Source organism: Prevotella pectinovora, assembly GCF_041323955.1.
Classification (GTDB): Bacteria; Bacteroidota; Bacteroidia; order Bacteroidales; family Bacteroidaceae; genus Prevotella; species Prevotella pectinovora.
Window position 1 is genome coordinate 922744 of sequence record NZ_JBGLIV010000001.1, and the last position, 57671, is coordinate 980414.

General features: G+C 46.4%; 42 protein-coding genes and 1 pseudogene (1 of these 43 running past the window's edge). 24 read left to right on the plus strand and 19 right to left on the minus strand.

Going from position 1 to position 57671, the window contains the following annotated elements; translation table 11 throughout:
* Positions 1-254 precede the first annotated feature (254 nt).
* From ACDC99_RS03660 to ACDC99_RS03670, 3 genes are read right to left on the minus strand one after another with little or no spacing between them, the layout of a single operon-like run.
* Positions 255-386 carry a hypothetical protein gene (locus ACDC99_RS03660; protein WP_022317323.1) on the minus strand — a complete coding sequence of 44 codons (132 nt, stop codon included), beginning with the start codon at positions 384-386 and terminating at the stop codon, positions 255-257.
* A 15-nt stretch (positions 387-401) separates the two neighbouring features.
* Positions 402-1982 carry a DUF4270 domain-containing protein gene (locus ACDC99_RS03665; RefSeq protein ID WP_308006876.1) on the minus strand — a complete coding sequence of 527 codons (1581 nt, stop codon included), beginning with the start codon at positions 1980-1982 and terminating at the stop codon, positions 402-404.
* 32 nt (positions 1983-2014) lie between these two features.
* On the minus strand, positions 2015-2827 hold the full coding sequence (locus ACDC99_RS03670) for a glycogen/starch synthase (protein ID WP_022317321.1): 813 nt from the start codon (positions 2825-2827) through the stop codon (positions 2015-2017).
* A gap of 217 nt (positions 2828-3044) precedes the next feature.
* Between ACDC99_RS03670 and panC the strand changes: the two genes are divergently transcribed.
* Together panC and panD are read left to right on the plus strand one after the other, a co-directional pair.
* Positions 3045-3899: a pantoate--beta-alanine ligase gene (gene panC, locus ACDC99_RS03675; protein ID WP_370755863.1), complete on the plus strand. Its 855-nt coding sequence runs from the start codon at positions 3045-3047 to the stop codon at positions 3897-3899.
* A 12-nt stretch (positions 3900-3911) separates the two neighbouring features.
* On the plus strand, positions 3912-4259 hold the full coding sequence (gene panD, locus ACDC99_RS03680) for an aspartate 1-decarboxylase (protein ID WP_022317318.1): 348 nt from the start codon (positions 3912-3914) through the stop codon (positions 4257-4259).
* Positions 4260-4372: 113 nt separating this feature from the next.
* On the opposite strand, the gene hemW is transcribed toward panD, so the two are convergent.
* Positions 4373-5497, minus strand: coding sequence for a radical SAM family heme chaperone HemW (gene hemW / locus ACDC99_RS03685; RefSeq protein WP_288965917.1), 1125 nt, complete (start codon positions 5495-5497; stop codon positions 4373-4375).
* Positions 5498-5671: 174 nt separating this feature from the next.
* Here hemW and ACDC99_RS03690 point away from each other — a divergent pair, with 174 nt between their 5' ends.
* Positions 5672-7831 (plus strand): elongation factor G, encoded by a 2160-nt coding sequence (locus ACDC99_RS03690; RefSeq protein WP_370755866.1) that lies wholly within the window; start codon positions 5672-5674, stop codon positions 7829-7831.
* A gap of 175 nt (positions 7832-8006) precedes the next feature.
* On the opposite strand, the gene tamL is transcribed toward ACDC99_RS03690, so the two are convergent.
* Positions 8007-10178 carry a translocation and assembly module lipoprotein TamL gene (gene tamL / locus ACDC99_RS03695; protein ID WP_042519440.1) on the minus strand — a complete coding sequence of 724 codons (2172 nt, stop codon included), beginning with the start codon at positions 10176-10178 and terminating at the stop codon, positions 8007-8009.
* Positions 10179-10299: 121 nt separating this feature from the next.
* Here tamL and ACDC99_RS03700 point away from each other — a divergent pair, with 121 nt between their 5' ends.
* Positions 10300-11052, plus strand: coding sequence for a TrmH family RNA methyltransferase (locus ACDC99_RS03700; RefSeq protein WP_370755868.1), 753 nt, complete (start codon positions 10300-10302; stop codon positions 11050-11052).
* 30 nt (positions 11053-11082) lie between these two features.
* Here the strand turns inward: ACDC99_RS03700 and ACDC99_RS03705 are convergent, their stop codons facing one another.
* Positions 11083-11880 (minus strand): DUF4738 domain-containing protein, encoded by a 798-nt coding sequence (locus tag ACDC99_RS03705; protein ID WP_156145420.1) that lies wholly within the window; start codon positions 11878-11880, stop codon positions 11083-11085.
* A gap of 77 nt (positions 11881-11957) precedes the next feature.
* Positions 11958-12506, minus strand: coding sequence for a dTDP-4-dehydrorhamnose 3,5-epimerase (gene rfbC / locus ACDC99_RS03710; RefSeq protein ID WP_288308689.1), 549 nt, complete (start codon positions 12504-12506; stop codon positions 11958-11960).
* 134 nt (positions 12507-12640) lie between these two features.
* Here rfbC and ACDC99_RS03715 point away from each other — a divergent pair, with 134 nt between their 5' ends.
* The 6 genes from ACDC99_RS03715 to ACDC99_RS03740 all read left to right on the plus strand — a co-directional run bounded on the left by ACDC99_RS03715 (position 12641) and on the right by ACDC99_RS03740 (position 20349).
* Positions 12641-13774: an HU domain-containing protein gene (locus ACDC99_RS03715; protein ID WP_044073177.1), complete on the plus strand. Its 1134-nt coding sequence runs from the start codon at positions 12641-12643 to the stop codon at positions 13772-13774.
* 6 nt (positions 13775-13780) lie between these two features.
* Positions 13781-14314, plus strand: a complete 534-nt coding sequence (locus ACDC99_RS03720) for an FHA domain-containing protein (protein WP_022317311.1) — start codon at positions 13781-13783, stop codon at positions 14312-14314.
* Between the two features lie 347 nt (positions 14315-14661).
* Complete coding sequence (gene ileS, locus ACDC99_RS03725; RefSeq protein WP_370755870.1) at positions 14662-18228, plus strand: isoleucine--tRNA ligase; 3567 nt, start codon at positions 14662-14664, stop codon at positions 18226-18228.
* A gap of 44 nt (positions 18229-18272) precedes the next feature.
* Complete coding sequence (locus ACDC99_RS03730) at positions 18273-18656, plus strand: TraR/DksA family transcriptional regulator (protein WP_022317309.1); 384 nt, start codon at positions 18273-18275, stop codon at positions 18654-18656.
* 5 nt (positions 18657-18661) lie between these two features.
* Positions 18662-19318, plus strand: a complete 657-nt coding sequence (locus tag ACDC99_RS03735) for a lipoprotein signal peptidase (protein ID WP_370755872.1) — start codon at positions 18662-18664, stop codon at positions 19316-19318.
* Positions 19319-19383: 65 nt separating this feature from the next.
* Positions 19384-20349 carry a DUF4296 domain-containing protein gene (locus tag ACDC99_RS03740; RefSeq protein ID WP_370755874.1) on the plus strand — a complete coding sequence of 322 codons (966 nt, stop codon included), beginning with the start codon at positions 19384-19386 and terminating at the stop codon, positions 20347-20349.
* Between the two features lie 355 nt (positions 20350-20704).
* Here the strand turns inward: ACDC99_RS03740 and ACDC99_RS03745 are convergent, their stop codons facing one another.
* On the minus strand, positions 20705-22162 hold the full coding sequence (locus ACDC99_RS03745; RefSeq protein ID WP_044065923.1) for an aminoacyl-histidine dipeptidase: 1458 nt from the start codon (positions 22160-22162) through the stop codon (positions 20705-20707).
* 295 nt (positions 22163-22457) lie between these two features.
* Between ACDC99_RS03745 and ACDC99_RS03750 the strand changes: the two genes are divergently transcribed.
* The 5 genes from ACDC99_RS03750 to ACDC99_RS03770 all read left to right on the plus strand — a co-directional run bounded on the left by ACDC99_RS03750 (position 22458) and on the right by ACDC99_RS03770 (position 29915).
* The gene (locus ACDC99_RS03750; RefSeq protein WP_042519431.1) at positions 22458-23048 is read left to right on the plus strand and encodes an OmpH/Skp family outer membrane protein; all 591 of its coding nucleotides are present in this window, start codon (positions 22458-22460) and stop codon (positions 23046-23048) included.
* A gap of 401 nt (positions 23049-23449) precedes the next feature.
* Positions 23450-25018 carry an NAD(P)/FAD-dependent oxidoreductase gene (locus ACDC99_RS03755; protein ID WP_042519510.1) on the plus strand — a complete coding sequence of 523 codons (1569 nt, stop codon included), beginning with the start codon at positions 23450-23452 and terminating at the stop codon, positions 25016-25018.
* A gap of 142 nt (positions 25019-25160) precedes the next feature.
* Positions 25161-27623, plus strand: coding sequence for a phenylalanine--tRNA ligase subunit beta (pheT, locus tag ACDC99_RS03760; RefSeq protein WP_022317302.1), 2463 nt, complete (start codon positions 25161-25163; stop codon positions 27621-27623).
* Between the two features lie 68 nt (positions 27624-27691).
* On the plus strand, positions 27692-28423 hold the full coding sequence (locus tag ACDC99_RS03765) for a YebC/PmpR family DNA-binding transcriptional regulator (RefSeq protein WP_042519429.1): 732 nt from the start codon (positions 27692-27694) through the stop codon (positions 28421-28423).
* A gap of 397 nt (positions 28424-28820) precedes the next feature.
* The gene (locus ACDC99_RS03770; protein ID WP_288574504.1) at positions 28821-29915 is read left to right on the plus strand and encodes a nucleotidyltransferase domain-containing protein; all 1095 of its coding nucleotides are present in this window, start codon (positions 28821-28823) and stop codon (positions 29913-29915) included.
* A 290-nt stretch (positions 29916-30205) separates the two neighbouring features.
* On the opposite strand, the gene ACDC99_RS03775 is transcribed toward ACDC99_RS03770, so the two are convergent.
* Positions 30206-30844, minus strand: coding sequence for a DUF3256 family protein (locus tag ACDC99_RS03775; RefSeq protein ID WP_370755877.1), 639 nt, complete (start codon positions 30842-30844; stop codon positions 30206-30208).
* Between the two features lie 561 nt (positions 30845-31405).
* Between ACDC99_RS03775 and ACDC99_RS03780 the strand changes: the two genes are divergently transcribed.
* The 6 genes from ACDC99_RS03780 to ACDC99_RS03805 all read left to right on the plus strand — a co-directional run bounded on the left by ACDC99_RS03780 (position 31406) and on the right by ACDC99_RS03805 (position 39484).
* Positions 31406-32089: a cell division ATP-binding protein FtsE gene (locus tag ACDC99_RS03780; RefSeq protein WP_022317296.1), complete on the plus strand. Its 684-nt coding sequence runs from the start codon at positions 31406-31408 to the stop codon at positions 32087-32089.
* Between the two features lie 31 nt (positions 32090-32120).
* Positions 32121-33437 (plus strand): aspartate kinase, encoded by a 1317-nt coding sequence (locus ACDC99_RS03785; protein WP_022317295.1) that lies wholly within the window; start codon positions 32121-32123, stop codon positions 33435-33437.
* A 45-nt stretch (positions 33438-33482) separates the two neighbouring features.
* Positions 33483-34652, plus strand: a complete 1170-nt coding sequence (gene lysA, locus ACDC99_RS03790; RefSeq protein WP_044073181.1) for a diaminopimelate decarboxylase — start codon at positions 33483-33485, stop codon at positions 34650-34652.
* 33 nt (positions 34653-34685) lie between these two features.
* Entirely contained in the window at positions 34686-35852 is a 1167-nt protein-coding gene (locus ACDC99_RS03795; protein ID WP_370755880.1) for a glycosyltransferase, read from the plus strand.
* A gap of 283 nt (positions 35853-36135) precedes the next feature.
* On the plus strand, positions 36136-37404 hold the full coding sequence (locus ACDC99_RS03800; protein ID WP_370755882.1) for a glycosyltransferase: 1269 nt from the start codon (positions 36136-36138) through the stop codon (positions 37402-37404).
* A gap of 91 nt (positions 37405-37495) precedes the next feature.
* Positions 37496-39484 (plus strand): fructose-bisphosphatase class III, encoded by a 1989-nt coding sequence (locus ACDC99_RS03805; protein WP_044064541.1) that lies wholly within the window; start codon positions 37496-37498, stop codon positions 39482-39484.
* Between the two features lie 129 nt (positions 39485-39613).
* Here ACDC99_RS03805 and ACDC99_RS03810 read toward each other — a convergent pair whose 3' ends face one another.
* Positions 39614-41977 carry a bifunctional dihydroorotate dehydrogenase B NAD binding subunit/NADPH-dependent glutamate synthase gene (locus tag ACDC99_RS03810; RefSeq protein WP_370755884.1) on the minus strand — a complete coding sequence of 788 codons (2364 nt, stop codon included), beginning with the start codon at positions 41975-41977 and terminating at the stop codon, positions 39614-39616.
* Between the two features lie 107 nt (positions 41978-42084).
* On the opposite strand from ACDC99_RS03810, the gene ACDC99_RS03815 reads away from it, so the two are divergent.
* Positions 42085-42801 carry a PriCT-2 domain-containing protein gene (locus ACDC99_RS03815; RefSeq protein WP_370755885.1) on the plus strand — a complete coding sequence of 239 codons (717 nt, stop codon included), beginning with the start codon at positions 42085-42087 and terminating at the stop codon, positions 42799-42801.
* Positions 42802-43003: 202 nt separating this feature from the next.
* On the opposite strand, the gene pyrF is transcribed toward ACDC99_RS03815, so the two are convergent.
* From pyrF to proS, 3 genes are read right to left on the minus strand one after another with little or no spacing between them, the layout of a single operon-like run.
* Positions 43004-43828 (minus strand): orotidine-5'-phosphate decarboxylase, encoded by an 825-nt coding sequence (gene pyrF, locus ACDC99_RS03820; RefSeq protein WP_042520072.1) that lies wholly within the window; start codon positions 43826-43828, stop codon positions 43004-43006.
* Positions 43829-43861: 33 nt separating this feature from the next.
* Complete coding sequence (gene prfA / locus ACDC99_RS03825; RefSeq protein WP_320874811.1) at positions 43862-44974, minus strand: peptide chain release factor 1; 1113 nt, start codon at positions 44972-44974, stop codon at positions 43862-43864.
* Positions 44975-44990: 16 nt separating this feature from the next.
* Complete coding sequence (gene proS / locus ACDC99_RS03830) at positions 44991-46472, minus strand: proline--tRNA ligase (protein WP_022317286.1); 1482 nt, start codon at positions 46470-46472, stop codon at positions 44991-44993.
* A gap of 386 nt (positions 46473-46858) precedes the next feature.
* Here proS and mutA point away from each other — a divergent pair, with 386 nt between their 5' ends.
* Both mutA and scpA read left to right on the plus strand, forming a co-directional pair.
* Positions 46859-48721: a methylmalonyl-CoA mutase small subunit gene (gene mutA, locus ACDC99_RS03835; protein ID WP_022317285.1), complete on the plus strand. Its 1863-nt coding sequence runs from the start codon at positions 46859-46861 to the stop codon at positions 48719-48721.
* Entirely contained in the window at positions 48718-50862 is a 2145-nt protein-coding gene (gene scpA, locus ACDC99_RS03840; RefSeq protein ID WP_022317284.1) for a methylmalonyl-CoA mutase, read from the plus strand. The genes mutA and scpA overlap by 4 nt, the downstream gene beginning before the upstream one ends.
* 214 nt (positions 50863-51076) lie before the next feature.
* Here the strand turns inward: scpA and cbiB are convergent, their stop codons facing one another.
* The 6 genes and pseudogenes from cbiB to cbiD all read right to left on the minus strand — a co-directional run.
* Positions 51077-52075, minus strand: coding sequence for an adenosylcobinamide-phosphate synthase CbiB (gene cbiB, locus ACDC99_RS03845; protein WP_288744966.1), 999 nt, complete (start codon positions 52073-52075; stop codon positions 51077-51079).
* Positions 52072-53085, minus strand: coding sequence for an aminotransferase class I/II-fold pyridoxal phosphate-dependent enzyme (locus tag ACDC99_RS03850; RefSeq protein ID WP_370755887.1), 1014 nt, complete (start codon positions 53083-53085; stop codon positions 52072-52074). Before ACDC99_RS03850 ends, cbiB begins: the two co-directional genes overlap by 4 nt.
* The gene (locus ACDC99_RS03855; protein ID WP_370755888.1) at positions 53082-54545 is read right to left on the minus strand and encodes a cobyric acid synthase; all 1464 of its coding nucleotides are present in this window, start codon (positions 54543-54545) and stop codon (positions 53082-53084) included. The genes ACDC99_RS03850 and ACDC99_RS03855 overlap by 4 nt, the downstream gene beginning before the upstream one ends.
* A gap of 4 nt (positions 54546-54549) precedes the next feature.
* Positions 54550-55841 (minus strand): annotated as a pseudogene (locus ACDC99_RS03860) (cobyrinate a,c-diamide synthase).
* A gap of 20 nt (positions 55842-55861) precedes the next feature.
* Positions 55862-56905: an iron chelate uptake ABC transporter family permease subunit gene (locus ACDC99_RS03865; protein ID WP_370755889.1), complete on the minus strand. Its 1044-nt coding sequence runs from the start codon at positions 56903-56905 to the stop codon at positions 55862-55864.
* Positions 56887-57671 carry the final stretch of a cobalt-precorrin-5B (C(1))-methyltransferase CbiD gene (gene cbiD / locus ACDC99_RS03870; protein WP_022317277.1) on the minus strand. It continues 988 nt past the right edge of the window, so only the last 785 of its 1773 coding nucleotides appear in the window; its start codon lies off the right edge, out of view; its stop codon occupies positions 56887-56889. The genes ACDC99_RS03865 and cbiD overlap by 19 nt, the downstream gene beginning before the upstream one ends.

The following is a 57671-nucleotide window of genomic DNA, read 5'->3' on the forward strand; positions in this document are numbered from 1 at the left end:
GCCACATAAGCTCCTGTATATGCCTGTACTGACGGTATGTGAAGCAGTATTGACAATGCTATGTAAATGGACATGACGGTCCAAATTATAGTCGTGGTTATGTGGCGTAGTCTTTTCACCTTATATTCTAATTTGTTTGCTTTATGATAACTGTCTGTAGAACCTTTGTTTGCTTATCCTTTTTTAGTTGGTTCTTGATTGTATTATAATTTAAAAGAAGCGCCGACGTATTTATGCGTGGCGCTTCTTGAGTGTTACAAAGCTTCATCTTCAGGCTTTTCAATCCTGTTGTGACCTTTCAGCTTGATATGCTTTTTCCGCGCTATCCATTTAGCTTTCTTCTTTTCATAATCAAGCATGTGTCGTTCCAAGAAATTGTCTGCCATTTGTATTGATGTATATTATTTCTGGAATTTACTGTATACTACGTCTATTGTAATATTGGCGTCACCTGTCATAGAGCCTTTCACAAACTTCGATGCCGTAAGGCTCATGTCGTTTGTCACTTTTACGAGCTTCGTCGTTTGTCCCGTTGTGACATAAGTCGTTTCTACAGGTATGACAAGTACCTTGTTCCATGTAGGGTGTTTTTTCTCCCACATAGTCTTGGCATCTGCGCTCGACATTCCTTTTCCTTCATATTCCTTGATGCCTTCAGAGCGTTTCCTGCTCATGTAAGCAATCAGGTTTGCCACATTGTGGAAGGTATATGAGTTTTGTTTAGCCAATGACGACTGGTCGCTTGTTGCGAAGACGGCGGTGTATGTCTGTACATTGTCCGGTATCTTTCCTTCTTCGAAGAAACTTGTGCGCATATCGTTAGGTATGAGGAGAAGGGTGGCGGGGATGTCCATATTGTATTTCTCGTGCTTCGTGTTGTTTATCCTCGTAAGGGAAATGCGCGCAGAATTGATTGTGTCGTTCTCGTGGCCGTTTAGAATCTCGTCCACAGGAATTGTCAGTTCGGTAAATATTCCCGCAGGTGACTTGATGTAAGTGATGTCGTTCTTGTTTCCTTCCTCAACCATCTTGTCTATGGCGGCATTGTCGTTGGAAATACGTGTCGACTGTATTACTTCTTCTGTACCTGCGAATGTAGTCACGACATTTACAGTTGTGTCTTTTTTCTCACCGTTGGTGGTCTTCTCATACTTGTATTTATAATATACAAGCATCTGGCTCATATTTATATAAGCCATTGAGCCAAGTCCATCTGATGATTTGAAATAGAAACCGGGACAGATGTTGTGGATGAAGCTGTATGAATCTTTGAAGAGCTTGGGATTACTATAGTATTTTTGCATTATATAAGTACCATAGTTATAGTATCCTTTTTTCTCCTTATCCTTGTATGCAGCCTTTTCTTCTATCAAGTTGCCATTTTCGTCGAGTTCTGAATTCGGCAGATTGATCTTGATTTTCTTTGGTACGGTGTCTGATGCCAAATCATATAAGGTATAAGTCTTGTTGACGTTGACTCTTCCCTCATCTGTGCGACAATAATTATCGTCAGACTTCAATGGGTTGAAGTCTGAATAATATTTCTTGTTTTCCTCCATTGGCTTTGACAACTCTAGCATATTGAGTTTCATGGTAGACAGAGAGTCGCCATAATACTTGTCGTAATATAGGTAGATCACGCACGAGTCTGCTATTATTGAGCCGTCTTTGAGTCTGCTTACTATTGATTTTTCTGCAGGCAGTTGTGTTCCTTCAAGAGTATAGAATTGTGTCAGGAAGTCTCCTTTCACGAATGCTCCTGTTTCAGGGTCTTTCACTTTTCCCAAATATCCAGTGGCTGATCTTGAATATACAGAGTCAGCCTTCACGGATTTTGAACTTATAGGGAAAGATCTTGCGGTGACATTGATGTTGTCGAGGTCGTCGATGATGCTTCCTCCGATGTTGTCAGTATTGTCATCACAAGAGCATAGACAAGAAAATATTAATGCGAGGCTTAGAAATACCTGTTTTGCTTTCATGAAATGTATTTGTTTTTCTGTGTTTATGGAATTTACTCCAAGATGCTGTCGTAGAAATTGTCGTATGCGTCAACGTCTAATTCTGTTGCGGCAGCCTGAGACATGAATGGAATACCCTTCGATTTTGTATATTCAACAAGTTGTTGGTTGACGCCAGGACCTGCCTCTATGACACCGTCGGAATAGTCGATGGCCAATTTTTCGAATTCTGTGAAGTCGAATTTCTCATTGTAGTTCTTCAGTATGTCGCTATGGGCATCCTTGAATTCAAGACATTGTCCAAATGTTTTCTCAATGTCCTTCTTCAAACCGTTTCCGAAGAGGGATGTGATGATCTTGGTGTTTGCGAACGAAGGCTCGTCCTTGTATGCGGTTTTCACATAATAGGGTACAATGTTGCCTATCCACCCCTGGCAATGGATGATGTCAGGGGTCCAATGCAGCTTCTTTATTGTCTCCAGTACGCCTCTTGCGAAGAATATTGAACGTTCGCCGTTGTCTTCGTATTCTTCGCCGTTTTCATCGTTTGCCATGAGTCTCTTTGTGAAGTAGTCGTCGTTGTCGATGAAATATACCTGTATCCTTGTCGAAGGGATTGAAGCGACCTTGATTATCAGAGGGTGGTCAGTGTCATCAAAGATTATCATCATCCTTGAAAGACGAATCACTTCGTGTAGCTGGCCTCTCCTTTCGTTTATGTTTCCCCATTTGGGCATGAAGGTCCTGATTTCATATCCTTTTTCAAGTATGGACTGAGGAAGCTCGCGGCCTATGTGGGACAATTCGCTGTCAGAAACGTAAGGCGTTATCTCTTGGTTGATAAATAGAATTTTTTTTGACTTCATCATTGTTTTTCTTTAATCTTTGCAAAGATACGAAAAAAAACTTACTTGGTGCCTTGCTTCTCGCAAAATTGCTCAAAACTCATTGCTAATTGGCTTTTTTTTAAACATATTCTTTCTTGTTTAAGAAAAATGTTGTTATTTTGCACCGATTTTTCATTCGCAGTCGGTCTCTTTCGGGTGATTGGCATTTTTGGAAAAGGTTTATAAATATAATATAATGAAAGTTTTTAGTAAGATAGCAGACCTCCAGAACGAGTTGTTCGAAGCTCGTAAGAATAAAAAAACAGTAGGTCTTGTTCCCACGATGGGAGCTCTTCATGCAGGACATGCGTCTTTGGTTAAAAGAAGCGTTTCGGACAATGACGTTACAGTAGTGTCGGTATTTGTCAATCCGACGCAGTTCAATGATAAAACCGACCTGAATACTTATCCGCGTACACTTGATGAGGATTGTAAGTTGTTGGAATCCGTAGGGGCTGATTTCGTGTTTGCTCCTTCTGTAGAAGAAGTTTATCCATCGCCTGATACGAGAAGCTTTGAATTTCCACCAGTGACAACGGTTATGGAAGGCGCTCACAGACCAGGACATTTCAACGGAGTATGCCAGGTAGTAAGCCGGTTGTTTTACATCGTACGTCCAGACAAGGCTTATTTCGGAGAAAAGGATTGGCAGCAAATTGCAGTAATCAAGGCGTTGGTGAAATATCTAGGTCTGAAGTTGAATATTGTTGAATGTCCTATTGTCAGAGAAGAGGACGGATTGGCAAAGTCGTCTCGCAACACATTGTTGGCTTCAGATGAGCGTTCTGTTGCTCCCATGATATTCAAATATCTTAACGAGAGCGTGGATTATGCGAAGAAGCACACTTTGAAAGAAACCCATGATTGGGTGGTGGACAGTATCAATGCCGTGGACGGATTAGAAGTGGAATACTTCTCTATTGTTGATGGCGATACATTGCAGGATGTAGAGAACTGGGAGGATTCTTCGGATACGGTAGGATGTATTACTGTGTATTGTGGAAAGAAGCCAGTCAGGCTTATAGATCATATAAAATATAACGCCCAATAAAAGATATTTATCATGTTGATTGAAGTTTTGAAGAGCAAGCTGCATTGTGTTCAGGTTACAGAGGCAAATCTGAATTATATGGGTAGCATAACCATAGACGAGGACTTGATGGATGCGGCTAATCTTATAGCTGGTGAAAAGGTTCAGATAGTAAACAACAATAACGGAGAACGTTTTGAAACATATATAATCAAGGGAGAGCGTGGCAGCGGATGTATTTGCCTTAATGGTGCAGCTGCAAGAAAATGTGTTGTAGGTGATACAGTTATAATAATTGCTTATGCACTTATGGACTTTGAAGAGGCCAAGTCTTATAATCCGGTTGTGGTTTTCCCTGTAGACAACAAGATACAGAAGTAATTCATCTTTGCATGTTATATCATTGAAGCAGCGTATGGTCTTGGCATTACGCTGCTTCAATGTATCTACGCAAATCGTTTGAAGTGAAGATTATGCTTCCGGTTTCTTGTTTCCTATACGTGCATCAAGTCGCTGATAATGCTGTCGCTCACAAACAGTCCCTTCCTTGTCAGATGTAGGTGGCTGCCTTCGAGTGTCATCAATCCATTTTCGATATGTGGGGCAGCTTCTTTGTACAGGAAGGCAAGATAGTCTTCGCCAAAATTTTTCTTTATGCCGGTCATGTCAATTCCTTCGCATGTGCGTAGTCTTGTCATGACCACGTCGTCAAATCTTGAGTCCTTGGTTAGAAATTCAGTTTCGGCAGGAATCGTTTTTTTACTGATAGATTCCATGTAGGACGATATGTCGTCAATGTTCCATTGTCTTGACATTCGGTTGAAAGAATGTGCAGAAGCTCCGATGCCCAGGTATGGGATGTCATTCCAATAGTTGCTGTTGTGTATAGACCGGTAACCGCTTTTTGCAAAGTTGCTTATCTCGTAATGTTCGTATCCGGCAGCAACAAGTTTGTCTATAAGTATGTTGTACATGGCAAGATACGTTTCCTCGTCGCATTCCTTTATCCTGTTCTCAAGAAGAAGTTTTGTCATTGCAGTCCCCTCTTCATACATCAGACTATAAGCAGAGATGTGCTCAATCTCCAGGTTGAGGGCGCTTTCAATGTCTGTCCTCCATGTTTGTATGCTTTCTTGTGGAAATCCGAACATTAGGTCAATGCTGATGTTCGACACGTCAGCCTTTCTCAGCCTTTCCACCGCCGATATGATTTGTGACGCATTGTGTCTTCTCCTTATGAAGGATAGAATATCGTCAGAAAAAGACTGTGCTCCCATACTGACCCTATTGATGGGAGAACTTTTTATATAATCGGCAAGAGATTCCGTGATGTCGTCTGGGTTGCATTCAAAAGTCGCTTCTATGGAGTCTTCCACCTTATTATATTTATATATGGCATCGAAAATCCTGTCAATGTCAGTTTGGCAGAGCTGTGAAGGCGTGCCACCTCCAAGGTATATCGTGGAGATTCTGTCGTCCAGATAATCCCTTCTCAACCTTAATTCTTCGCAAAGGCTGTCTACGTAACGTGAACGAAGTTCTTCGTGAGTTGTTGAATAGAAGCCGCAATAGATGCAACGGCTCTTGCAAAATGGGATGTGAACGTATAATCCTGACATAATTTGTAATTTTTGTATTGCAAAAGTACTAATATGTTTTAAAAAACAGGATTTTTTGTAGCAAATATTTTGTAAAATGGAGAGAATATGATAACTTAGTTGCCGTTAAATCTAATTAAGTCGCCACAAGAACATAAAAGCACTTGGAACGACAAACCTAAAATCTATAATAACATGAGAGTTTACCAGACTAATGAAATCAAGAACATTGCCTTGCTTGGCAGTGCGGGTTCCGGCAAGACTACTCTTGCCGAAGCGATGTTGTATGAGAGTGGTGTCATCAAGCGCCGTGGTACAATAGAAGCTAAGAACACGGTTTGTGACTACTTTCCAGTAGAACAGGAATATGGCTATTCTGTATTCTCTACTGTATTTAATGTGGAGTGGAATAACAAGAAACTGAATATTATCGATTGCCCTGGCTCAGATGATTTTGTGGGCGGAGCAATTACAGCGCTTAATGTCACAGACCAGGCATTGGTGCTTATTAACGGTCAGTATGGTCCGGAGGTCGGAACTCAGAATTTATTTAGATATACAGACAAGCTGAAGAAGCCGGTTATCTTCCTCGTCAATCAGTTGGATAGCGAGAAGTGTGATTTTGAATCCATTATTGCACAAATGAAAGATATCTACGGCACCAAGTGCGTGCAGATACAGTATCCTTTGAATACGGGACCAGAATTCAATTCCCTTATCGACGTGCTTCTCATGAAGAAATATTCATGGACGCCTGAGGGCGGTGCACCTGTCATCGAGGATATTCCTGAAGAAGAGATGGAGAGGGCTATGGCTCTACATAAGGAGCTCGTTGAGGCTGCTGCAGAGAACGACGAGACTCTGATGGAGAAATTCTTTGAAGAAGAGACACTTACAGAGGATGAGATGCGTGAGGGTATCCGCAAGGGACTCATCACACGCTCGATATTCCCAGTGTTCTGCGTTTGTGCAGGCAAGAGTATGGGCGTTCGTCGCTTGATGGAATTCCTTGGTAACGTAGTGCCGTTCGTTAGTGACATGCCGAAGGTGCATAATACGAGAGGACAGGAAGTTCCTGCCGATACCGACGCGCCTACTTCTTTGTATTTCTTCAAGACAGGAGTAGAGCCGCATATTGGTGAAGTCTCATATTTTAAGGTTATGAGCGGAAGCGTGAAACCGGGTGATGATTTGACGAATGCAGACCGTGGATCAAAGGAGCGTATGGCGAATATCTTCGTATGTGCAGGAGCTAACCGTCAGTCTGTAGAGCAGTTGCAAGCGGGGGATATCGGTTGTACGGTAAAATTGAAGGATGTCAAGACCGGTAATACTCTCAACAGTAAAGACTGCGAGAATAGATTTGATTTCATCAAATATCCTAACTCAAAATATTCACGTGCGATAAAGGCTGTCAACGAAGCTGACACAGAAAAGCTTATGGCTGCTCTGACTAAGATGAGACAGGAAGATCCGACATGGGTCGTTGAGCAGAGCAAGGAACTTCGTCAGACTATCGTTCACGGACAGGGAGAGTTCCATTTGCGTACATTGAAATGGAGACTTGAAAACAATGAGAAATTGCAGGTTGAGTATCAGGAACCACGTATTCCATATCGTGAAACAATCACAAAACTTGCACGTGCAGACTATCGTCACAAGAAACAGTCAGGTGGAGCTGGCCAGTTCGGTGAGGTACATCTTATCATAGAACCTTATGCCGAGGGAATGCCGGATCCTGTTTCTTACAATATCAATGGTCAGGAGTTCAAGATGAATATCAAGAACAAGGAGGTCGTTGATTTGGATTGGGGAGGCAAACTTGTATTCATCAACTCTGTTGTTGGAGGAGCCATCGACCAACGTTTCATGCCTGCAATCTTGAAGGGAGTGATGGAGCGTATGGAGCAGGGACCGCTTACTGGAAGCTATGCGCGTGATGTTCGTGTTGTCGTTTATGATGGAAAGATGCATCCGGTAGACAGCAATGAGTTGTCATTCATGTTGGCTGCAAGAAATGCGTTCTCAGAGGCATTCAAGAATGCAGGTCCAAAGATTCTTGAGCCGATTTATGATCTGGAAGTTTTTGTCCCTTCAGATTTCATGGGAGATGTGATGAGTGACCTTCAGGGACGCCGTGCTCTAATCATGGGAATGGATTCTGAGGCAGGTTATCAGAAGCTTCAGGCGAAGATTCCATTGAAGGAACTCTCAAACTACAGTATCTCACTGAGTTCTATAACAGGTGGTAGAGCTTCGTTCACAACTAAGTTCGCAAGCTATGAACTTGTTCCTAACGATATTCAGCAGGAGCTGATTAAGGTTCATGAAGCAGAAATCGACGGAAAAGAATAAAGGTCTGTTTGAAACATAAATTAAGGGGGCATGTCATGAGATATGTCCCCTTATTTATGTTGAAAACGTGTAGAGTCTTTTCCCATTTGAATGGTGCAAGTCTTGCCGTTTTCGAAAGTACTGGCAGAAGTGGTTTGTCTCTTGATTTGTATTTTCTGTTAGTTGTTGTGATTATTTAGAATGGCATGCCTACAGCGAAATGGAATGCAAAATCTCTGTTCATGTTCGGGTGGAATAATGGATAATGATCATTTTTAGATTCGTAAGCTGGATTTATTGCTTTCATTCCCATGTCGAAGCGCAGGATGAAATAGCTGAAGTTCAAGCGAATCCCCAATCCATAGGCAACGGCAATCTGTCTGTAGAAAGAGTCCAGATGGAACTGTCCACCTGGTTGTTCCTTGTATTCTCTCAATGTCCAAATGTTTCCAGCATCAATGAATGCCGCTCCGTGTAGTTTCCAGAACAAGGCGGTTCTGAATTCCATATTGAGGTCGAGTTTCATGTCTCCAGTTTGGTTTATGAAGTCAATGGCGCCATCTTTGCCTTTGAAGCTACCTGGGCCTAGTCCGCGTACGCTCCAGCCTCTGACCGAGTTCGCACCACCGGAGAAATATCTCTTTTCAAACGGCAAGACTGTACTGTTGCCGTAAGGATAGGCCACACCGAGAGCTGCATGCATAACAAGCTGGTTGTTTTGGTCGAACGAAAACTTGTGTGTGTAGTCGAAGTCGAATTTCGCATATTGGGCATAAGCGATGTTGAAAATCTTGTAGTGTTTATTGGCATCCTTCTGCATTTTCGTGATATGCGATATACCGTTGAGGATATTACCGGCTGTCTCGCAGTTTATTTTGAATGCATTGTTTTTGTGGCTGTATGTCATTCCAAATCCGATTTTCATGATGAAGAGATCTTCGTAGTTGTATTTCAAAATGACGTTTTTATTGTCTACATTATCAAGATAGTTGTCTTTGAATGTAGATGATATCCATGGCATATAGACATAATTGAGGTCTATGATGTCAACTTTGTATTGGTGTTTTTGGCTAGAGTCTGTCCATCTGTATCTTACAGAGCCTGAGAATACTCGTCTGTGGAACTCTGGACGGTTTTGCAGGTTATAGCTCACTCCGATTTCCGTCGTAGAGTAAGAACGCCTTTTGAAGTCATATGACAGAAACGGACACATGAAGCTGGGGAAAAGAATCTTTGACTCTATTCCGTATTCTATATAATTCTGATTCTGGTAGCCTTCAAGACCGGTTATCGCTTCGTAAGCCCCTCTTAGTTTCACGCTGAACACTTCAGAGCCTCTGAACAGATTCCTGTTTTCGTATGTAAGCGATACTGCGGCACCAAGGTCTCCGGCTGTATTTGTACCTTCAGGTTGGAAACTGATACTGTTGGGGGTGCTCGGACTCACTCTGATGTTGCAGTCGAGCAGGCCTTCACCTGCTTCTTTGAATTGAATGTTCGTGTATTTCACAGCTTGAAGCTTTCCGAGACTGTTATATGTTCTTTTGAGCATTTCAGAACTGAAGGGCTTACCTTCTTCGAGCCATGTGTTTTCCTTAAGCACATTAGCTCGCAATGGAATTCTGTCTCCTTCTGTGCTACTGTAGATAATATTGTTTATCTTGTAGCAAGTATGTAGTGTGTCTGTCTTTACTCCTGGTTTTTCGTATTTTGCTATGTGGAGTATCAAATCTACAAGTTCTTTGCCAGGTATTGAGTCTGCCGTATACGATATGAAATTCTTGTGAAAGTGGTAATATCCATTGTTTGTCAGGGCAGATGTTATAATTCGGCGCTCCTGTTCAAGACTGTTGATGCTGAATACCGCTCCTGCCTTTATCCTTTTTTCTTTAGGGTATATTACATCAAGCTTCTTTTCGATGTTGTCGTCTTGGATGTCGTATGTTATGTTGTTTATGTGAAATTTCTTCCCGGGAGTAAGGATGTATGTTATATCAATCTTGTTTTTCTTATGAATCTTCGTACGGGTCTCCACATTGGCATTGAGAAACCCGTTGTTCTGCATTGCGCTTCGAAGATCGTTGCAAGTCGATTCTGTAAGTGTGGAATCCAGAGTTACTGGCTTTTCCCCGATATTCTTTAAAGTCTTGTTGATCCACTTTGTTGAATCTTTGCCTGCAAGTGAATATGTCGCAAGTGGTATGCGTAGTGCTGAAAACCACTTTGTGTTTCCTTTCTGCTTTATATATGGTTCATATTCTGAAGCGTTTATGCTTTTGTCTGTGCTCTCTATCATCACCTTGTTAATGAGAAACTCGTTTTCCGGTATGAATTTGGTTATGCTGCATCCCGTCATGACAGATGTCATAAACGCCACACAAAAGTGTATTAAGATATGTTTTATAGGTTTGTTCGTCACTTCTCTTGGTTTTGTTGTGCAAAAGTATAAAAAAAATTGTACTTTTGTGGCTCAAAAACTATAAAATGAAATGTTAAGCAAGAATCAGATAAAATTAGTTCATTCGTTGCAGTCAAAGAAAGGACGCGACAAAGAGGGTTGTTTCGTTGCAGAAGGTCCTAAGGTGGTGTCAGATTTGATGGAGATACTGAAGCCGAAAATGTTTTTTGCCACTCAGGGGTGGATAGATTCTAATCCTCAGATAGATAATGATATAGTTGTTGTCACGGATGATGAACTGCGTAAAATCAGTTTCTTGCAGCATCCACAGGGAGTGCTTGCCGTATTCCCGATGCTTGTGAGTCAGCCTAAATGTGATTTAGACGATTCTTCCCTTTACATTGCCCTTGATGGGGTGCAGGATCCTGGTAATCTGGGCACTATCATACGTGTGGCCGATTGGTTTGGTATAACGAAAATTTTCTGCAGCCGTAACACCGCTGACGTGTATAACCCCAAGGTCGTGCAGGCTACTATGGGCAGTATCGCCAGAGTGCGGGTTGAATATTGCGATTTGCAAGTGCTTTTCGATTCGCTCCCCGCCGGTTATCCCGTTTATGGTACATTCCTTGATGGTGAAGATATTTATAAGAAATCCCTCACTCCCAACGGTATTATAGTGATGGGGAATGAGGGGAATGGCATTTCCGCAGCTATGCGAAGCCGTATAAACAACAGGCTTCTGATACCGAACTTTCCTGAGGGGCGCCAGACTGCAGAAAGTCTGAATGTGGCAATAGCCACTGCCATAACATGTTCGGAGTTCAGAAGATGTTCGTTTTGAACTTTTCTGGCTTCTTTGCGTCTTGGCCTTCTATTTCGTTACGTTCATTGAAATCTTTCCGTCAGTCGTTATGACAATATTCACCATGTAGCTTACATAGCTGTCGGGGATGGCGAGTTCTGCTATATAGTGGAATCCTTTGTTGTCGGATGTGCTTGCTGTAAGGTCGCTCAATACGCTCTGTTTCAGAAAGTCTTTGGGAACATATTGTGTGAAGTCGCTTTTCTTAAAGTCTTTTGAGAAAATCTTTGTTTCCTGCTTGAAGATCCCCAGGTGGATAGTGTTGTCGAAATATACGCTTTCGATTTCCAGCCCGTCATCATTATATGATGTCTTAAATACTTTATATGTTGTAGGATTTACTTGAATGTAAGAGTGGTATCTCTCATTGTTACAGAATAATATGGTGTCGCTTTTAATTGTCTTGTTCTGGTTTACGCTCGTTGGCTTCTTGTTGGCGAACTGTAGTTCAAAGCTCGGGTCTTCGCCTTTTATCAGTTTCACTATGTCGCCATTTGAGTTTTTAAATTCAAATATATGCGCCGATTGTTTTAATATGGCGTATTTAGAGTCGTTTGCGCTTTTTAGTTCCAGAGTGTCGCCATATATGGCAAATTTGATAGGCTGGCTCAGGGAGTCTGGGTAGTATATGGTGTCCCCTTTGACTTTGAAGACGACATTCTCTTCGTCAGAGTCTACCCATATGCCTTGAAAAAGTTGTTTTGCCTTCAGGTCTTCTGTACGTACGGCTGTGTCTTCTCCTTTGTTTTTGCATGAAAAGGCAGTCGAGCACAAGAAAACCAAAAGGATGAAAGTCTTTATGTTCATTGTCATTAGATGTTGTGTGCCATAAGGCATCTGTGTTCATTTTGAGTCTCTGTCAAGAGATTGTCGGCGTATTTGCATCATTCGAACAAGACTGCCTCGGAAAATAGTTTCCCGTTGAAGTCTTTGTCGCTTGCCAGCACGTCTTTTTTCCCGATAGGCCATTCTATGTTGATTTCCGGGTCGTCGAATCGTATGGATGCTTCATACAGTGGGGCATACACGTTGTCTACCTTGTATGTGAATATTGCTTCTTGGCTCAAGACAAGAAATCCGTGGGCAAATCCTCTCGGTATGAAAAGTTGTCTTTTGTTGTCTTCGCTGAGTTCCACCATCACGTGTTTGCCGAATGTGGGTGAGCTTTTTCTTATGTCTACAGCCACGTCAACCACTTTGCCTTTGATTACCCTTACGAGTTTCGCCTGCGAATATTCTCCCTTTTGATAGTGGAGTCCCCTTAAGACGCCGTAAGACGATTTCGATTCGTTGTCTTGCACGAAGTTCACGTTTCCGATGTTCTTTTCGAATTCTTCCTGTTTGAATGCCTCAAAGAAATAACCTCTTGGGTCGTTGAAGACTTTTGGTTCTATAATGAAAACTCCATCAATCGCGGTCTTTATAAAGTTCATGGTCGTATTTTATTTTGTTGCAAAAGTAATCAATATTATTTTATTCCGTATGTGTTTTTTACTTTTTTTTATTTCACCGATTGGTTTTGAAAGTTTTATTTGGCATTGTAATGGGAAAAGTGTAATTTTGCAACGTGATAGAATTGAAAAGACATATTGAAATATTGCTTTTGGACAATGACTGTGTTGTCGTGCCAGGCTTGGGAGGCTTTGTGGCGCATCATATAGATGCTCGCTATGATGCCCGTGATGGTGTGTATCTTCCGCCGTTGCGTACGCTTGGGTTCAACCAGAAACTCGATATGAACGACTCCCTTCTGGCGCAGTCGTATGTCGAGGCGTACGACATGAGCTATCCGGAGGCGATGAGAAAGATAGACGAGGAAGTTGGCGAACTGAAATCGGTGTTGGAAAAAGACGGTTTCTATGATTTGAGCGACATCGGAACTTTAGTCGTGAATGCTGACGGCCGTTATGAATTCGACCCTTGTGAGTCTGGTATCCTTACTCCGTCTTTGTATGGCTTGTCGAGTGTAGATGTGTCTCTATTGCTTGAGGATGGCGTGACTGCGACAATTCCTGCAGCAATTGATATGCCGGTGAAATCTATTACAGAGGAGCAGGGTGGGTCTGAAAAGTCTGCTGCTCAGCAGTCGCAGCAAGTGTTCCCGTATGGTGAATCGAAACTCGCAGAAAAACTATGCGCTGATGGTGACGTTGATTCGGAGAAGACAATCAGTATAAAGGTCAGTCTGATACGTAACGTGTTGGCCGTAGCGTGTGCCGTCTTGGCTTTCTTCATGTTGGCGACACCGATTAATAATGTAAATGACGAGACGTCGGTTTCAATGAGTGGAATCGGTAGCGGTCTATTATATAACTTGGTTTCCAGAGATGCGAACTCAGGAGTAACCAATGTAGTGGGTGAGAAAATCAATGCCATTCCAAGTGCCAAGTCTGGCAATATTATGGATAAAAAGATCGAGCCCCCAATAAAAAGAGTGGAACCTGTGTCGAAGCAGAAAGACATGCAGACGGAAGTCTATTGCATTGTTCTGGCTTGCAGAATAACCAAGTCTAATGCCGACGCTTTCGTCAAGAGTCTGCATGAGCAGGGGTTGGTCGAGGCCAGAGTCCTTGAGCAGGAGGGTGAATCCTTGAAGGTGGTATATGGTAATTACGAATCTAAAATGAAAGCTTTAAGCGAATTGACACAACTTCGTGAAAATGAGATGTTTTCAAGTTCTTGGATATATAAGGAAAACTAAAAAAAGATGAAAAGAGTACGCTGCCCTAAATGTGACAACTACATCATATTCGACGAGACAAAGTATGCCGACGGACAGTCTTTGGTATTCCAATGCCCAGAGTGTGGCAAGGAATTCGGTATACGAATGGGTGTGTCGAAATTGCGTGAACGCCAGAAAGACGAGAATCCAGACGAGAATGCAGATGAGAATGGATGTGGTTCAATCGTCGTCATTGAGAATGTCTTCCATTATAAACAAGTCTTGCCATTGAAGATGGGTGACAATATAATAGGTCGCTATATGAAAAATGCGAAGGTGGACTTGAAGATAGAGACAAACGACCCGAGTATGGATATCAGCCATTGCGTTATAAATGTTTCGAGAGACAAGAAGACGGGCAAGCTAAAATATATATTGCGCGATGGACCTAGTTATACTGGAACTTTCGTAGACAATGAAATCCTTGGCGATAAAGAGCGTCGCGTGATTTATGACGGCACTCTGTTCACTCTCGGAGCTACTAGCATAATACTGCGTGCAGCAGAAGAAGATGATTGATTTATTCTTTATGCATTCAGAAAAGAGTGCAGACAAGGAATATTACTGATAGGGTTAAGCCTTAAAACTCGGCTACTTATGATATGAAACTCACTGAGTTGCAACATGTAATTCAGTGAATTTTTTGTATGTACTCCATATGTATTCCTTTTCTTTTGGAACATAACTTGTTTCCTTTGCATTGTCTTCATCCGTTCTTTGTTTTAAACGTGTAATAATAAATAGGAATGGAACGGCTTCTATTTGTCTAATGGCAAAGAATTTATAAAGTATTTTGCAGAAAAATATTTTTTGTGTATCTTTGCCGCTCGATAATAGAATGTAAAGAAACAAATACAAAAAAACATATGACCAAGAAATTTGCCGAGCATTCAGGCTTGGATCTGACAAAAGTAAACAATGAGATATTGGAAATGTGGAATAATAATGATATATTCCACAAGTCTATTGATGAGCGTGAGGGATGTCCACAGTTTGTGTTCTTCGAAGGTCCTCCTTCGGCAAATGGTCATCCAGGCATTCATCATGTGCTCGCCCGTTCAATCAAGGATACCTTCAACCGCTATAAGACGATGAAGGGAATGCAGGTACACCGCAAGGCTGGATGGGATACCCACGGACTGCCTGTTGAACTCGGAGTGGAAAAGGAACTTGGCATTACCAAAGCAGACATTGACAACAAAGAGTCAAGCAAATATATCTCTGTAGAGGATTACAACCACAAGTGTCGTGAGAACGTAATGAAGTTCACGGCCGAATGGAGAAAACTAACTGAGGAGATGGGATATTTCGTAGATCTTGACCATCCTTATATAACATACGAGAATAAATATATTGAAACCTTGTGGTGGCTTCTGAAGCAGTTGTACAGCAAGGATCTTCTGTATAAAGGATATACCATCCAGCCTTACAGTCCGGGTGCAGGAACGGGACTCAGTTCTCACGAGCTTAACCAGCCCGGATGTTACAGGGATGTGAAGGATACAACCTGTACTGCCCTCTTTGAGGTGCTTGACCCGAAAGAAGAATGGACGAAATGGGGCAAGCCATATTTCATGGCGTGGACGACAACTCCTTGGACCTTGCCTTCAAACACTGCTCTTTGTGTGGGTCCATCCATAAAATACCTTGCTGTACAGACATACAATGCTTACAATGACGAGCAGGTGACTGTCATAATCGCCGAACCGCTTCTGCATTCCTATTTTAAGGCAGAAGGAAGTGAGGCTCCGATGGATGACTATAAGCATGGCGACAAGGTTGTTCCTTATCGTGTCGTTGGCGAGTATATGGGTACTGAACTTGAGGGATTACATTACAAGCAGCTGATGCCATGGGTTAAGCCAACGGCTAAGGTTGATAAAAACTCTCCTGCATTCGTTGCCGAATATGCTTCGGCACATCCCGAAAAAGTCTTCGTCGCAGAGAATGGCAAGGATAGCTTTGTTGAAATGGAAGACAGCGCTTTCCGCATTATCCTTGGTGACTATGTCACTACGGAAGACGGTACAGGTATCGTGCACATCGCCCCAACATTTGGTGCAGATGACGCCAAGGTGGCTAAGGATGCTAGAATTCCATCCCTGTTCCTGATTAACAAGAAGGGTGAGACACGTCCTATGGTTGACCTGCAGGGTAAATATTACACGCTTGATGAACTTGACGCAAACTTCGTGAAAGATTGCGTGGATGAAGGAAAATACGGACATCATGCAGGTGATTTCGTAAAGAACGCCTATGCTCCAGAATTCAACGTGGACGGTAAATATGATGAGAAGGCTGCAGCAAAAGCTGAAGACCTGAATATCGTGTTGTGTATGGAGATGAAACTGGAGGGAAGCGTGTTCAAGATAGAAAAGCACGTGCACAATTATCCACACTGCTGGCGTACAGACAAACCTATCCTCTATTATCCGCTGGATAGTTGGTTCATACGTTCCACTGCAAAGAAGGAGCGTATGGCAGAACTCAACAAGACAATCAACTGGCAGCCAGAATCAACTGGAACAGGACGTTTTGGCAACTGGCTTGAGAATCTTAATGACTGGAACCTCTCTCGTTCACGCTTCTGGGGAACACCGCTTCCGATCTGGCGTGATGAAGATGGAGAGGAAATCTGTATCGGTTCGCTTCAGGAACTCTATGATGAGATAGAAAAGAGTGTAGAGGCGGGATATATGAAGTCAAATCCTTTGAAGGACAAAGGATTTGTTCCAGGTGACTATTCAAAGGAAAATTATGACAAGGTGGATCTCCATAGACCATACGTTGATAATATCGTTTTGGTAAGCCCTACAGGAAAGGCAATGAAGAGAGAAGCCGATCTTATTGATGTGTGGTTTGATTCAGGCTCTATGCCTTATGCGCAGATTCACTATCCGTTTGAGAACAAAGAACTGATAGACAAGCGTCTGGCTTTCCCTGCGGATTTCATCAACGAGGGAGTAGACCAGACACGTGGATGGTTCTTCACTCTGCATGCCATAGCAACTATGGTGTTCGACAGTGTCGCTTTCAAGAACGTCATCTCTACAGGACTCGTTCTTGATGCCAAGGGAGACAAAATGTCGAAGCACAAAGGAAATGTCGTTAACCCGTTCACGATGATTGACAAGTATGGTGCTGATCCGGTGCGTTTCTATATGATGACGAATTCAGAGCCATGGGACAACTTGAAATTTGACGAGAAGGGAGTAGACGAAGTTAGAAGAAAATTCTTCGGCACCCTATACAATACATATTCGTTCTTCAGTCTTTATGCTAATGTAGACGACTTTGACTACTCTCAGCCTGAAGTGCCTCTGAATGAGAGACCGGAGATTGACCGCTGGATTCTTTCCGCACTTCATTCATTGATAAAGGGTGTTGACAAAGAACTAGGCAATTATGACCCGACACGTGCGGGCAGACTGATTGACAATTTCGTAAACGATGACCTCAGCAACTGGTATGTACGTCTGAACCGTAAACGCTTCTGGGGCAAGGAGATGAGCAAGGACAAGTTGTCGGCTTACCAGACTCTCTATACATGTCTTGAGACTGTAGCCAAACTGTTGGCGCCTTTTGCTCCTTTCTACTCTGACCAACTCTATCTCGATCTGACCAAAGCAACGGGCAGAGGTGGAGAACAGTCTGTACATTTGGCTAAATACCCTGAGGCAGACGAGAGCTTCATCGATTCGGATCTGGAAATCCGTATGGGAATGGCACAGAAAATCACATCAATGGTGCTTGCTCTTCGTCGCAAAGTAAATATCAAGGTAAGGCAACCGCTTCAGGCTATCATGATTCCTGCAGTTGATGATGAACAAAAGAATCATATAGAGGCAGTCAAGGACTTGATAAAGAACGAGGTAAACGTCAAGGAATTGCGCTTCGTTGAAGGCTCTGGAGTATTGGTGAAGAAGGTGAAATGTAATTTCCGTACGATGGGAAAGAAGTTCGGAAAGCTCATGAAGGGTATTGCAGCAGCAATGGGTAATCTTTCTCAGGAAGAGATTTCACAACTTCAGACAACAGGTTCTTATGAGCTCGAGGTTGAAGGTCAGAAGGCTGTTGTTGAAGCAACTGACGTAGAGATAATCAGTGAGGATATCCCTGGATGGCTTGTCAGCAATGAAGGTAACCTTACTGTCGCTCTCGATGTCGAGCTTACAGACGAGCTGCTTAATGAGGGAATGGCACGTGAACTTATCAACCGTATCCAGAATATCCGTAAAGAGATAGGTCTGGAGATTACAGACCGTATTAACGTGACGCTTTCTCCAGATTCCAAAGTGGAAGCAGCACTGGCAGGATTTGCTGATTATATCAAGGCGCAGGTCCTCGCTGATAATGTATGTATTGCAGACAACGATGGAATAGCAGCTGAAATCGAAGATTTGAATATCAACATCAAAGTAGCTAAGGCGTAATGCCTTAGTTGCTTTATATGTCTAACTCTTAAGAAATCAATATTATGGCAACAGAAAAAACACGTTATAGCGATGAGGAACTTGAAGAGTTCCGTGAGATAATAAACTCAAAGTTGGCTCTCGCACGTCGCGATTATAGTCAAATGATGCGCTCTTTGATGAACGCTGATGGTAATGACGTTGACGACACCTCGCCTACATACAAAGTGTTGGAGGAGGGTAGTACGACGCAGTCAAAGGAAGAGATGATGCAGTTGGCTAGCCGTCAACAGAAATTCATACAGGGACTTGAAGCTGCATTGGTGCGTATTGAAAACAAGACTTATGGAATCGACCGTATTACCGGCGAGTTGATACCTAAGGAGCGCCTTCGCATCGTGCCTCACGCAACATTGAGCGTTGCATCGAAGAATGCAAGAAAGAAATAAAAACGATGGCATTTATTAAGGTAAACAAGAAAGGGCTTCTCGTAAGCGTCGTGATAATACTGGCACTCCTTATCGACCAGATCATAAAGATTGAGGTTAAGACAGGAATGCCGTTGGGGGGACAGATCCATATAACGGACTGGTTTTATATAAAGTTTATTGAGAACAACGGCATGGCATATGGCATGACGTTTATAAACAAGCCTGTTCTAAGCGTTTTCCGTATAGTTTTGATCAGTTTGCTTGGATGGTATATTTGCCGTCAGGTGAAAACTGGAGCACGTACGTTCTATATTATTGTCCTTGGCCTTGTTTTTGCAGGAGCTTTGGGCAATCTTATAGATTGTATGTTCTATGGTCTTGTATTCAGTGGCTCATCGCCTTATTTCACATCTTATCTCGTCCCGTTTGGAGAAGGCTATTCCGGCTTCCTTACAGGTAGGGTCGTGGATATGTTTTATTTTCCGTTGATAGTCACGACATGGCCTGAATGGGTGCCGGTTTGTGGAGGTGATGAATTCGTTTTTTTCAGTCCGATATTCAATTTCGCTGATAGTTGTATCAGTGTAGGTTTTGTACTTCTTGTGCTTTTCTGTCGTCAGGAACTTGCACAATTGTCTTCGGATTCAAAAAAGTCAACGCGAAGAGATGAGCCAGAGTGATTCTGCCCTTTTGATGGGCGACAATGGAATTTGGATTTTTTTAGGGTAAGGTTTTGAATAAACAAATGATGGAACGAGGTTTCTATTTTCTTACATTGCTGTTTCTGTCCTGCTCTTTGCTGTATTCGTGCAAGCCACAGGTTCCTGGCGAATATCTGCAACCTGACGAGATGGAAGATATCTTGTATGACTATCACATAGCTTTGGGTATGCTTGATGACAACTCTGATGACGGAATGAAGCGAACCATGTATGAGATGTCTGTATTGAGGGAACATGGAGTTTCACAAGCGTTGTTTGACTCTTCACTTGTTTATTATAGTCGTCATTCGGACAGATTTCAGAAGATTTACGAGAATCTGACAAAACGTCTTGGTGACGAGGCTGTAGCATTAGGTGCTTCGGCAAGTGATATAGGCAATTTTGGAGACAGTATGGAGAAAGGCGATACGGCAAATGTCTGGAAAGATGCCACGTCATTTATGTTGGCCACTCTTCCTCCCAACAATGTCAGATCCTTTACTTTGTCTGCAGATACCGCTTTCCACAATGGGGATAAAATCGTGTTGAGTTTTAAAACACAGTTCATCTTCCAGGATGGGTGTAAAGATGGCGTGGCTCTGTTGGCTGTAAGATTCTCCAACGACAGTGTTGCAACTCGTACTGTCCATCTCTCTGAGTCAACGAGCTATGATTTGGCGATATCTGATGATGCAAGGCTTGGTATAAAGAATGTAAGTGGCTTTATTACTTTGCAAGGTTCGGCAAACTCTTCTCAGACGACTTTGAAGCTGATGTTCGTTGAAAACGTTCGTTTGATAAGATGTCATGTAAACGGTATCCCATCTTCAGCTGCTTCTTCCGTAGATGTAATTGATTCTGTAAAGGCTGATGGGCTGAAACCCGTTACTGAACAGTCTCAACATCCGCAACCTGTCAAGCAGTCTCCTCAGCCTCTTAGGGAAATTGGCCCACAACCTGATAAGCTGATGAGGATGACGGATAATAAACTTTCTGACAAGATATCATGAGCAGGAGGGGATTCACACGTAGGATAGCATCTAATGGTGTTTCTTTAGATGGAAAGGAACTAGGGCGCTATGTTGTTGAGTTGCGGGATGATGAGGTGATTGATTATTATCCCTTATTGTCTGAGCTGCCTTTTACTGAATGGATACCCACGTCGGTAAAGTTGGTTAGAGAAAAGGGGCGCATTATATGGTTGGTGTAGTGATTTTCCGAATCTGCTTTTTGTCCTGTTTTCAATGATGCCTTTCCAGTTCGTGGTGTCATCGTTTTAATATGAAACAACAATAAAAGCTGAACTGCATTTTACATGTGCGGTTCAGCTTTTATTGTTGTTCTCTTTTCTAGAGTCTGATCTTGTTATTTCTTAGGCATGTTCTTTAGAATCTCTAACAGGTGATCCCAAACCATTTGTACGGTAGGAATGAGAAGACGCTCGTCTGGAGAGTGAACGCCACGGAGTGTAGGTCCGAAAGAAACCATATCCATCTGTGGATATTTCTCTGAGAAGAGACCACATTCCAGACCGGCGTGAATACCGATTACCAGTGGGTCTTTCTTGAAAAGTTTCTTGTATGTTTCAACAACTATCTTTGTCAGCTCGCTGTTTGGATTCATCTTCCATGCTGGGTAAGAGTCGTCAACAGTGACTTCAGCTCCTCCCAATATGAAAGCTGCCTTGACTGTGTTTGTCATATTCTGCAGGTTGCTCATCACGTTTGAGCGTTGTGAAGCTACTACAACGATTTCTGTATCCTTCGTTACAACACTTGCAACATTGTTGGATGTCTCCACCATCCATTCAAGTTCTTTGTCCTGGCACATTGCCAATACACCGTTATATACGGCTTGAAGGGCGTATATGAACTTTGTAGAGTTCTCTTTCGGTAAAACTCTTTCAGCCTCGCAACTCTCAAGGGCGGCGGTCATATTTGGTTCTGTTACGTGGAACTCATCCTCAAATCCTGCTACCATGATGTTCCAGTCAGCCTTTATGGTTTCCTTGTCTTTTGCAGGCACGGCGAACACTACCATTCCATCGCGGGGGATAGCGTTGTGCATGCGGCCGGCATTGAAGTTAGCCAAGCGGAGGTCTGTCTTCTCCTGCTCGGTGAAGAGGAAACGGGTAAGGAACTTGATGCAGTTTGCACGCTTCTTGTTGATGTCGTCACCGCTATGTCCGCCTACGAGTCCGTTGATGCTTGCCTTCATGAAGAAATAGTCAGCGGGAGCCTCTTCCTTGTTGAATTTGAAGGTTGCAGTAGTTGTCTGTCCACCGGCACAACTTATAAATATCTGTCCTTCGTCTTCGCTATCCAGATTGATAAGCATGTTGCCTTTCATGAATCCAGACTCCATTCCGTGAGCTCCGGTAAGTCCTGTTTCCTCGTCGCGTGTGAATACGCATTCAATAGGTCCGTGCTCTATCTCGTTGCTGTCGAGAATAGCCATTTCGATGGCACATCCGATACCGTCATCAGCTCCCAGAGTAGTTCCCTTTGCCTTCATCCATTCACCGTCAACATAAGTTTGGATAGCGTCTTTCGTGAAGTCGATATCGACGTCTACAAGTTTTTCGCAAACCATATCCATGTGGCTCTGCAGAATTACGGTCTTGCGGTCTTCGTATCCCTTGGTAGCAGGTTTCCTGATGATTACGTTGCCTGTCTTGTCTACCTGTGTGTCGAGGTTTCTGCTCTCTCCGAATTCTTTCAAGAATTCAATCATCTTCTCTTCGTGTTTAGAAGGGCGGGGAATTTGGTTGACCCTTGCAAATTGTTCAAAGACACAAGCTGGTTTTAATTCGCTGTTGTTCATAAATGTATATTTATTTAAAGTTTAAAGTTTGTAAGTTCAGAATCTTTGAATGATGAAAATATTGTTAGCAACGTCAATAAAATCAGTAGCTTGACCAAAATTCTTCATTCTTCATTCTTTATTTTTCATATAATATTCTATCTTTGCATGCAAATTTAGGCAAAAAGCTTGAAAACCGCTTATTGCGCATGTTAATATTTGCAATATATGCAATAATTAATGGAGAATCCGTTATATATGCGGTGTCTGATGGCAAATATAAATTGGTAATAACAAAAAACGGAATATTAATAAGATGAACAAGAAAATGGTTCGTGTAATGTCAGTTATGGCAATTGCTTTGCTGGCAATGGCTTCTTGCAACAAGGAAGCGCAAAAGGTTGATGAAAAGACTCAGGCTCATGCTACTCAGTCTGGCTCTGTAAAGATTGCTTATGTTGAGGTAGACTCAATCATGTCACAGTATAAATTCTGTAAGGAATATTCACTTATACTCCAGAAAAAGAGTCAGAATATAGAAAACACTCTGGCTGCTAAGCAGAATTCTTTGCAGGCTGCAGCTGCAAAGTTTCAGCAGGATGTACAGAACAACAAATATACTCAGCAACAGGCTGAGGCTGTCCAGGCAAATCTTCAAAAACAGGGTGCTGACTTGCAGGCTCTTCAGCAGAGACTAGGAGCAGAGTTCCAGAATGAGACCAATACATTCAACAAGGCATTGCGCGATAGCATACAGCATTATCTTGCTGCATACAATAAAGACAAGAAATATGGCTTGATATTGAGCAAGGCCGGTGATAATATTCTTTATGCTGACAAAGCATACGATATAACCAATGAGGTTATCGCGGGCTTGAATAAGGCTTATAAGCCAGCTAAGAAATAAATACGATGATAATAAAGGTTAAGGGACGATACCAAGGATTCGTTCCTTAATTTTTTATTTCGCTTTTCATCGTCGTTCTTGTCCTATGATATAGGTGTAGTTTTGCATTGATGAAATATGATTGACAGGCAGAAGGCATTGGTCTCTATATAGTTGAATGTATTTTAGATGCTTTAATGGGGTGTCTTCTTCTGTCGGAATAGGTGGGTATTAACACTGAGTTCTTATTGTGCTCATTGTTATTTTTGCTTGATTGTTGTTCTGTGTAACCTTTGTCTTGCATAAGAAACACTTGTTCGCATGTCTTCATGGCGTTGTTTCCGCATTGTCAAAGCAGTCTTTTGCCTTAATGGAGAATGGCGATTTCTTTTCAGGATGCTGATATCAATATAAATGATAATATGATAAAAGAGTTACATGTTAGAGTCGCTCCTCAGATTGCGGCTACAGAAAGTCTATTGAAGGATTATCTTGCTGAAGAACTGGCAATTGATACACGGACAATCACGTCAGTGCGAGTGCTCAGACGTAGTATTGATGCTAGGCAACGCAATATATTTGTGAATCTTAAAGTGAGGACATACATAAATGAACAACCGACAGACGAGGAGTACGTGCATACAGAATATAATGATGTGTCGGATGGCAACTGCGTCATTGTGGTAGGAGCCGGTCCGGGAGGTCTTTTTGCTGCCCTGAGGCTTGTGGAGAAAGGCTTTAGACCAATAGTCTTAGAGCGTGGCAAGAATGTGCGGGACAGAAAGAAAGACCTGTCGCTTATAACCAAGATGCAGAAAGTAGATCCAGAGAGCAATTATTGCTTTGGCGAGGGTGGAGCAGGGGCATATTCTGATGGAAAACTGTATACTCGAAGTAAGAAACGGGGCGACATAGAAAAAATACTCAATGTCTTCTGCCAGCACGGTGCATCTACATCAATTCTCTCAGACGCTCATCCGCATATAGGTACCGACAGGCTTCCGTCGGTCATAGAATCAATGCGCAATACTATAATCAGATGTGGTGGTGAAGTTCATTTCCAAACTAAGATGACTTCATTGTTAGTTGAAGGTGATGCGGTAATAGGCGTTGAATGCATAGACCTCCAGAATGGCATCCAGAAGGTTTTCCATGGACCGGTTATCCTTGCCACTGGCCATTCTGCCCGTGATGTGTATCGGTATCTTGGCTCGGCTGGCGTGGCGATAGAGGCAAAAGGCATTGCAGTCGGAGTTAGACTTGAACATCCTGCTGCGCTAATAGACCAGATTCAGTATCATAACAAGAAAGGACGTGGCAAGTATTTGCCTGCAGCAGAATATAGTTTTGTCACTCAGGTTGAGGGTAGGGGCGTTTATTCTTTCTGCATGTGTCCGGGTGGCTTTGTTATTCCTGCGGCTACTGACAAGGAGCAGATTGTTGTCAACGGCATGAGTCCCAGCAATAGAGGAACACAATGGTCTAACAGTGGTATGGTCGTAGAGGTTAGGCCGGAGGACATAGACGGAGAAGGGGATTTGAAAATGATGGCTTTTCAGGAAAAATTGGAACGTGATTGCTGGATAAACGGCAATATGCGGCAGACTGCTCCTGCACAAAGAATGGGAGATTTCGTGAAGTCGAAGCTTAGCTATGATTTGCCAAAGGCATCTTATGCTCCGGGATTGATTTCCAGTCCGTTGCATTTTTGGTTGCCCCCAATGATAAGCCATAGATTGCAGCAGGGGTTCGTGAAATTTGGCGGTATGAGTCGCGGTTTCTTGACAAACGACGCTGTGCTTATGGCGGTAGAAACAAGGACTTCCTCACCAGTACGGATATTGCGAGACAAAGAGACTCTCCAGCATGTTACTTTACATGGGCTCTTCCCGTGTGGCGAGGGTGCTGGTTATGCAGGCGGAATAGTCTCTGCAGGAGTAGATGGAGAGCGATGTGCCGATGCAGCAGCTGAATATGTAGCCAGACTTTAACTGCCTTTCATTCAGAAAGAGAATAGGCGTTTTAGAAGGTTACGTCAGGACATATTGTCATTTTTTAGGTAAAGGTTTGTTTAATAGCCTATTTTTTAGTACTTTTGTCCCGACTCAAACGAAATTGTAAAAATACATCATAATGAATATATCTTACAAATGGTTGAAGGAGTATGTTGATTTCAACCTTACTCCACAAGAAGTATGCGACGCTTTGACTTCTGAAGGTCTTGAAGTAGATTCTCTTGAGGAAGTGCAAAGTATACAAGGTGGTCTCAAAGGCCTGTTTGTAGGCAAGGTCCTTACTTGTGAGGCCCATCCCAATTCGGATCATTTACATGTTACAACTGTTGACTTAGGACATGAAACCCCTTCTCAGATAGTGTGCGGAGCGCCTAATGTTGCTGCTGGTCAGAAGGTTATTGTGGCAGATTTGGGTTGTGTGCTTTATGATGGCGATAAGGAATTCGTTATCAAGAAGTCTAAACTACGCGGAGTGGAAAGCTATGGTATGATATGTGCCGAAGATGAAATAGGCGTAGGTACAAGCCATGATGGTATCATCGTTTTGCCGGATACTGCTAAAGAGGGTACACCCGCTGCAGAATATTATAATCTGGAGAGTGACTGGTTGATAGAAATCGACATAACGGCCAATCGTGCGGATGCTCTTTCGCATTGGGGAGTGGCACGTGATCTCTATGCGTGGTTGAAACGTAATGGCTATGAGACAAGTCTCCATCGTCCGGGCTGCGATGCATTTGAAGTTGACAATGAATGTCTTCCGATTGATGTCGAAATTCAGTGTGCCGAGGCTTGTAAACGTTATGCTTGTGTTAGTCTGACAGGCTGTAAGGTTACCGAAAGTCCGGAATGGCTTCAGAAAAAACTCAACGTAATAGGCATTCGTCCGATAAACAACATAGTTGACATTACCAACTATGTGATGATGGCATATGGACAGCCACTGCATTGCTTTGATGCAGATATGGTGAAGAATCACAAGATAGTAGTTAAGACTATGCCAGAGGGAACGCCTTTCGTTACTCTTGATGGAGTGGAACATAAGCTCAGTGAGCGCGACCTTGCCATATGCAATGCTGAAGAACCGATGTGTATAGCTGGCGTTTTTGGTGGCAAGGGTAGTGGCACTTACGATACTACGGTGAATGTAGTGCTTGAGAGCGCATATTTCCATCCGACCTGGATACGTAAAAGTGCTCGTCGTCATGGATTGAGTACTGATGCATCTTTCCGTTTTGAGCGTGGTATAGATCCAAACGGAGTGATTTATGCTCTGAAGCAGGCAGCTCTGTTGTGTAAGGAACTTGCTGGTGCAAAGGTGTCTATGCAGATAAAGGATGTATATCCTGAACCGATACCCGATCCTGTGGTTGAATTAAAGTATGAATACGTTAATTCTCTTGTTGGTAAAGTCATTGGGGAAGACATGATAAAGAGCATTGTCGAATCTCTTGAGATGAAGGTGCTGGATGAGAATGCCGAAGGTCTGAAACTTCAGATACCAGCTTATCGTGTTGACGTGCAGCGTCCATGCGACGTGGTTGAGGATATCTTGAGGATTTATGGCTATAACAACGTAGAGATACCAACACAGCTGAAAAGCTCCTTGGTGATAAAAGGTGAGGAAGACTTGAAACATAAAGCTGAAAATCTTATAGGAGAGCAGCTGGTAGGATGTGGATTCAATGAGATATTGAACAACTCTCTTACAAAGGGTGACTACTACAAAGCTCTCAACCACTATCATGCAGATCATCTTGTTCGCATTATGAATCCGTTGAGTTCCGATCTTAATGTGATGCGTGAGACATTGTTGTTTGGCGGATTGGAGAGTCTTGAATATAATATAAAACGCAAGAATCCTAATCTTCGTTTCTTCGAGTTTGGCAATGTCTATGATTACAATGCAGAAAAGCATACAGTGGATAATCCACAGGCTGCTTACAAGGAGGAATATCATCTTGGCCTTTGGCTTACCGGTAAGAGGGTGAGTGGCAGTTGGGCTCATCCCGAAGAAGACACATCGTTCTATGAACTGAAAGCATATGTCGAGAATATCCTTCGTAGAGTAGGGTTGTCGTTTGCTGCTGTCGTGTTCAAGAAAAGCGACAATGATATTTTCTCGTCAGCAATCGCTATAGAGAACAGAGGAGGAAAACTCATTGCCGAAATGGGTGTTATAGCAAAGAAACACCTCAAAGAGTTTGATATTGAGTTGCCGGTATATTATGCAGAGATTAACTGGACTCTCCTTATGAAGGCAGTACGCAAGAATACTGTAAACTTCCATGAGATAAGCAAGTTCCCACCTGTAAGCCGTGACTTGGCGTTATTGGTAGACTCTAATGTAGAATTCGTTGAGATAGAAAAGATTGCCTACCAGTCTGAAAAGAAGTTGCTTAAAAAAGTAGAACTCTTCGATGTATATGAGGGAAAGAATCTTCCTGCTGGCAAGAAGAGTTACGCCGTTAACTTTATCCTTCAGGATGAGGAGAAGACACTTACGGAGAAGCATATCGAGGCAGTGATGACCAAATTGATTGCTAATCTGAAAAAGCAATTGAACGCTGAGCTGAGATGATGGTTTTTAATCACTGATGGTTTTTCAAAAAGATAACAATTTAAAAACATTATAAAACAATTACTCCAATGGGAAGAGCATTTGAATATCGCAAAGCGACTAAGATGAAGAGATGGGGACATATGGCCCGTACGTTTACAAAGATTGGCAAACAGATTGCCATTGCAGTCAAGGCTGGTGGTCCTGATCCTGAAAACAATCCTCACCTGAGAGCTATCATTCAGACTGCCAAGCGTGAGAACATGCCTAATGCTAACGTTGAGCGTGCGATAAAAAACGCAATGGGCAAAGACCAGAAGGATTTCAAGGAAGTAACCTACGAGGGATACGGACCTCATGGAGTGGCTATCTTCGTGGATGCCGCGACAGACAACACAACCCGTACTGTAGCCAACGTGCGTGCCGTATTCAACAAGTATGGTGGCAACTTGGGAACACAAGGTTCCTTGTCTTTCCTTTTTGATCAGAAGTGCGTGTTTACATTCAAGAAGCAGGCGGATCTTGATATGGACGAACTCATCCTTGAATTCATTGACTATGGTGTTGAAGAGGAATATGATTTCGATGAAGAGACCAACGAGGTTACTATATATGGTGACCCTAAGAGCTTTAGCGATCTGCAGAAGCATCTTGAAGCCAATGGTATCGAGATTACTGGTGCTGAGTTCACTCGTATTCCAACGGATCTAAAGGATGTTACTCCTGAACAACGTGAGGTAATCGACAAAATGGTTGATATCCTTGAGGATGATGACGACGTTCAGAACGTTTATACTAACATGAAACCGGCTGAGGAATAATACTATACATTTATTCTAAGGTACTTTTGGTTAATATAGAATGAATGTCATATACTATTTAGGGCAGTTTCTGAAATTTTTTTATTATCGAAACTGCCCTAAAATGTTATTATACATTTAATGTAGAAATTGAATGCGTATATCTAATTGTTGGGTTTGTTAACCCAAATCGGTCATTAGTGCTTGCTTGGATTTTGATTTTTTAGAAGAGTGGATTTTGTTTGGCTTTTAATGAGTAATACGAGCTGTTGCGAATTAAAAACAGACAAAAGGCATCTTATAAAAACAAATGACAGCAAGAAGTCATTAAATAATTCAATAAACGGCCTAATGACCGTTTGGGGGTAAATACCATGGATTTTTATACGACAAAATGAATTGTTTCTTCAATTAATTAATGGAAAGTTCAGAGAAATATTTCTTCGAGTTGATACAGATGGGGCTCTTTCATAGGTTCGTCTTATCAGGAACACCTAATGCGGATGAGTGGGCGAAAGTTTACGATATTGCCAATAATCAGACTTTGTTAGGAGTTTTGTTTCCTGTCATTGAGAGATTACCTCAAGAGCAACGTCCTCCACGTGATATTTTGTTTTCATGGTATGCATCATCCTGTAAAATTCGTGAAATGAACAAGCAGCTCAACACACAGGTAGTTTCTCTCTATAGGGGGCTTTCTTTGAAGGGCGTGAAAAGTTCTGTGCTAAAAGGACAGGGTGTGGCATTGTATTATCCAGATCCAATGTTGCGCAATCCTGGAGATATTGATATATGGCTGACTGGGGGAAGAAAGCGTATTGTATCCCTTTTGAAGAAATTGGATGTGGATATTGGTGAAATAGTGTATCACCACGTGGATGCATTTTTTTTTACTGATACAGACGTAGAGGTTCACTTTCGTCCTACATGGCTCTGGAATCCGATTCATAACATCCGATTGCAGAATTGGTTTGATAAGGTTGCACCATATCAGATGGCAAATAGTGTGATGATTTCAGAAGGAGGGGAGAGGATTGCTTGCCCGACGAGAGATTTCAATGCCGTCTTTCTTCTAATACATATTTACAGACATTTCTTTGACGAGGGGATAGGTCTTCGGCAGTTGATGGATTATTATTACTGTATTATAAGAGATGGTGACAATCGATATGTTGTCAATCTTCTGAAGCGGTTTGGGCTTTTGCGTTTTGCTTCAGCGTTGATGTTTGTCCTTCATGTCGTGTTCGGATTGCCTGAGGAAAAGTTTTTGGTCAACCCAAATGCTGAATATGGTGAACTACTTTTGAACGAGATTATGCAAGCGGGTAATTTCGGACATTTTGATGTCCGTATGTCACGAGATTGTGAAGTTGGCAGTATTGCCAACCTGAAGCGAAAACATAGTCGAAATGTTCAAATTCGACGATTGTCGCCAGATGAAGTATTTTGGGAAGTGCCTTTCAAATTATGGCATTATCTTTGGCGTCTCGTCGTTAACAGAAAAAGGCCATAGATATACTGCTGGGTTCATTGGCGAGTTTTTTCCAGACTTCGTTGCTCAAAAAAACATTTTGACTTGGTTCGGACGGTAAGAGCCGTCCATCAAGGAACGGATGAGCATGTGCTTATTGGTCAAGAGCCATGGGAGCAGCAGCTTACAATAAAACAAAAAAATTGATTGTCTCACGACAACCAATCTTTTATTAACCTTAATAATCTAATACCATGAAAAACACGTTGCAAATATAGTTGATTATATAGTGAAATGCAACAGTTTCAATAAAAAGATTGTCTGAATAAACATTATTTAAAACAACATCCATTCCATTTAAGACATCTTTGCATTTTAAAGTCTGGTAAATCCACATCTGTGGAAATTTTAAGTGGAACGTATGTGTTAAATGTCAATTCGCCATTTTCTTTATCCGAAAGAGAAACGACAATCATTATCGGGTCTAATACTGCAGGTTCTTTCTTCCCGGTTTCTTTTTTCAGGGAATCAATTACTTGACTGTAAAAATCATCTCTTGCAGATATTACTACGTTTTTCTCTGTATCAACTGGGGTCCAGTCAATGGTGTAAAAGTCCACATCGCTTTCAGCTGCGGGATTGCCGTAATACCTGTTCATGCATATCAGATCTGTGCCGGTGTCTTTTTTCAGAAGCAGTAACTGTACACCTGATTTCTCTGATAGTCTGACATCAATGAATTTGTCATTAAGAGATACCAATTTAAGTTCGCCCCCTAAAAGGTTCTTGATTCCTTCTTTATTTTCATCAACATTGTCATTGTCAACAATGTCGCTTCGGATACTGCTGTTCATTATTGGCAAAATAGAATCCGGCATTTCTTTCCAAACGTCCTTCATCGTTTTCTGTGCATAAATCCCTTGTCCTGAGAGTATTATTAATGATGTTGCTATAATCTTTAGAATGTTCATCTGCTAGAATTTAATTATGTTTATTTGTTTGAATACAAAATTATAAAAAAAACATTTATCTGGAAATTATATTGGCAATTATCCCCAATAATTATCGTTAAAATCATGATCGAGATTTAACGTGTAGTGTTTTATGCCCATGCCGGCTGTTTATTCCAAATCGAAGATGGATTGATGTCAGGGCATATTCCGACCTTAGCGAGGAACAGACAATAATCTGGTGTCGACAAGAGCTGATTATGTTGTCGGGGAGAAATAAATATATAGTAAACACGATAAAAATCTATTTTTATCATATCGTTTAATTTAGTGTCATTAAAAAATAGTATATTTGCATTAATTTTCATGTCAACAAGGCGTTTTCCGCTGATATTTATACATCGAGACGCTAAAAACATAATTAATTATTGTCAATAGAGACCTTTGAGAATATGTATTCCATATAGTTTCTTGAAAGTCCTTTGTATATTTGACATCTTTAATGTATGTGTTGTTTGATATGTTGATCATTCAAGATAAACAGGGAAATTGAAGTTAAAAAAATAATTAGAACAATATATAATGTTAGTTGATTTCAAGAATGTGAATATTTGCCAAGAATCCAAATGCGTTTTGGAGAATGTCAACTTCCATGTTGACGAAGGTGAATTCATATATATAATAGGTAAGGTCGGAGCAGGAAAGAGCAGTCTGCTCAAGACTATGTATTGTGAACTTGACATTGAAAGCGCAGATTGTGCCAATGTTCTTGACCACAATCTTTTGACAATAAAGCGCAGGCAGATACCACAGCTGAGGAAAGGGATAGGAATCATTTTCCAGGATTTCCAGCTTCTTCACGACAGGACAGTTTATGATAATCTCAGATTCGTTTTGCGCGCCACAGGTTGGCGTGACAAGGCTTCTGTAGATGACCGGATAAACGAAGTGCTTGATGCAGTGGGGATGAGTGACGCTATAAACAAGATGCCTCACCAACTGTCTGGCGGTGAGCAGCAGCGAATAGCTATATCACGGGCTTTGCTCAATACTCCAAAGATAATCATAGCTGATGAGCCTACAGGAAATCTTGATGTGGAGACGGCCTCTAATATCGTGTCCCTGTTGAAATCCATAAGCCAGAAAGGCACAGCAGTCATTATGTCAACCCACAACATCCCGATGATTGACAAATATCCCGGAATCGTATACAGTTGCCAGAACGGCACATTAGAGGAACAAGACATTGACAAGATGTCGATGTAGGAAATACACGCGAACACTAAAAGATATAATTATGAAAGTAATGAAATTCGGAGGCACATCTGTTGGTTCTCCAGAGAGGATGAAAAGTGTCTCAAAATTGATAACTAGCAGTGGTGAACCTGTTGTCATCGTGTTGTCAGCGATGTCGGGTACCACAAACTCATTGGTTGAGATATCCAATTATCTGTACAGGAAGAATCCGGAAGGCGCCAACGAAGTGATAAACCGCCTTGAACAGAAATACATGTCACACGTAGAAGATTTGTATTCTACAGAAAAATGGAAAAAGGAAACGCGTAGTTTTCTCCGTGAGGAATTCAATTATCTACGTTCGTTCACAAAAGACCTCTTCACTAGTTTTGAGGAGAAGAGCATAGTGGCACAGGGTGAGATCATGAGTACGAACATGGTCGTGAACTACCTGAAAGAATGCGGAGTCGATGCAGAGTTGTTGTCGGCACTTGATTTCATGCGCACAGACAAGAACGGCGAACCTGACACATCGTATATCAAGGAGAAATTGACCGCTTTGCTTGAGGAAGTCAAAGGAAAGCAAATCTATATAACACAAGGTTTCATATGCCGTAATGCCTATGGCGAGATAGACAACTTGCAGAGAGGCGGCAGCGACTACACCGCTTCGCTTATCGGAGCTGCGATAAACGCCGAAGAGATACAGATATGGACAGACATTGACGGAATGCACAACAACGACCCACGCATCGTTGACGGTACAGAAGCCGTAAGGCAGCTTCACTTTGAGGAGGCAGCAGAGCTTGCCTATTTCGGTGCCAAGATCCTGCATCCTACTTGCATCCAGCCTGCAAAATATGCCGGCATCCCCGTACGCCTTCTGAACACGATGGAACCGGAAGCTCAAGGCACTATCATAGATAATGTCACTTTGAGGGGGAAAATCAAGGCAGTAGCTGCAAAAGACAATATCACGGCTATCAAGATAAAGAGCAGCCGCATGCTTCTGGCTACTGGCTTCTTGAGAAAAGTCTTTGAGATTTTCGAGAGCTACCAGACGGCAATCGACATGGTGGCAACCAGCGAGGTCGGCGTTTCGATGAGTATAGACAACGACACCCATCTGGCTGAAATAGTGGATGAATTGAAGAAGTATGGCACTGTGACCGTAGACACCGACATGTGCATTGTCTGCGTTGTCGGAGATCTTGACTGGAGCAATGTAGGCTTTGAGACGCTCGCCACGGATGCATTGAAGAACATCCCCGTGAGAATGATTTCATATGGCGGCAGCAATTACAACATTTCATTTCTCATCCGGGAAAGCGACAAGAAGGCTGCGCTCCAGAGCTTGAGCGACACTCTCTTCAAATAAAGAAAAGCAATAAACGACACACAACAACGACACACAACACGAAGAATGAAAGGAATATTCCCCGTTGACAAGTTCATGGAAATCGAAACTCCGTTTTATTTCTATGACACGTCCCTCTTGAGCAAGACTTTAGAGGAGATAAACAGAGAGGCAGGCAGACACGATAATTTCCGTGTCCATTATGCAGTCAAGGCAAATGCCAACCCCAAGATACTGAATGTAATCCGCCATTACGGACTTGGCGCCGACTGCGTGAGTGGAGGTGAGATAAAGGCGGCCCTGCGTAGTGGTTTTCCGCATGACAGGATAGTCTTTGCCGGTGTAGGCAAAAGCGATTGGGAAATAGCGCTTGGCATAGACAACGACATACAATGTTTCAATGTCGAAAGCATCCCTGAGCTTGAGGTGATTGATGAAATCGCCAGGGCGAAGGGCAAAATCGCGAATGTGGCATTCAGGATAAACCCTGATGTAGGTGCCCATACCCATGCTAACATAACCACAGGTCTGGCAGAGAACAAGTTCGGAATACCTATGGAGGAGATGGAACCGGTAATCCGTCTTGCAGTCAACATGAAGAACGTGAAGTTCAGAGGATTGCATTTCCATATAGGTTCACAGATTCTCGACATGGGCGACTTTGAGGCGTTGTGCAATCGCATCAACGACCTCCAGCAACAGCTTGAGCGCCATCATATTATAGTTGAGTCATTGAATGTAGGCGGAGGTCTCGGAATTGACTATCATGAGCCTGACAGAGCCTCTGTTCCCGACTTCAAGGGGTATTTCAACACGTATGCCAGATTCCTGAAGCTTCGTCCTCATCAGACTTTGCATTTCGAGCTTGGGCGTGCTGTAGTAGGTCAATGTGGGTCGTTGATTACCAGAGTGTTGTATGTCAAGGATGGAGTTTCCAAGAAGTTCCTTATCCTTGATGCCGGAATGACAGATCTGATAAGACCGGCTTTGTATCAGGCCTATCATAAGATAGAGAACATTTCAAGCGACGGGCCTATGGAGACCTACGATGTGGTCGGACCGATCTGCGAGTCGAGCGACGTGTTTGCAAAGGCGGCAGACTTGAATTGTAGTAGGAGAGGGGATTTTATAGCCATCCGGTCGGCAGGTGCCTATGGAGAGATTATGGCTTCACAGTACAACTGCAGGAAGTTGCCTGACGGTTACGTGTCTGAGGAGCTGAATATAGATTATTAACTTAAAACTTGGTTATAAGGAAGGCAGTATAAAATGTTAGTAGTTGATGATAAGACAATGGTGTTAGGAGGCGTTGCAATATTGCTTGCGCTTTTGTCTCCAATCGTAAACGCGTTGATTCTGAAATTGAAGGTAGGGAAGTCAGACATTGACGGCTCCTCATTGCCTGTCAACGATGTTTCATTGCCCGGCATTTCAGTAGTCATGACTGTTGATGACGAGGGTGAAGACCTCAAGAAGAATCTGCCACAATGGCTTGACCAGTCGTATGGCGGCAGATATCAGGTCATTGTAGTCGTTTCGGGCAACGACCCTCAGGTTGAGTCAATCCTCAAGCGATATTCGGGTTCCCCGTCGCTATACACCACTTTCATCCCGTCTTCGTCCCGCTATATGAGCAGGAAGAAGCTTGCCGTGACCATTGGCGTGAAGGCAGCCAGATACGACTGGGTGCTCTTGACGGATGTGGATTGCTATCCGGAGAAAGCCACATTCCTTGACTCCATATCCCGCAGGTCCATATCCGGCGATTGCCAGATGGTGTTGGGCTACAGCAATTTCAGCTCCGACGCCCCGTCAGCCCGTCTCTTCGACAACACCTACAGTCTCTATCGCCAGTTGGCCCTGTCGCAAAGAGGCAGGACAGCAGGCTATTCCGGCAAAGTAGTACTGTTCAGAAAATCCATGTTCATCGAGGGCAAGGGCTATGACGGGAATCTGAAATACACGAGAGGCGAGTTTGAATTCCTGGCAAACAAATTCTCCACGGAATCCAACACGCTGGTCTTTGCATCCCCCGAAGCTATGGTGATAGAAGACACCCCGTCTCACAAGGGTTGGACAAACAAGTGTCTCAACTATCTTGCAATACGCAAGACGCTTCGCAACTCCAGACTCCCGAGGTTCACATTCAATCTTGGCATAGTTTCCATGCTGTCGGCCAACATCCTGCTTACCGCCCTGATAGCCTGTTCAGCCATCGCCCGGATGTGGATACTCTGCGGCTGTGCGGTCTTTGCGTTGCTCCTGTCGTTCGTTCTGCGCACGGTGATTCTGTCCGTCCGCCTGCGCCCGTATCTTCACGGAATGTCGTTCGTCAAATTATGGTGGTTGGAACAGACGCTACCTTTCAGAAACTGCATGAGACTGCTGAAATATCGTTTCGCCGACAAATATGACTTCATAAGCCACAAGCTTTAAGCCCCTCGCCCAAACGGCCATCAATCAGCTTGTAAAAAAGCAAAGGCTGCAAGCAGTCATAAAATGTAACATCAATGATGAGCGTTTGGGCGTTAAAAAGCCAGTGCGATGCAATATATCCCGTTCCACAACGTTATAACAATAGACGATAATTGGAGTTGCCCCAAACTATAGGCAATAATGAGAGTTGCCCACAACAATAGACGATGATGAGGTTGACCCCAACAATATACAATAATGAGAGCTGACCAAAATACTGAATTGATTTTTAAAAGCATGTGCCATGAATATACTCCATTGCATTCCACGTTCAGATTCAGGTTCAATACGGCAGACCCTGCTTGACGACTTGTTTTCGTTCAACACACAAGACCTCTCTAATTATGTGTTGACAGACAAGTCACAGCAATCTGAATTTGCAGCACGCGTAGGGACAGACAAGGTATATTGTTTCTCCTCCTCCCGTCCATGGATCAAGGGAGGCAAGAAACAGTTCAGGCATGTCGTTGCCGCTACCTCGGCAGAGATAATCCACATACATTCATTTGCAGACCTGTATTCTCTTCAGATCATGAGATGGGCCTTTGCCATGAGGATTCCCGTGGTCTTCTCCCCATACAACTCGATGATGCCCTGGCATTTGAGCAACATCCCTCTGCCCCTTAGGCTGAAGAGGACGATAGTTTCCCGGATGCTTCTCAAGCACACCGGAGCCACTGTCCTCACAAGCTCCAACCAGGAAACGGAGCGTATGAAGCAGATGTTCCGTCATGCGTTGGGCAGTTCGGGCCGCCTTTCCGTGGCCACCCGCATCAAGAGCATCAACGGTGAAGCAGACACCCCGCGCCTCGCATCCACCATGTTCTCCGTATACCGGAAGATCATCGACAGCAATCCCTTCTGGCTGATGAGCGAAAAAGACGTATATATAGAAAACGGTCTGGCGGCATTGGGAGCCATACTGTCTTCCGGCAAGGATGCCGACACCGTATTCCTGCCCCTGCAGAAGATAAAGTCAGAGCTCGCCACCCTTTCCGCCGAGCATTGGCGACGCATCCAGCTTCATTCCTCAGACCAGGACATTCTTCCCGAGGTGCGCATGGCCTACGAGTCGCTGATGGGTACACCCGGCGAGTTCGACCCCCAGACTGTGGACCGCCATTCTGTGGTTGCCTTCAGGAGCGAACTGAAAAGGGACAAGCCTTCGATAAAGACATCCAGAATGCATCAGGTTTCCGAGGACTATTCAGAATACAAGAGCGAACTTCTCCTCTGCGTCATGCTTCTCAACATGAAGCACCTGACAGACACCCGAAGAGTGACGCGCAAAAACCTTTCCGACCTGTATCTCTATGCAAGGTTTGAAGACTACAACGAATATGTGCTCGAAGAGATGCTTTCAGATCTGGGCATACTGGAGTTCAGTTCCCGCATCCTCACACTCCTCGTCCACAGCATGTTCCTTGAAAAAGGGCATGTACCCGTAAAACTCTCACGTGAAAAGGATTTATGCAAAATGCAGAAGCAACTTTTCAAATCCAATATAATGTGAAGAAGTAACTTTTCAAATCCATATGATATGGAGCAGCAGCTTTTCAACTCCAATATAATATGAAGAAACAACTTTTCAAATCTAATATAATATGAAGAAAAACTTAAACCAACCGCAAGAGAACGAACTGCAGTATCTGCAGTTGTTGTCAAAGACCTTCCCTACCATTGCGGATGCGAGCACGGAGATAATAAACCTCCAGGCCATCCTCAATCTGCCTAAGGGAACAGAGCATTTCCTTGCCGACATCCACGGCGCCTACGAGTCATTCCAGCATGTGCTGAAGAATGCTTCGGGCAACATCAAGAGAAAAGTGAACGAGCTTTTCGGCAACCAGATCCGCGATACGGAGCTCCGCGACCTCTGCACTCTCATCTATTATCCCGAGCAGAAGCTCGAGATGGTGAAGCTCGTAGAGGAAGACATCAACGACTGGTACCACATCACCATCCACCAGCTTGTCACCATCTGCCGCGATGTGTCGAGCAAATACACCCGTTCGAAAGTCAGGAAATCCCTGCCCAAGGAGTTCTCCTACATCATCCAGGAGCTTCTGCATGAGCATTCCGACGACATCGACAAGGCTGGCTACGTGACTGCCGTCATCGACAGCATGATAGAGACCGACAGCGCCGACGACTTCATCATCGCCATCGCCCACGTTATCCAGCGCCTTGCCATCGACCGGCTCCATATTCTGGGCGACATCTACGACCGCGGTCCTGCCGCCCACAAGATATTGAACCTTCTCACCCATTATCACAACTGGGACATCCAGTGGGGCAATCACGACATGCTGTGGATGGGAGCCTGTGCCGGCAACGACGCCTGCATCACCAACGTGGTGAGAATCTCGCTGCGCTATGCCAACCTCACCACCCTGGAGGAGGGCTACGGAATAAACCTGCTGCCCCTTGCCACTTTCGCCATGGAGACCTACAAGGACGACCCATGCCTGGAATTCATCCCGAAGACCTCAGGCGGCACAGGCGTTCTCGATGAGAAGACCGTTCGCCTCATCGCCATGATGCACAAAGCCATCTCCGTAATCCAGTTCAAGGTGGAAGCCGCCTTGATAAAGAAGCACCCTGAGTGGAAGATGAAAGACCGCATGCTCTTCAACAACGTTGACTACGACAAGGGCGTGTGCACAATCGGCGGCAAGGAATATGCCATGAAGAGCTGCCTTTTCCCCACGGTAGACCCCAAGCATCCCAACGTGCTGACGAAGGAAGAGGAGGAACTCATGAAGAAGCTCCACCATTCGTTCACCGTGAGCGAGAAGCTGCGCAACCATATAGAGCTGCTGCTCAGCCACGGCTGTATGTACAACATCACCAACAACAACCTGCTCTTCCATGCTTCGGTGCCTCTCAACGACGACGGCTCCCTGAAGGAAGTGGAGCTGTTCGGTGGCAAGAAATACAGCGGCAGGGAGCTGATGCACCATACGGGTCTCCTCGTGCGTGCGGCGTTCCAGAACGACAGTTCCGAGGCAATGCGTGATTTCGCGCGCGACTATTTCATGTATCTGTGGTGCGGTCCCGACTCCACACTCTTCGACAAGTCCAAGATGGCCACCTTCGAGCGTTATTTCCTTGAAGACGCCGAGACCCACAAGGAGTATAAGGGCAACTATTTCAAGATGAGAGACAACGAAGAAGTGGTGGACAGGATTCTCGACGCCTTCGAGGTGCGCCATCCCAACCGCCACATCATCAACGGCCACGTGCCCGTGCATGCCGGAAGCGGCGAGAACCCGATAAAGGCCAACGGCAAGCTGATGGTCATCGACGGCGGTTTCTCCAAGGCCTACCACAAGGAGACGGGCATTGCCGGCTACACGCTCATCTATCACAGCCGCGGCTTCTTCCTTGTGCAGCACGAGCCGTTCACGAGCGAGGAGGATGCCATCAAGCGCGGCACCGACATCAAGAGTTTCACCAAGATCGTGGAGATGTCTTCTCACAGGATGCTCGTTGCCGACACCGACATCGGCGATGACCTGCGCGGCCAGATCGAATATCTCAAGAAGCTCCTCTATGCCTACAGGTATGGATGGATAAAGGAGCGCGGATAGGGGGGCTATATCTCCTATAAGTCCTATAAGTCCTATAGGACTGATAAGACTAATAGGACTGATAAAACCTATATCTCCTATAAGTCCTATCAGTCTTATTAGTCCTATCAGCTATATCCAGGCTGGGCATTATTTGCTGCCCTTGAGCGCCTTGTCCATGTTTTCGGCGGCACGTCTGCCGTCGCCCATAGCCAGGATCACCGTGGCTCCGCCGCGCACGATGTCGCCTCCGGCGAAGATTTCCTTCCTCGAGCTCTGCATGCAGTCGTCCACGGCGATGGTGTCTTTCCTGCCCAGTTCCAGTCCCTCGATGGATTTCGGCACGAGGGGGTTCGGCGACACGCCCACCGCTACTATCACCTGGTCGGTCTCCACGGTCAGGGTCTTGCCTTCTATTGGTTTCGGACTTCTTCTTCCGCTGGCGTCGGGCTCTCCCAGTTCCATCACCTGTAGCACCGCCTTGCATACGGCACCGTTTTTGTCGGCGATGTATTCAATAGGATTGTGCAGGTTGAGGAAATTTATCCCCTCCTCCTTGGCGTGTCTCACCTCTTCCAGTCTTGCCGGCATTTCAGCCTCAGAGCGTCTGTATACTATTGTCACGTCGGCTCCCAGTCTCTTTGCTGTTCTGCAAGAGTCCATTGCCGTGTTTCCTCCGCCAATCACGAGCACCTTCTTGCCGAAGTTCATCGGTGTGTCCGTCTTCGGGTCGGCAGCGTCCATGAGGTTCACACGTGTGAGGTATTCGTTAGACGACATTATGTTGATGGCGTTCTCTCCCGGTATGTTCATGAAGTTAGGCAGTCCTGCTCCGCTTCCCACGAAGAATCCCTTGAATCCCTCTTCCTTGAGCTGCTCTATGGTGATGGTCTTTCCGATGATGCAGTCTGTGGTGAACTCCACTCCGAGCTTCCTGAGGTTTTCTATCTCCACGTCCACGATGTGGTTGGGCAGTCTGAACTCCGGAATTCCGTATTTCAGCACTCCACCGATTTCGTGCAGCGCTTCAAACACGTGCACCTCGTAGCCCCTTTTTGCCATGTCGCCTGCGAAGCTTAGTCCCGATGGTCCTGAGCCCACCACTGCCACTTTCACTCCGTTGCTCTCCGGCCTTCCGTCGTTCTGTTCGCCGCATCTCTGTGCGTAGTCGGCTGCGAATCTCTCCAGATATCCTATCGCCACCGCCGGCTCGTTCATCTTCAGGTGTATGCATCTGCTTTCGCATTGCTTCTCCTGCGGGCATACTCGTCCGCATACGGCAGGCAGCGATGATGTGTTCTTGAGCACCCGTGCGGCTCCCTGTATGTTTCCGCGCTCTATGTTCTTTATAAACGAAGGTATGTCGATGCTCACGGGGCATCCTTCCGTGCACGACGGCTTTGCGCAGTCCAGGCATCTGTGGGCTTCGCGCTGAGCCATTTCGAGCGTTATCCCCTGGTTCACCTCTTCCTTGCGGTGTGCGATTCTGTATTCGGGGCTCAGCTCCGGCATCTCCACGCGTTCTATCGCCATGCGCTCCTTCGGCTTCATGCTCTTGCGCAGCTCTTTGCGCCATTCCGCCTCTCTGTCCTTGAGCTGCTCCAGTGTCTCTGTGGTGAAGGCTGCCGGGGCGCCATCGCCGTTGGTCTGCGCCTTGGCTCCGCAGTTGCATTCAGCGGTCTCTGGCCTGCACAGATGCTCTTCGAAATGTTCCATCTCTTCTCTCTCAACCGCCTTGAATGTGCCCATTCTCTTGAACATCTCGTCCCAGTCAACGAGTGCTCCGTCGAATTCCGGTCCGTCGATGCATACGAACTTTGTCTTTCCTCCGATTGTCAGTCGGCATGCGCCGCACATTCCCGTGCCGTCCACCATGATTGTGTTGAGCGACACGTCGGTGGGGATATTATATTTTCCGGTGAGCAGGCAGCAGAATTTCATCATTATCGGGGGGCCGATGGCCACCACCTTGTCAATGTGTTCCTGGTTGATGAATTTCTCTATTCCTATGGTCACCACTCCCTTCTCGCCGTAAGATCCGTCGTCGGTCATCACGATCACCTCGTCGCTGTATTCCCTCACCTCGTCTTCGAGTATGATGAGGTCTTTGTTTCTTCCGGCTATCACGGAGAGAATTCTGTTTCCCGCCTTCTTGAGCGCCTTGATGATGGGCAGCAGGGGTGCTGTGCCCACTCCTCCTCCGGCGCACACCACGGTGCCGAAGTTCTGTATGTGTGTGGGGCTTCCGAGCGGTCCCACCACGTCTTCCACGTAGTCGCCCTCGCTGAGCCTGCAGAGTTTCCTGGACGAGAGTCCCACTTCCTGCACCACGAGCGTTATGGTGCCCCTGTGGGTGTCGGCGTCGGCTATGGTGAGCGGCATTCTCTCACTGTTTTTGTCCACTCTGATTATCACGAAGTTGCCTGCCTTGCGGCTTTTTGCTATGAGGGGCGCTTCGATTTCGAATTTGAATACTTTTTCTGAAAATTGTTGTTTCTGTATTATCTTGTTCATGCTCGTTAGTGGTTTTGATTTAACGAATCTGTGTATTAGATTTCTTTTGCCGTGCAAATATAGCAACATTTTTTGAATGCTGCCATTTTGCACGGCAAAAAATCAGTATGTCGGCGGCTTTCTCACTTTATTTCTATCCATGTGGGCTCTCCGGGCTTGCGGCTGTCGAGCAGCTGCATGAGGCGTGTCAGGGCTACGACAACTGGCTGAGACTCGCCTTCGCACTTTCAGACGGACTCGGAGAGGTTGGCAGACAGATTTTCGACCGACTCTCGCAGATGAACGCCGACTACGACACACGGGAATGCAACCGTCTATACGACAACTGCATGAAAGGAAACAAGGGAGGAATCACTATCGCAACTTTCTTCCAGATGGCAAGAGATCTGGCTAATGTTGACCTCAAGGAGATGGCAAGGGAAAGAGGGAAAAGAGAAGGCGTTTTTTCCCAAAATTCCCATTTTCCCATCTTCCCATCTTCCCATATAACAAAAAATAAATGTAATAAAAAAGATAATATATTGATATATAATAACTTAGATAAAAACACCATTTCCCGTTGGGAAGATGGGAAAATGGGAAAATGGGAAAAATGTTGTAAAGACTTTTCCAACGGCTATACATTCTCCGACAAGTTGGATACGGCAGACCTACCTCCCACACTCAAGAAAATCATGCACAACACGGCGGAACGGAATCGCAAAGCGGCGAAACAGAAGTGCAAAGCGGCGGAACAGAGAATGCAAGCAACTGATTGGCTAACCACAAAACACCTATATATGAACAACAACAGCAGACGAACCCCTCTGCCCGATTGGGGCTGAACAGAGAAAAGCCAAGCCGGCTTCGGAGTCTGTCGTATGACGACTTCCGGAGCCGGCTTTGTTCGTTTCGTCTTGCCGGGGGCAGACGGTTTCCCGTTGTCTGATTGATTGTCAGCGCTCAATACTATCTGTCCCTCCCCTTTGGGGGAGGCCAGGTGGGGGCTGGAGTGGTGAAGCAAGGTTACTTTCTCCAGTCTCCCGTTTATCTGATTTTCTCCAGTTCCTCCTGCATCTGCTGCTGCAGCTCGGCAGCCTTGGCGGCCGCCACCTGTGCAAAGTCAGTGCCGGAGCTGGCGTAGATGATGCCACGGCTGCTGTTCACGAGCAGTCCGCAGTCTTTGTTCATGCCGTATTTGCACACCTCCTCGAGGCTTCCGCCCTGTGCGCCCACTCCCGGCACGAGCAGGAAGTGGTCGGGGGCTATCCTGCGGATGTCTTCAAACATCTTGCCCTGTGTGGCGCCCACCACATACATCATGTTGTTTTTGTCGCCCCACTTCTGCGATGTGCGGAGCACTTTCTCGAAGAGGCGCTCGCCGCTCTGGTCGGCGGTGAGCTGGAAGTCGTGAGACCCCTTGTTGCTGGTCAGGGCGAGCAGTATCACCCATTTGCCCTCGTATTGCAGGAACGGCACCACGCTGTCTTCTCCCATATACGGTGCCACGGTGAGCGAGTCGATGTTGTATTCCTCGAAGAATGTGCGGGCATACATGGTTGATGTGTTTCCGATGTCTCCGCGTTTGGCGTCGGCGATGATGAAGTGGTCGGGGTAGGCCCCCTTGAGATAGTTGATTGTCTTCTCGAAGGAGACGAGTCCCTTCACTCCCATGCTCTCGTAGAAGGCGAGGTTGGGCTTGTAAGCCACGCAGTATTTTGCGGTGGCGTCGATTATCTGCTTGTTGAAGGCGAAGATGGGGTCTTCGCCGCCGAGCAGGTGTTGCGGGATTTTCTTGATGTCGGTGTCGAGTCCGACGCAAAGGAAGGTTTTCTTCGTGAAAATCTGTTTTATGAGTTCTTCTCTGGTCATAGCGTTATGAAATGTTTTTTTTGTTTGTCTTTTCTATAGCTCGTTCTCTTTCATCCTCTCGGCGTTTTCCTCTACAGTGAGCGCGTCAATCATCTCCTGAATGTCGCCGCCGAGGAATCCCTGCAGGTCGTGAGTGGTGAAGCCGATGCGGTGGTCGGTCACGCGGCCCTGGGGGAAGTTGTATGTGCGTATCTTTGCCGAGCGGTCGCCGGTTGAGACCAGTGTCTTGCGGCGCGAGGCGATGTCGTCGATGTATTTCTGGTGTTCGCGGTCATATATGAAGGTACGCAGGCGCGAGAGGGCGCGCTCCTTGTTCTTGGGCTGGTCGCGGGTCTCCGTACATTCGATGAGAATTTCCTCCACTTCGCCCGTGTTGGGGTTTTTCCAGGGATAGCGCAGCCTCACGCCCGACTCCACCTTGTTCACGTTCTGTCCGCCTGCTCCGCTGCTTCTGAAGGTGTCCCATTTGATGTCGCCCTCGTTGATGTTCACCTCAAACTTGTCTGCCTCGGGCAGCACTGCCACGGTAGCCGCCGAGGTGTGCATCCTGCCCTGTGTCTCGGTTGCGGGCACGCGCTGCACACGGTGTACGCCAGACTCGTATTTCAGCACTCCGTACACTCCGTCGCCGCTCACGGCGAAGTCGATTTCCTTGTATCCTCCGGCTGCTCCCTCGCTCACGCTGGTCACTGAGAGTGTCCACCCCTTGGAGTCGCAGAATCGCTTGTACATGCCGAAGAGGTCGCCGGCAAAGAGGGCTGCCTCGTCGCCTCCGGCTCCGGCTCTGATTTCCATCTGCACGTTCTTGTCGTCTTCGGGGTCTTTGGGCACGAGTGCCATCTTTATCTCCTCTTCGATGCGGGGCTGCAGCTCTTCGTTTGTCTGCAGTTCCTCTCGCGCCATCTCCTTGAGGTCGGGGTCGCTCTCGTTGGCCAGGATGTCCTTGGCCTCCCTGATAGAGGAGAGGCAGCTGATGTATCGCTTCCGGGCGTCCATGATGTCGCCGAGGTCTTTGTATTCCTTTGTGAGCTTGATGTAGCGCTGCTGGTCGGCTATCACCCCGGGGTCGGTGATGAGGGTGGAAACCTCTTCGTAACGGCTCACCAGTCCGTTGAGCTTCTCTAATATACTGTTGTTGTCTGGCATCGGTATGCTTGTTTGATTAATAGCTTCTGGCGATTATCACGCGTTTTGTGGATGGCTTGCCCGACACCATGTCGGTGCCCGGTGTCTGCTCCACTCCGAACGGGATGCAGCGGATGGTGGCCTGTGTCTCCTCCTTTATCTTTGCCTCCGTCTCGGCGGTGCCGTCCCACGGGCAGATGAAGAAGCCTCCGTCTTTCACCTTTTCCTTGAATTCCTCGTAGTTGTCGCATTCGTAGATGCGCTCGTCGCGGTATGCCTTCGCCTTGGCGAAGATGTTTGCCTGGATGTCGTCGAGCAGCTGCTCCACGTGTTCCACGATGCCTTCGAGCGGGCGTGTCTCCTTCTCCAGGGTGTCGCGGCGCATGATTTCCACGGTGTTGTTCTCGAGGTCGCGTCCGCCCATCACGAGGCGCACTGGCACTCCCTTGAGCTCATAGTCGGCGAATTTGAATCCTGGGCGCTTGTTCTCGGCGTCGTCGTATTTCACGCTGATGCCGGCCTTTCTGAGGGCGCTGATCACGGGCTGGAGCTTTTCGCTGATGGCGTCGAGCTGTTCGCGGCCCTTGGTGATGGGCACGATCACCACCTGTATCGGCGCGAGCTTCGGTGGGAGCACCAGGCCGTTGTCGTCGGAATGGGTCATGATGAGCGCTCCGATGAGGCGGGTGGACACGCCCCATGATGTGGCCCACACGTATTCAGGCTTGTTGTCCTTGTTGAGATAGGTCACGTCGAAGGCCTTGGCGAAGTTCTGTCCGAGGAAGTGGCTCGTGCCGCTCTGCAGCGCCTTTCCGTCCTGCATCATGGCCTCGATGGTGTAGGTGTCGAGGGCGCCGGCAAAGCGCTCTGTCTCGCTCTTCACGCCTCTCACCACGGGCACGGCCATATACTGCTCGGCAAAGTCGGCATAGACGTGGAGCATCTTCTGTGCCTCGGCCTCGGCCTCCTCCTTCGTGGCGTGGGCTGTGTGGCCCTCCTGCCAGAGGAACTCTGAGGTACGGAGGAACGGACGGGTGCGCATTTCCCAGCGCATCACGTTGCACCACTGATTGCACATGAGCGGCAGGTCGCGCCATGAGTGTATCCAGTTCTTGTATGTGTTCCAGATGATGGTCTCTGAAGTGGGGCGGATGATGAGCTCCTCGTCGAGCTTGGCGGCAGGGTCTACCTCAACGCCGCTCTTGTCTTCCTTGGCCTTCAGCCTGTAGTGGGTCACGACGGCACACTCCTTGGCGAATCCCTCCACGTGTTCTGCCTCACGCGAGAGGAACGACTTGGGGATGAGCAGGGGGAAGTATGCGTTCTGGGCGCCTGTCTCCTTGAACATGGCGTCGAGCTGGTGCTGCATCTTCTCCCAGATGGCATAGCCGTAGGGCTTTATTATCATGCAGCCTCTCACGGGCGACTGCTCTGCCAAGTCGGCCTTTGTTACCAGGTCGTTGTACCACTGGCTGTAGTTCTCTGATCTTTTCGTAAGTTGTTTTAATTCTTTTGCCATTATCGTAATTGTTGTTTTGTTGACGTGATTGTATTCATTGCTGACGGGGTGTCGGCATGGGATTCCATCCGGGCCTCCTTTCCGTCATTTGGCTGCAAAATTATAAAAAAAAAACCAAACCATATATATATGCCGGGATATTTTCCCAAACCAAGGCCATGCGATTGACGGCTGCAGGCGGCAGTTTGCCACGTTGATATGTCAAAGTGTTTCGTAAAGACATGATTTTTGATATTGTTTTGTAAAAAACTCTTCCGTTTTTTCTGAATATTGAAAAATTGCTTTACCTTTGCATTTAGGAGAAAGTGCCACACGGATTGTGGCGCCCGATTCATTGTGTTTGTATAATACTTTGAAACATATTAACTTATATAATACTACACACTATGTCGAATTGCAAAGAGCAACTCTTTACGGAGTTTAAGGCTCCTACACGTCAAGAATGGCTTGACAAGATTCAGGTGGACCTGAAGGGAGCCGACTTTAACAAACGTCTCGTCTGGCGCACAAACGAGGGATTCAACGTGCAGCCTTTTTATCTGAAGGAAGACCTTGAGAACCTCAAGACACCAGACTCACTTCCGGGAGAATTCCCGTTCGTACGCGGCAACAAGAAGGGCGACAACGCATGGTACGTGAGACAGCGCATCATGGCCGACGACGCCGCAGCGGCAAACGAAAAGGCGCTGGACATCCTGAACAGGGGAGTGGACTCGCTGTCGTTCAAGATACCGGGAAAGAACATCTCCAAGGATTTCGTCGAGACACTGCTCAAGGGAATCGAATGCGAAGCCGTGGAGCTAAACTTCAACACCTGCAAACGCCACACCCTGGAACTGGCAAAGATCCTGGACTGGTATTTCACGGCGAAGGGATATGACAAGACGAAGATCGTGGGTTCTTTCAACTGGGACCCGATGGAGAAAATCGTGGTGAAGGGACTCGACACGGTGGCCCTGCTCGCACAGGCACCGCAGATCGTGGAGGCAATGAAGGAATACCCCAACTTCCGCACAATCTGCGTGAACGCTGTGGCGCTCAACAACAACGGAGCCTACATCGTGCAGGAACTCGGATATGCACTGGCATGGGGCAACGAATACATGAACCAGCTCGTGGAAGCAGGAACAGACGCCGACGAGGCTGCAAAGAACATCAAGTTCAACCTCGGCATCTCGGAGAACTTCTTCATGGAAATGGCAAAATTCCGTGCAGCCAGAATGCTGTGGGCGGAAATCGTGAAGCAGTATGCACCGAAAGACGACGCATCATGCATGATGTGCGTGAACGCTGCCACATCAAAATACAACATGACGATGTTTGACAGCTATGTCAACATGCTCCGCTCACAGACAGAGGCAATGAGCGCCGCTCTCGCCGGAGTGCATTCAATAGAGGTGTTGCCGTTCGACGCCGTATACGAGACTCCTAATGAATTCTCGGAGCGCATCGCACGCAACCAGCAGCTGCTGCTCAAGGAGGAGAGCCACTTCGACAAGGTGGTGGACCCGGGAGCAGGAAGCTACTTCATCGAAGAGCTCACCACATCGCTCGCCAACGAGGCCTGGAAGATCTTCCTCAACGTGGAAGACAACGGTGGATTCCTGGAGGCTGCAAAGAAGGGAATCGTGCAGGACGACATCAACGCCACAAACGCCAAGCGCCACGACGCTGCCGCAAAGAGAAAGGAATTCATACTGGGTACAAACCAGTTCCCTAACTTCACGGAGAAAAGCGAAGGAAAGCGCGCAAAGAACGCATGCTGCGGATGCGCTGACAAGGGCGCACACGAGGAAGCCTTCAAGGCTATAAAGACAACACGTCTGGCTGCCGACTTCGAAGACCTGAGAATCTCGGTGGAGGAAAGCGAGAAGACTCCTACTGCCTTCATGCTCACTATCGGAAACCTGGCAATGAGACAGGCAAGAGCACAGTTCAGCTGCAACTTCCTGGCTTGCGCCGGCTACAAGGTGATGGACAACCTCGGATTCAAGACCGTGGAGGAAGGCGTGGACGCAGCACTCAAGGCTGGCGCCGACATCGTGGTGCTTTGTTCGAGCGACGACGAATATGCTGAATACGCAGTGCCTGCCTTCGAATACCTCAACGGCAGAGCCATGTTCGTAGTGGCTGGAGCACCGGCATGCATGGAAGACCTCAAGGCAAAGGGTATAGAGAACTTTATACACGTGAAGTGCAATGTGCTTGAGACATTGAAGGAGTATAACCAAAAACTGGGAATAAAATGAGAAAGAATTTTAAAGACATAGATATTTTTTCAGGTATAAAGAGCGTTGATGGCGCTGCTTGGCAGGAGTCAAACAACATCAAGGCAAACTGGAAAACCCCTGAACACATTGAGGTAAAGCCTGTTTATACCAAAGAAGACCTGGAGGGCATGGAGCATCTCGGATATACTGCCGGCCTTCCTCCGTTCCTGCGCGGACCTTACAGCATGATGTATCCTTTCCGCCCATGGACAATCCGTCAGTATGCAGGATTCTCTACTGCCGAGGAGAGCAACGCATTCTACCGCAGAAACCTCGCCAGCGGACAGAAAGGTCTGTCGGTGGCATTCGACCTCCCTACACACCGCGGCTACGACCCGGACAACGCTCGTGTTGTGGGCGACGTGGGTAAGGCTGGCGTGTCTATCTGCTCGATCGAGAACATGAAAGTGCTCTTCAACGGAATTCCGCTCAACAAGATGTCGGTATCTATGACCATGAACGGTGCCGTGTTGCCTGTAATGGCATTCTACATCGTGGCAGGACTGGAGCAGGGAGCCAAGCTCGAGGAGATGGCAGGAACAATCCAGAACGACATTCTCAAGGAGTTCATGGTGAGAAACACCTACATCTACCCGCCTGCATTCTCAATGAGAATCATCAGCGACATCTTCGGATACACATCCAAACTGATGCCTAAGTTCAACTCTATCTCTATCTCCGGTTACCACATGCAGGAGGCTGGAGCTACGGCAGACATCGAGCTGGCTTACACCATCGCCGACGGTCTGGAGTATGTGAGAGCCGGTGTGAACGCAGGTATCGACATCGACGCCTTCGCTCCACGTCTGTCTTTCTTCTGGGGAATTTCGATGAACCACTTCATGGAGGTTGCCAAAATGCGCGCAGCACGTATGCTGTGGGCAAAGGTAATCAAGCAGTTCAACCCGAAGAACGCAAAGTCGCTGATGCTCAGAACACACTGTCAGACATCAGGATGGTCGCTCACAGAGCAGGATCCGTTCAACAACGTGGGTCGTACCTGCATCGAGGCAATGACTGCAGCCCTCGGACATACTCAGAGTCTGCATACAAACGCTCTCGACGAGGCCATCGCATTGCCTACTGACTTCTCTGCACGTATCGCACGAAACACTCAGATTTATATACAGAACGAGACCAAGATCTGCAAGCACATCGACCCATGGGCTGGTTCATACTATGTGGAGAGCCTGACAAACGAGCTCGCACACAAGGCATGGGAGCACATACAGGAAATCGAGAAGCTCGGCGGAATGGCAAAGGCCATCGAGACCGGAGTGCCGAAGATGCGCATCGAGGAGGCTGCCGCACGCACACAGGCTCGTATCGACAGCGGTTCGCAGGTTATCGTCGGTACTAACAAGTATCGTCTTGACCATGAGGATCCTATCGACATCCTGGAGGTGGACAACTCTGCTGTAAGAGAGGAGCAGGTGAAGGGACTCGCTGAACTGCGTGCAAACCGCGACAACGAGAAATGCAAGGAGGCTCTTGCTGCACTCACAGAATGCGTGCGCACGGGAGAGGGCAACCTCTTGGAGAAGGCTGTGGAGTGTGCCAAGCTGCGCTGCACCCTTGGAGAGATCAGTGATGCCTGCGAGGAAATCGTAGGACGTTATAAAGCAGTTATAAGAACAATTTCAGGCGTGTATTCATCAGAAAGTAAGAACGACTCAGATTTCCATAAGGCATGTGAGTTGACGGAAGAGTTCGCTAAGAAGGAAGGACGCAGACCACGTATCTTCGTTGCTAAAATGGGTCAGGACGGTCATGACCGTGGTGCCAAGGTAGTGGCTACAGGATATGCTGACTGTGGCTTCGACGTGGATATGGGACCATTGTTCCAGACTCCGGCTGAGGCTGCAAGAGAGGCTGTGGAGAACGACGTGAACATCGTGGGTGCCAGTTCGCTCGCCGCTGGTCACAAGACTCTCATTCCTCAGCTTATTGAGGAACTGAAGAAACTCGGACGTGAGGACATCATGGTTATCGCCGGTGGAGTTATCCCGGCACAGGACTACGACTTCCTCTACAAGGCTGGTGTGGCTGCAATCTTCGGTCCTGGCACTTCAGTGGCAAAGGCTGCCTGCGAGATGATGAACATCTTGCTCGACAAGTAACAGCTATCTTCTTGACGGACAGGGGTTTGTCTCGTTTTGTGGAATAAAAACTTTTATCTGGACAAGTATGATTGTTCTGCGAAATTGGTCTGTTGCCTTTTGACAAGCGGCAGACAATTTGGAAATGCTATAAAAAAAGATGCGTCTTGCAATGGCAGGATGCATCTTTTTTTATAGGCTGATAAGAATATCCTTCCTCCTGGCAGACCACGGACTATACAACAATGGCAGCAGCTGCCACTACAGCGATGATTTCAGCAGCAAGGCAGATGTGCAGACTTGATGTCATGTCGGAGAATGTTATAGGACGGGCATTTGAACCGATATAGGGCTTATAGAACAGTTCGCCGAAATAATCGTGAGGACCGCCGAAACGGCAGTCGAGCAATGACGAGAGAGCGGCCTCAGGCCATCCGCTGTTAGGCGAGGCATGGCAACGGGAGTAACGTCTGGTAGTTTGCAGGTAATACGCAAGAGAGCGTCGTGAGCGCGATCTGGAGAACTGCATATAGCCCCATCCTGCCAATATCATCAGCAGGGCGGTGAGGCGTGCAGGCAGATAGTTGGCTATGTCGTCGATGCGGGCTGCCCAGCAGCCGAAGTCTTTGTAGCGCTTGTTCTGATAGCCTATCATGGAGTCGAGGGTGTTTATCATCTTATAGGCCATCATTCCCGGCACACCAAGCAGGGCAAACCAGAAAAGCGGAGCAATGACACCATCGGAGAGGTTTTCGGCAAGTGTCTCCAGAGCTGCCGTAGACACTTCCTGCCGGGAGAGCGACAGAGTGTCGCGGCCCACAATCCTGGCCACCTGCTGTCGGCCCTCGTCAAGTCCCAGTTCTAGTTTTCCGAATACCATCCTCACTTCGCGGCGCAACGTCTTTCCGGCAAGGCAGAAGAAGACGCAGAGCGACCCCAACGCATAGGAGAGCAGCGGAAAAGCCCATCCCGTGTCGTAGCTGTCTGTCAGCATTCTGAGCGCCTCTGTCAGCAGCCACATGATGCCGAACGTCATCAAGATGCTTGAAACGGCAAAGACAGCACCTTTAAGTCGCTTTCTTTTGCCGCGGTTGAGCCTGTGTTCGCCCATGGAAATCCATCTGCCCATATATACCACGGGGTGGGGGAGCCGTGAGGGGTCGCCGAAGATGATGTCGAGAGCCCAACCTGTGAGAAGGCTTGCTAACATGATGTGGGTATTCAGAAAATTCATTGTTTCATCCATTCTTCCAGAGATTTTATCAGTTTGTCGTTTTCTTCGCGAGTCTGCACGGCTATGCGGAAATGCTGCGGAGTGAGCGTCTCGAAGTTGCTTGCGTCACGTATCAGTATGCTGTGTGAAGCAACGAGGAATTCCTTCAGCGTGGCAGCGTCTGATTCCGGCAGTCTGCAGAGCAGCATGTTTGAGTCTGAAGGATACGTCATTATGCCAAGTTCCTCAATGAGCCTGCCTACCCGTTCCCGCTCAGAGCAGAGAGCCGCCGTGTCGATGCTATAGTCTTCATGGTGTTTGAGCAGAAACATGCCGGCGCAGATGGCAAGGCTGTTTACCGACCACGGCATGCGGTGGCTGCGGAGCAGGGATATGAGCCGGCGGCTGGCAGTGACGAAGCCGAGGCGCAGTCCGGGGATTCCGAAGTCTTTTGTCATGGAGTTCAGCAGAAGCACATTGCCTTGACGGGCACACTCCCGGGGCTGGAGAGTACGCTTGGGCGTGTAGTGGGAGTAGCTCTGGTCGATAATGAACAATGTGTCGGGATTGTTGCTGATGACGGCAGACACGACATCGTGGTCTGTCACGGTGCCTGTAGGGTTGTTGGGGTTGCAGAACCACACGGTGTCGTTGTTGCCGAACCGGTCGGATGGCGTTATCTTTGACAGGGTGTGGATCCGGCTGCCGTACATGCTGCAGGCGTCGCCATATTCTGCGAAGGTGGGTTGCAGGATGTGTTGTGTCTTCCCACTGAAACATTGGGCAATGAGGTATATGGCCTCCGTGGCTCCGTTGGTCACCATAATGCAGTCTGCCTCAACACCTGTCTGCCGTGCTATCGCTCTTTCGAGAGATGCTGGCGCAGGTTCAGGGTAGCTTGTTATGAGTGGCAACTTTTCGGAGAGATAGGCGAAAAGCCGCGAATGGTCGAAGTGGTTGAATATGTTGGTGGAGAAGTTCATCTCCACATTCTTGTATTTATATAGGTCGTCACCGTGTCCATGTATCATGGTGTCATTATTTTGATAAGTTTTTCTATGTCTACATATTTTCTCACGTGGTCGGCAAGGAGGTCGTACTGTCTGTTCTTGAATTCCTCAATGCTGACATTGCCTGCCTTGGCTTTACTCTTGCAGAGGGGGGTGATGAAATGGTCTGTCACGGCAGAGTTGTCGAGAAATCCGTGGAGGTAGGTGCCCGTGCAGTTGTTTCCGCTGACAATAAGGTCGGCTTTCTGGCCAGCTCTGTCGTTGCCCTGGCTGTAGGTGGTAATGCCCTGATGGATTTCGTAGCCTTTGCACTCTTTACCGTTGAAAATGAAATCCGTCTGCCGTGTGGTCTTTTCTGGCAACATCTCGGTTATGGTGTCGAGAAGGCCGAGTCCGGGCAGTTGCGGAATGCTGCCTTCCACGGCATGAGGATCGAGCACCGATTGCCCCAACATCTGATAGCCGCCACAGATGCCGATGACGGTCTTCCCGTTGCGATGTGCCCTTACTATTGCTTGGGCAACACCGTTTTTGCGCAATTCGTATAAATCGTCGAGGGTTGCTTTCGTGCCGGGCAGAATGATGATGTCGGCTTTTTCTATATCGGCGGTATTGTTGGTATAGAACAGGTTGACGCGCTCGTCGCGCTCCAGTATGTTGAAGTCTGTGAAGTTTGATATATGTCGGAGCAGCACCACCGCAACGTTCACCTTGTCGGTAGCCATCTGACGGGCTTTGCGCTCCAGGTCCACGCTGTCTTCCTCTTCTATCACGATGTCTTTGAACATCGGTACTATGCCCAGCACAGGGATGCCGCATATCTGCTCCAGTAGTTTCTTTCCCTCATCGAAGAGACGAATGTCTCCGCGGAACTTGTTTATTATTATGCCCTTTATCCTCTTCCTGTCATCGGGAGTCTGCAGCATCACACTGCCATAGCATGATGCAAATACACCGCCACGGTCTATATCAGCCACGAGAATTACGTCAGCGTCGGCATGCCGGGCCATTGGCATGTTCACGAGGTCTGAGTCGCGTAGGTTTATTTCAGACACGCTCCCGGCACCCTCCATGATAATCGGACAGAAAGATTGGCTGAGCCTGTCGAAGGCTGCGTTCACTGCCTTGCGTAGTTCTTCGCGACCCTCTTTGCGGAAATAATCGTATGCCGAGCGGTTGCCTATCGGTCGTCCGTTCAGTACCACTTGTGTGGTGTGTTCGGAGTTGGGTTTCAGCAGCAGGGGGTTCATGTCTGTAGTGCAGACCACTCCGGCAGCTTCTGCCTGTACAGCCTGGGCACGGCCGATTTCCAGTCCGTCGGGTGTGGCATAAGAGTTGAGAGCCATGTTCTGCGCCTTGAAAGGGGCAGGGTGGTAGCCCTCCTGCAAGAAGATGCGGCAGAGGGCAGTGGCAATTATGCTTTTGCCTACGTCGCTTCCAGTGCCTGCAAGCATTAAAGGGTGTAATATATTGTGTGTCATAATGTTATAGTCTGATTGTTGAAATTTTGAAGAAGGGGAATCCAGTCTCTGCCCAATACCAGTGGGTGTAGCCTGCTACTACATTTTTATATCTGTATAGAGCCGTGGTGGTCTTGGTGTTTTTTGCAGAAAGCTGTATGCATTCTTTGTGTATTTCCCCATTGTAAAAGCTCTTGTTGTGAGAGGTCTCGTCTGTCAGTGTAACGTCATCATTGATGTCGGAATAATGGAATTCATGTCCTCTTATGCATTGGTTCCTGCCATCGATTGTCAGATACATCTGTCTGTAGCCCAGATGCAGGCGGGCGTCGCGCATCGAGGCGCTGAAAGGGAAGACACCGCACATCGGAATGTTGTCAATATCGTGGCACAGGTACATGAAACCTCCACATTCTGCAAATATCCTGCCTCCGTTTTCGGCATAGGCCTTGATTTCTGCCATCATTTCAGAATTTCCCGAGATGTCGTCGAGATATAGTTCGGGGTAGCCTCCTGGCAGATAGAGAATATCGCACGAAGGCAGATGACTGTCGTGAAGAGGTGAGAAAAACCTGACTTCGCCCATTGTGCGGAGCGAGTCGATGTTGGCACGATATATGAAGTTGAAAGCCTCGTCTTTTGCTATCAGGATTCTCATGATTCAAGGATTTTGTCAATGTCTACATGCTTTTCTATTTCTTTGGCGGCAGCTTCTATGATGCGGTTCATTTCCTGTCTTTCGGATATTGTAAGCCCAAGATGCCTGCCTGGGATTGTCAGTTCGCTGTTCTTGGCCATATAGCCAAAGCATTCCACTCCGGCGTCGTTGCAGGCAGATTTCAGAAACCGGAAATGATTTTCAGACCCTACGTAGTTGAACACCACTCCGGCAATCTGAAGATTCTTGTTGAAATTCTTGAAACCATAGATCAGCGGTGCCACGCTGTAGGCCATCGACTTTGCGTTGACGATGAGGATGACAGGAAGATGGAGCATGATGGCAATCTCGGCGCTGCTGCCGTGAAAACCGTCGTAGCCGTCGAAGAGTCCCATCACGCCTTCTGCTATTGCAACGTCGGCATTTTGTGAATAATCCGAGAATATTTTTCTTACATGTTGGGCAGAGGCCATGAAGGTGTCGAGGTTAAGGCTCTCGTTGCCTGACGCCATATGGTGGAAGATGGTGTCGATATAGTCAGGGCCGCATTTGAAAGGCTGCACGCAGAGTCCTCGTTGGGTGAGAGCACGCAGCAGTCCCATTGTGAATGTCGTTTTGCCGCTGTTTGATGTGGCGGCTCCTATGAGGAATGATTTCATTGTCGCTATGTTTATGTTTGTCAGATCAGGTTTCTTTTCTTTTTCAGTAGGATAGACAATGCTATCGGTGCTCCGATGAGCGATGTGACTGAGTTAATCGGAAGTGCTCCTTCGAAGCCTGGCATTCGGGCAATGAAGTTGCAAAGCAGAGCCAATGCCGCTCCGCAAAGCACGTTGGCTGGCAGCAATATATTGTGGTCGGTGGTGTTGAAAAGACCGCGGCATATGTGAGGCACGGCAAGACCGAGGAACATTATAGGACCACAATTGGCGGTAACGATAGCGGTGAGAGTGCCGGCGGAGGCAATAGTAAGCATTCGTGCCCGTTTGACATTGAGACCGAGATTCGTGGCATAGAGGTCACCCAAGAGCAAGATGTTCAGTGGCTTTGCGAGTAGCATGACAAATGGCAGGAGAAAAGCGGTGAGACCGGTGAATACATATACCTGTCCGCCTGTGACGCGGGAGAAGGAACCGAGCCCCCAGATTACGTAGGCTCGTATATCTTCCTCGCTTGAGAAATATTTGAGCACTCCGATGATGGCTGTGGCAATATAGCCTATGAGTACACCGGTGATGAGCAGAGTGACGTTGCCTTCCACCTTATGGGAGAGAAAGACTATCAGCGACATCACGAGCATGGCACCGAAAATGGCGGCAATGGTTATGGCTGTGTTGCCGATAATGCCGAAACTCGACAGGGCTGTGCCGCCGATGGCTCCGCTTAGCAATACAACGAAAGCTACACCAAGACTTGCAGCACTGGAAATGCCCAGTACGGAAGGTCCGGCAAGGGGATTGCGGAAGACTGTCTGCATCTCAAGTCCGGCTACAGACAAGCCTGCGCCACAGGCCATGGCTGTGATGGTTTGAGGCAATCGCGTGTATATTATGATATTTGTCCACACCTCAGCATTCGCTCCTTGCAGGGCCTTGTCGCTGAAGGGATTGAGGATTGTCAATACAGCGTTTACGGGAATGGCTACTGAGCCTACAGCCAGATTCAGCATAGCCAGAACTATGATGCCCAGTATGAGCAATGTCATCATTGTAGAGTGTCGCATATCAGTTTTATTTTTATTTCTCCTTGCGGGAAAACAGTCTTGGTGTTTTCATGGCAGAGAGATTTTATCCTTTCGAAAAAACAGGCTGGCATGATGTTCCATAGCTCCCTTGCCATTGTTATGTGGCTGATGGGAGATGGGTCTATGCCGAGTTGCTTGGCGGTGGAGATAAGGAAATCTTTGTTCATAACCACTTTGTGTGAGTGAGTGTCTAGGTTCCCATCCGCCAATTTCACTGCTTTTCCTATCATGATGGCGAGAGTTGCACGCCTGAATCCAATATCATAGGCAGCTTTCAGCGCCTCGCCAATGAAATTGCCGTAGTGTATGCAGCGTATGTCCCTTTCTTCCCTCAATGCCTTTTCGCTTTTCATTCCGGCAACGAGTCCGATCTCTCGTCGCCCCATGGCCCATGCCACTTCCAGTTCGCGGCGTATGCTTCGTATGAAGGCATCGTTGGAAAGAGGGTGGACAATGCCTGATGTGCCTAAGATGCTAATGCCACCAACCACACCTACCCTCGGATTGAAAGTATGTTTGGCTATTTCCTCTCCGTTCTCCACGCTTATCGTTACATCAACGTCCATGTTCGTGATACGGCTTATTTCATTTATAATCATTTTACGGGGCGTTGGGTTCACGGCAGGTTCGCCGATAGGGATGCCCAAGCCTGGAAGAGTGACGGTGCCAACGCCACTGCCATGAAGAAACCTTATCTGTTGTCGGCTCATCGTTGGATTGCCTGTATCCTGTTGTCTGACAGGGC

Coding starts and splice junctions, on each gene's coding strand:
- ACDC99_RS03660 (WP_022317323.1), bottom strand. CDS start 386: ATGGCAGACAATTTCTTGGAACGACACATGCTTGATTATGAAAAGAAG.
- ACDC99_RS03665 (WP_308006876.1), bottom strand. CDS start 1,982: ATGAAAGCAAAACAGGTATTTCTAAGCCTCGCATTAATATTTTCTTGT.
- ACDC99_RS03670 (WP_022317321.1), bottom strand. CDS start 2,827: ATGAAGTCAAAAAAAATTCTATTTATCAACCAAGAGATAACGCCTTAC.
- panC (WP_370755863.1), top strand. CDS start 3,045: ATGAAAGTTTTTAGTAAGATAGCAGACCTCCAGAACGAGTTGTTCGAA.
- panD (WP_022317318.1), top strand. CDS start 3,912: ATGTTGATTGAAGTTTTGAAGAGCAAGCTGCATTGTGTTCAGGTTACA.
- hemW (WP_288965917.1), bottom strand. CDS start 5,497: ATGTCAGGATTATACGTTCACATCCCATTTTGCAAGAGCCGTTGCATC.
- ACDC99_RS03690 (WP_370755866.1), top strand. CDS start 5,672: ATGAGAGTTTACCAGACTAATGAAATCAAGAACATTGCCTTGCTTGGC.
- tamL (WP_042519440.1), bottom strand. CDS start 10,178: ATGACATCTGTCATGACGGGATGCAGCATAACCAAATTCATACCGGAA.
- ACDC99_RS03700 (WP_370755868.1), top strand. CDS start 10,300: ATGTTAAGCAAGAATCAGATAAAATTAGTTCATTCGTTGCAGTCAAAG.
- ACDC99_RS03705 (WP_156145420.1), bottom strand. CDS start 11,880: ATGAACATAAAGACTTTCATCCTTTTGGTTTTCTTGTGCTCGACTGCC.
- rfbC (WP_288308689.1), bottom strand. CDS start 12,506: ATGAACTTTATAAAGACCGCGATTGATGGAGTTTTCATTATAGAACCA.
- ACDC99_RS03720 (WP_022317311.1), top strand. CDS start 13,781: ATGAAAAGAGTACGCTGCCCTAAATGTGACAACTACATCATATTCGAC.
- ileS (WP_370755870.1), top strand. CDS start 14,662: ATGACCAAGAAATTTGCCGAGCATTCAGGCTTGGATCTGACAAAAGTA.
- ACDC99_RS03730 (WP_022317309.1), top strand. CDS start 18,273: ATGGCAACAGAAAAAACACGTTATAGCGATGAGGAACTTGAAGAGTTC.
- ACDC99_RS03735 (WP_370755872.1), top strand. CDS start 18,662: ATGGCATTTATTAAGGTAAACAAGAAAGGGCTTCTCGTAAGCGTCGTG.
- ACDC99_RS03740 (WP_370755874.1), top strand. CDS start 19,384: ATGATGGAACGAGGTTTCTATTTTCTTACATTGCTGTTTCTGTCCTGC.
- ACDC99_RS03745 (WP_044065923.1), bottom strand. CDS start 22,162: ATGAACAACAGCGAATTAAAACCAGCTTGTGTCTTTGAACAATTTGCA.
- ACDC99_RS03750 (WP_042519431.1), top strand. CDS start 22,458: ATGAACAAGAAAATGGTTCGTGTAATGTCAGTTATGGCAATTGCTTTG.
- ACDC99_RS03755 (WP_042519510.1), top strand. CDS start 23,450: ATGATAAAAGAGTTACATGTTAGAGTCGCTCCTCAGATTGCGGCTACA.
- pheT (WP_022317302.1), top strand. CDS start 25,161: ATGAATATATCTTACAAATGGTTGAAGGAGTATGTTGATTTCAACCTT.
- ACDC99_RS03765 (WP_042519429.1), top strand. CDS start 27,692: ATGGGAAGAGCATTTGAATATCGCAAAGCGACTAAGATGAAGAGATGG.
- ACDC99_RS03770 (WP_288574504.1), top strand. CDS start 28,821: ATGGAAAGTTCAGAGAAATATTTCTTCGAGTTGATACAGATGGGGCTC.
- ACDC99_RS03775 (WP_370755877.1), bottom strand. CDS start 30,844: ATGAACATTCTAAAGATTATAGCAACATCATTAATAATACTCTCAGGA.
- ACDC99_RS03780 (WP_022317296.1), top strand. CDS start 31,406: ATGTTAGTTGATTTCAAGAATGTGAATATTTGCCAAGAATCCAAATGC.
- ACDC99_RS03785 (WP_022317295.1), top strand. CDS start 32,121: ATGAAAGTAATGAAATTCGGAGGCACATCTGTTGGTTCTCCAGAGAGG.
- lysA (WP_044073181.1), top strand. CDS start 33,483: ATGAAAGGAATATTCCCCGTTGACAAGTTCATGGAAATCGAAACTCCG.
- ACDC99_RS03795 (WP_370755880.1), top strand. CDS start 34,686: ATGTTAGTAGTTGATGATAAGACAATGGTGTTAGGAGGCGTTGCAATA.
- ACDC99_RS03800 (WP_370755882.1), top strand. CDS start 36,136: ATGAATATACTCCATTGCATTCCACGTTCAGATTCAGGTTCAATACGG.
- ACDC99_RS03805 (WP_044064541.1), top strand. CDS start 37,496: ATGAAGAAAAACTTAAACCAACCGCAAGAGAACGAACTGCAGTATCTG.
- ACDC99_RS03810 (WP_370755884.1), bottom strand. CDS start 41,977: ATGAACAAGATAATACAGAAACAACAATTTTCAGAAAAAGTATTCAAA.
- ACDC99_RS03815 (WP_370755885.1), top strand. CDS start 42,085: ATGTCGGCGGCTTTCTCACTTTATTTCTATCCATGTGGGCTCTCCGGG.
- pyrF (WP_042520072.1), bottom strand. CDS start 43,828: ATGACCAGAGAAGAACTCATAAAACAGATTTTCACGAAGAAAACCTTC.
- prfA (WP_320874811.1), bottom strand. CDS start 44,974: ATGCCAGACAACAACAGTATATTAGAGAAGCTCAACGGACTGGTGAGC.
- proS (WP_022317286.1), bottom strand. CDS start 46,472: ATGGCAAAAGAATTAAAACAACTTACGAAAAGATCAGAGAACTACAGC.
- mutA (WP_022317285.1), top strand. CDS start 46,859: ATGTCGAATTGCAAAGAGCAACTCTTTACGGAGTTTAAGGCTCCTACA.
- scpA (WP_022317284.1), top strand. CDS start 48,718: ATGAGAAAGAATTTTAAAGACATAGATATTTTTTCAGGTATAAAGAGC.
- cbiB (WP_288744966.1), bottom strand. CDS start 52,075: ATGAATTTTCTGAATACCCACATCATGTTAGCAAGCCTTCTCACAGGT.
- ACDC99_RS03850 (WP_370755887.1), bottom strand. CDS start 53,085: ATGATACATGGACACGGTGACGACCTATATAAATACAAGAATGTGGAG.
- ACDC99_RS03855 (WP_370755888.1), bottom strand. CDS start 54,545: ATGACACACAATATATTACACCCTTTAATGCTTGCAGGCACTGGAAGC.
- ACDC99_RS03865 (WP_370755889.1), bottom strand. CDS start 56,905: ATGCGACACTCTACAATGATGACATTGCTCATACTGGGCATCATAGTT.